We start from the raw sequence: 55,819 nt of genomic DNA on the forward strand, positions 1-55,819 counted from the left end.
CGGGAGGCGGTCGCGGTGGCGCGTGGCTTCTCGCCACACGTCCCGGAGCCCCGGCGGCCGATGGTCCGCGCGGGTCACTGCCCCGACCGCCCGCGGCGACATCCCGGCGAAACCCGTGCCCCCCGAGATCAGCCCCGGCGCAACACCTGCCCCGGATCAGACCAGCTGGTCGTGGGTGGCGCCGCGGCGCCAGTAGCCCGTGAAGGTGATGTTGCTCTTCGCGATCCCGCGGTCGTTCACGAGGTGCCGCCGCGCGAACTTGACCATGCCCGCCTCGCCCGAGATCCAGCCGTAAGGGGTCCCTTCGGGGAGCCGCGCCATGCGGACCGCGTTCAGCACCGCCTGGCCGTGCGCCTGCGCGCCCCGGTGCAGCCAGTGCACCTCGACGTTCCCGAGCGTGGTGAACCGCTGCTGCTCGGCGGGGCTCGGCACCTCGATGTACGCGTGCGCCACCGCTCCCGGCGAAAGCCGCTCCAGGATCGCGCCGATCGCGGGCAGTGCGGTCTCGTCACCGATGAGGAGCTGGTAGTCCGTGCCCGCGGGGACCGTGTGCAGCCCGCCCGTGCCGAGCAGCGCGATCGTCTGCCCCGGCCGCGCGCTCAGCGCCCAGCGGCTCGCCGGGCCGGTGTCGCCGTGCAGCACGAAGTCGATGTCCAGCTCCGTACCACGGTGTGCGCGCACCGTGTACGTGCGGATCGGCGGCCTGATCTCCTCCGGCATCCCCAGGTAGTTCTGGTACCACGAGTCGCACAGCATGTCCGGCAGCTCCGGGCGCTCCTGGCCCGCCAGCGGGAAGAACAGCTTCACGTAGGCGTCCGGGCACGTCGCGGTCAGCCCGCGCAGGCCCTCGCCGGTGAAGCTGATCCGCGCCATGTGCGGGCTGAGCCGGCGCACCCGCGCCACCTGGATCTCGCAGAAGACCGCCACGAAGGGAAGGCTAACCTAAACACCCACCGGGGAAAAGGGTAGCCCCGCTCACACGCGCCAGCGGTACGCACGGAGATCGACCTTCTGCCCGTCCGCGAGCACGCCCTCCGCCCGCAGCAGCTCCAGCTGCCGGTGCGCGAGGTGCGGCGCCGGGGTGCCGTCGGCACGCAGGATCCGGTGCCACGGCAGGTCGTGCCCGTCCTCCCGCAGCACGCGGCCGACCAGACGAGGGGTGGACGCGCCCGCGATCGCCGCGATGTCGCCGTACGTCGCGACCCGCCCCGTCGGGACCGACGCGATCACGTCACGCACCCGCTCGTGCAGCTGCTCGTCCACGGAATCGAACCTACCCGCGTGCCGCTGCACGGGGGCACCCACCGGACATGATTCCCTTGCACCCATGAACGTGCGGGGTTCGGCAGCACGGCGGGCGCGGCTGGTCCGCAGGCCCGTCGAAGCGCCGCACCCGCACACCTGGGAACCGGACGCCGAAGCGCTCATCCGGAACCCCCGCGGGTTCGTGCGGGTGCTGGGCGGCCCGGGCACCGGCAAGACGTCCCTGCTCGCCAGCACCGTCGCGAGCCGCATCGACGCCGGGACCGATCCGGAAAGCCTGCTGGTGCTGACCACGTCCCGCCGCGCCGCCGACGCGCTGCGCGCCGACATCACGCGCCGCGTCACGACCGGTGCCGACGGCCGCACGATCCGTGAACCCATCGTCCGCACCGTGCACTCCTACGCGTTCGCGTTGCTGCGCCTGCAGGCAGGCGCGCAGGACGTCCCGCCGCCGCGGCTGCTGTCCAGTCCGGAACAGGACGTCGTCGTGCGTGAGCTGCTCGCCGGCGACCTGGAGCAGGGCGCGCCGGACTGGCCCGAGCAACTGCGTCCCGCGCTGGCCGTGCCCGGGTTCGCCGAGGAGCTGCGCGACCTGATCCTGCGCGCCGCCGAACGCGGGCTCGGCCCGGACGACCTCGTGAAGCTCGGCCGCCGCACCGACCGGCCGCAGTGGGTGGCGGCGGGCGTGTTCTGGCGCCAGTACGAGGAGGTCACCATCCTGTCGAGCGCCGGCGGCGCGCCCGCGCTCGACGCGGCGGAGCTGGTGGCGAACGCCCTCGTCGAGATGGAGGGCGATCCCGACCTGCTCACGCGCGAGCAGGCGCGGATCCGGCACGTGTTCGTCGACGACGCGCAGCACCTGGACCACCTGCAGTTCCGGCTGCTGCGGCTGCTCGGCTCGGCGGCGGAGGACTTCGTCGTGGCCGGTGACCCGGACCAGGCCGTGTTCTCCTTCCGCGGCGCGGATCCCACGCTGCTCGCCGACGCGGACGACGGGGAACGCACGATCGTCCTCGGTCACGCGCACCGGATGAGCTTCGAGGTGCACAACGCCGTGACGCGGCTGGCCCGCACGCTCCCCGGCGCGAACGCGCACCGCATCACGAATCCCAGGCCCCGCAGCCGGGGTGCGGTGAAGGTGCGGCTGCTGCCGACACCGTCGGCGGAGGCGAGCTGGATCGCCGACCAGCTGCGCCGCGCGCACCTGACCGACGGCGTGCCGTGGTCGGAGATGGCGGTGCTGGTGCGCTCGCCCGGCCGGTCTTTTCCCGTGCTGCAACGGGCTTTGCGGGCGGCGGGCGTGCCGATCGCGTCGGCGGCGGAGGAGCTGCCGCTCGCCAAGCAGCCCGCGGTGCGACCGCTGCTGGCGATCCTGCGCGTCGCGGCCGATCCGGAGACGCTGGACGTCGACACCGCCGAAATGCTGCTGTCGTCGTCGCTCGGCGGCGCCGACCCGCTCGCGCTGCGGCGCATGCGCCGCGGGCTGAGGCGGCTGGAACTGGCCGCGGGCGGACAGCGCTCCAGTGACGAACTGCTGCTGGAAGTGTTGCGGGACAACGATAAGCTCACGGGCCTCGCCGCCGCCGAGGCCGCGCCGATCCAGCGCGTCGGCGGTCTGCTGCACGTGACCGCGACGGCGATCCGGCGGGGTGCGCCCGTCGAGCAGGTGCTGTGGGAGCTGTGGCGGGAGAGCGGGCTGCAGCAGCGGCTGGTGCGGCAGTCCGCGCGGGGTGGCACGCTGGGCTCGCAGGCCGATCGCGACCTCGACGCGATCGTGGCGTTGTTCCACGCCGCCGGCCGCTACACCGACCGGCTGCCCAAGGCTGGGGTGGCGGCCTTCGCGGACTACCTGTCGTCGCAGAACATCGCCGGGGACAGCCTCGCGCCCGTCGCGGCCCGCGGCGAAGGCGTCTCGATGCTCACCGCACACGGCGCCGCCGGTCGCGAGTGGACGGTCGTGGCCGTCGCCGGGGTGCAGGAGGGCAGCTGGCCGGACCTGCGCCTGCGCGGATCGCTGCTGGGTGTGGAACGGCTCGTCGACCTGCTGTCCGGTGTGGACGGTGATGGGGTTTCGGCGACGGCGCCGATCCTCGCCGAGGAGCGCCGGTTGTTCTACGTTGCCGCGAGCCGTGCGCGGCACACTCTGCTCGTCAGTGCCGTGGCGGGTGAGGACGAGCAGCCGTCGCGGTTCCTGGACGACATCGAGCCCAACAACGCGGACGAGTCTGGCACCGACTCGCGCATGAAGCCGCCGGGCCGCTCGCTCGTGCTGGCGGAGCTGGTGGGCGAGCTGCGCAAGGCGGTGTGTGACGCCAAAACCGAACCCGAGCGCCGAGCCCGCGCCGCCCGTCAGCTCGCCCGGCTCGCGGATGCCGGGGTGCCCGGCGCCCATCCCGGCACCTGGTACGGCGTCGCCGACGTCTCGTCCGAGGACCCGTTGTACGGCACCGGTGACGTTGTCCGCATCTCGCCGTCCACTGTGGACACTCTGGTCAAGTGTCCCCTGCGGTGGCTGATCGAGCGGCACGGCGGGAGCGATCCGGCGCAGCTCGCGGCGATCACCGGCACGCTCGTGCATGGGCTCGCGCAGGCGGCCGCGAGCGGGCTGGACGACCAGGGCCTGCGGCAGGCGCTCGACGAGGCCTGGGCGAAGGTGGACGCCGGTGCCCCGTGGTTCTCCCGCCGCGAGCGCAACCGCGTCGAGCAGATGGTGCGCAACTTCCTGTCCTGGCTGGAAACCAGCCGTCAGGAGCTGCTGCAGCTCGGCGTGGAGCAGGACATCGAGGTCGAGGTGCCGATGGGCGAGGACGGCATGCTCGTCCGGCTGCGCGGACGGATCGACCGACTGGAGTCCGACAAGGACGGCCGGCCCGTCATCGTCGACCTCAAGACCGGCAAGACGCCGGTCAGCGCGAACGACGCCGAACTGCACCCGCAGCTGGCCGCGTACCAGCTTTCCGTGCTGCTGGGCGCTTTCGGCGAGGGCAAGCAGCCGGGCGGCGCGCGGCTGGTGTACCTCGCCAAGTCCCACAACAAGACCGGCGCGACGCAGCGCGAGCAGCCTCCGCTGGACGAGGACAGCGGCAAGCGCTGGCTCGAACTCGTCCGCGAGGTCGCCACGTCCGCCACCGGCCCGGAGTACCAGGCGAACGAGAACATCGACTGCGACCGTTGTCCGGCCAAGGGGTCGTGCCCGCTGCGGCCGGAGGGGCGGCAGGTGACCGGCGGATGACGCACGTCAGCCCGGCCGAGCTGGCGGCCGCGCTCGGCCTGCACCCGCCCACGCCCGAGCAGGCCGCCGTGATCGCCGCTCCGATCGAGCCCGCGCTCGTCGTCGCCGGTGCCGGCGCGGGCAAGACCGAGACGATGGCCGCGCGGGTCGTGTGGCTGGTCGCCAACGGCGTCGTGACGCCGGAACGCGTGCTGGGCCTCACCTTCACCCGCAAGGCGGCGCGTCAGCTGGCCGAACGCGTGCGGGCGCGGCTGCGGCGCCTCGCCGGTTCGGGTCTGCTGGACCGCGTCGATCCGGGCGGCGGTCTGCGTGCGGCGGTGGTCGCGGGCGAGCCGACGGTGCTGACTTACCACGCGTACGCCGGGCGGTTGCTGTCGGAGCACGGCCTGCGGTTGCCGGTGCAGCCCGGGGTGCGACTGCTGTCGGAGACGTCGTCGTGGCAGCTCGCCCACCGTGTCGTGTCCACTTGGGACGGTGACTTGGACACCGATCGCGTGCCCGCGTCCGTGACCGCGCAGCTGCTCGCGCTTGCGGGGGAGCTCGGCGAGCACCTGGTCACGGAGCAGCAGCTCGCCGACTACAGCACCTGGCTGTGCGAGCTGATCGAGACAGCGCCGCGGGCGAAGGGGCAGCGGGCGGCGTTGCCCAAGGCGCTGGCGGAAATCGCGGCCGCGCAACGGTTCCGGCTGTCGCTGATCCCGCTCATCGAGAGCTACCACCGCCGCAAGCGTGCGGAGGGCGCGCTCGACTTCGCCGACCAGATGTCGCTGGCCGCGCAGCTCGCGAGCGACCACCCGGAGGTCGCGCGCGGGGAACGCGACCGTTACGGCGCCGTGTTGCTCGACGAGTACCAGGACACCGGGCACGCTCAGCGCGTGCTGTTGCGCGCGTTGTTCGGCGGCGTGGAGAACCCACCGCTGCCGGTGACCGCGGTGGGCGACCCGGCGCAGGCGATCTACGGCTGGCGCGGCGCGAGCGCGGCCAACCTGCCCCGGTTCACCACGGACTTCCCCCGCCGCGACGGCGATCGCCTCGCGCCCGCGCGGGAGTACGGGCTGCTCACCAGCTTCCGCAACCCGCCCGAGGTGCTCACGCTCGCCAACGGGATGGCCGAACCGCTGCGGGCGCGCGGGCTCGGCGTGGAACGGCTGCGGGCCAGGGACGGTGCGGGCCCGGCGGACATCGAGTACGCGCTGCTGACCGACATCCGCGTCGAACGCGAGTGGGTCGCCGACGCGGTGGCCCAGCGCTGGTACGCCCACCTCGACGCGAACGGCAGCCCGCCCACGGCGGCGGTGCTGGTGCGACGGCGTGCCGACATGGCGCCGATCGCCGCGGAACTGCGGGCCCGGGGGCTGCCGGTCGAGGTCGTGGGCCTGGGCGGGTTGCTCGACGAGCCCGAGGTCGCCGACCTCGTGGCCACCCTGCGGGTGCTGGCCGATCCGCTCGCGGGCACCGCCGCAGCCCGGCTGCTGACCGGTGCCCGGTGGCGGCTGTCGGCCTCGGACCTCGCGGCGTTGTGGCGGCGTGCCAACGAGATCGCCGCTCCACCGCCGACCGCGGAATCCACAGTGGACGAGTTGTTCGTCGAACGCGCGGAGCAGACCGGGCTCGTGGACGCGCTGGACGACCCCGGTGACCCGGCCCGCTACTCGCCGGAGGGTTACGAGCGCATCCGGAAGATCGCGGCCGAGCTGTCCGGGTTGCGGCGCCGGCTGGACCAGTCACTGCCCGAGCTGGTCGCGGACGTGGAGCGCACGATGCTGCTCGACGTCGAGTCGCTGGCCCGGCCGGGCGGCGCGGGGCGCGCGCACCTGGACGCCTTCGCCGACGTGGTCGCGGATTTCGCCGAGACCTCGCCGGACGCCACGCTGATGTCCTTTGTGGACTACCTGATGACCGCCGCGCACGCCGAGGACGGGCTGACGCCGGGCGAGGTCGAGGTGCTGCCCGACCGCGTGCAGGTGCTGACCGCGCACTCGGCGAAGGGGCTGGAGTGGCAGGTGGTCGCCGTGCCGCACCTGTCGAAGGACGTGTTCCCCAACAAGCGCCGCTCCTCCTCGTGGCTGCGCACGGTCACGTCCTTGCCCGCGCAGCTGCGAGGCGACGCGCAGGACCTGCCGAAGCTCGCGGTGTCTTCGGGCATGGACCGCAAGGAGATCAGCGAAGCCTTCGAGATCCACGAGCAGAGCTTCGTCGAGCGGGAGGCCGATGAGGAACGGCGGCTGTGCTACGTCGCGCTGACCCGCTCCGAGCACGCGCTGCTGGTGTCCGGGCACTGGTGGAACGAGACCAGCTCGCGGCCGAAGGGCCCGTCGGACTTCCTGACCGAGATCGCGGAGATGGGCGTCGGCAGGCGTGCGGTGTGGGCCGACGAACCGGCGGAGGACGAGGAGAACCCGCTGGTCACGCAGTCACGCACGGCGCGGTGGCCGGTGGATCCGCTGGGCGGGCGGCGGAACGAGGTGGCCGAGGGAGCCGAACTGGTGCTCGCCGCGATGGCGGCCGGGGAGACCGTCGAGGAGGAGGACGACCCGGACGGCTGGATCGCCGACACCGACGTGCTGCTCGCGGAGCGGGCCGCGGCGGCGAGCGCGGGCGAGGAGGTCGCGCTGCCGGGACAGCTGTCGGTGAGCCAGCTCGTGGAGCTGGCGGGCGATCCGGGTGGCCTGGCGCGGCGGCTGCGGCGGCCGTTGCCCGTGCCGCCCAACACCTTCGCCCGCCGCGGTACCGCCTTCCACGGCTGGGTCGAACGGCGGTTCGCGGGAGAGCGCTTGCTGGAGCTGGAGGACCTGCCCGGCGCGGCGGACGAGGGTGCCGCCCCCGACGAAGCGCTCGACGAGCTGCGGGCAGCGTTCGAGGCGAGCGGCTGGGCGGTGCGGACGCCCCACGAGGTCGAGGTGCCGTTCTCCACGGAGATCGACGGCGTGCTCGTGCGGGGCCGGATGGACGCGGTGTTCGCCGATCCCGACGGCGGCTGGACGGTCGTCGACTGGAAGACCGGCGCGGTGCCCGAACCGGCGCGGCTGAAGGCGCTTTCGGTGCAGCTGGCGGCGTACCGGCTCGCGTGGGCTTCCCTGACGGGCACGCCCCTGGACAAGGTGCGTGCGGCGTTCCACTACGTGCGCGACGATGTCACCCTGCGCCCGGTGGACCTGCTGGACGCCGAGGGGCTGCGGGACCTGTTGCGCAGCGTGCCGGAGGAGTGAGCCGTGTCGATGCCACGACCGGCGCGAAGTCCGGCCGGAAGCACACGGTGCCGCTGGGCGACCTGAGCGACGACCCCGCGCCGGTCGTCGTGGGGCGATGGGGCGCCGCGGGCCGGAAAACCCCGCGTGGCTGGCGAACCCGGCTGTCGTGGTCGAGCGCCGCCGCGCGGACGGACGACTGGAACGCGTCGAAACCACGGCCGCCATCGCGGAAGGCGACGAACGCGCGCGGGGCTGCGGGAGCCGCGCCCGCGACGAAAACCGGTCGTGATGATCGACCGATGACGGTGGCGGCGGGTCGGGGCATCCCATACGATCCGCGGCGTGCGTGCCCCAGTCCGAGCTGACCACTCGCTCGTCGGCGTCATCAGGATGCCGGAGCCGTCGGTCAGCCCGATCCGGTCGATCGCGCGGCGCATCGTCTACGCACTGCTCGCGCTCGTCGCGGCGGTGTTCATCGTCTACCTCGGACGGGACGGCTACCGCGACGTCAACGGCGATGGCCTGTCCCTTTTGGACAGCTTCTACTACGCGACCGTCTCGCTGTCGACCACCGGCTACGGCGACATCACGCCGGTGACCGCGGGCGCGCGGCTGATCAACGTCCTCGTCGTCACCCCGCTGCGGGTGCTGTTCCTCATCGTGCTGGTCGGAACGACACTGGAAGTGCTCACCGAACGGTCGCGGCAGGCGTTCCGGATCCAGAAGTGGAGGTCCAAGGTGCGGGACCACGTGGTGGTCGTCGGCTTCGGCACGAAGGGCCGCTCGGCGGTCAAGACCCTGCTCGGCGACGAGAACGTCGAGCCGAGCCGGATCGTCGTCGTGGACACCGACCAGCAGGCGCTGGACGCGGCCGGCGCGCTCGGCCTCGTCACGGTGCACGGCTCCGCGACGCGGTCGGACGTGCTGCGCGTCGCGGGCGTGCAGCGGGCCAGGGCGGTGGTGGTCGCCACGAACCGCGACGACTCGGCCGTGCTGGCGACGCTCACCGCGCGGGAGCTGGCGCCGAAGGCCCACATCGTGGCGTCCGTGCGCGAGGCGGAGAACGTGCACCTGCTCAAGCAGTCCGGTGCGAACCAGGTCGTGGTGTCCAGCGAGACCGCGGGCAGGCTGCTCGGGATGGCCACCTCGACACCCGTCGTCGTCGACATGGTCGAGGACCTGCTCACCCCCGAGTCCGGGCTGGCGATCGCGGAGCGTGTCGTCGAACCCTCGGAAGAGGGAGGCTCGCCCCGGCATCTGAGTGACATCGTGCTGGGCGTGGTCCGCGACGGCCAGCTCTACCGCGTCGACTCCCCGCAGGTGGACGCCATCGAACCGGGGGACAGGCTGCTGTATGTGCGGAAAGTGACGCCCGCTGACCACAACGAGTGATAGACGGGGGCCACACCGCTCTCCCTGTGCTTCCCGGGATTTCTCTGGAACCATGGCCTTCGTGCAGTGCTCCCAGGGTTCCCGCCCGCCTTCCGCACGGGGCGGGGCATGACCTCGTCCCGGCTCCGCTGGTCGGGCCTGCTGATCCCGGCCCTCGTGGGTATCGCGATCGTCGTGCTCGTGTGGTGGAGCGGGCCCGGCCTGTTCGGCTCGCCCGCGACCGGCGGGGGGACGGTCGTCGCGGCGACCGTGACGACCCCGGCCGAGTGCACCGCGCCGAACCCGACCGAGACCGTCCAGTTCGAGGCCGGCGGTGGTAAGCACACCGGCTCGCTCGACGCCTGCGGCCACGACCGCGGCGACCGCGTCGAGATCACCGTGCCCGCCGACCTCGGCACCGGCACCGTGCAGGTGCACCTGGCCGACGTGGTGGCCGGGCACAGCGACCTGCGCCGCCCGGTCGGCCTGGCGCTGCTGGCGTTGAGCTGCCTCGGCGGGGGTGCCTACGCGTTCCTCGTGCAGCGCGGTTCCCGCCGCACGACGGCCACGCCGGTCGCGGCCTGAACCCGCGTCAGACCGACGCCCACGAGCACATCCCGGCGAGGACGCGGGGCGTGAGCGGTTTTCCGAGCACCAGCGCGCCGCCCCGAGCGGCAGCCCGGCGAGCCGCACCGGCGACAACCTCGGCCCGCTGCCGAGGCCGACGAGCAGCGACCACAGCTGAACAACGCGAACGGCAGCGCCTTGCAGAACAGCGCCGCGACGACGAGCCGAGCCCCACGTGCCGCGGTCACGCGGCAACCGTTGCCCGGCCGCCCGTGCCAGCGCGAGCAGCACCGCCGCCCCCACGTGCCGCCCCACGTGCTGCGGTCATGCAGCAACCGCTGCCCGGCCGCCCGTGCCAGCGCGAGCAGCGACCGCCGCCCCCACGTCCCGCGGTCACGCGGCAGCTAACTCAAGACACCTCGGACGCGGGTGTCGAGAAGGTGTTGCACTGCGCGATGCGGTTGAACTGCGCGCCCTTGCGCCACCAGGCCGCGTAGTGCGCGTTCGTCCCGTGGTCGTGGCTGCCCGACGTGTTGTCGCCCCGCGTGTCCTGGTCTCGCCAGGCCTTCGCGTACATCTCCCGCGTCAGCGAGCCGCCGCGGTCGACCACCGCGCCCAGGAACATCCCCGAGAAGCACTGCGCCTGCAGCTCCTTGCGCCGCGACAGCTCCAGCCCCTGGGGGCTCTGCTGCCCGACGGCGTAGATCCGCTGCCACACCGCGTCCATGATCCCGGCCACCTCCTGCACGTGGTGGCCGTACTCGTGCGCGATCAACGCCAGGTACACGCCCGGGTTGTCGCCGTACTGCTCGATCTGCAGCCCGCGGTAGGGCACGTACAGGTTGTTGTCGCAGTAGTAGGCCGCCGTCGCCACGCCGACCCCGATCGTGCCGCACGCCGTCTCGAAGCTCGAACCCGTCGGGAAGTGCAGCGCGGGCGGCAGGAACGGCAGGTGGTAGGCCTCCAGGAACGGGCCCCACGCCTCGTTCAGGCACTCGTCCGCCGCCGTGAAGAACGCCTCGACCGACGCCTCGTCGCTGTGCCACTCCGGCAGCCGGCACACGATGTTCTGCAACCCCGCGTCCGGGTCCTGCAGTATCGGGTGGTCGGCGAGCGCCAGCACCTTCTCCCCGGCGGACGCACCCGCCCCGGCGTTGCCGTTGTTGACCGACGTGGCCGACGCCGGCGCGCCACTCGAAGCCGTGCCGGAATCACCCGTGCGGGTCACCACGACGAACACCACGAGCCCGGCCAGCAACACGGCGACCGCGCTGAGCGTGAACGCCACCAGCGGTCCGGAGGACCGCTTCTTGCGCCGGTGCCGTCGGCCCGGACGTGGGGCACCCGGGGAAGGGCGCGGCGGCGAGTGCGTCATCGCGCGCAAGCATAGTCACCGGCCCCAGATCACGACTCGGAAAGACCCGCGCGCCCGGCGTGGTCGGCGGGCCCCCGCTCTGCGAGAGTGGGCGCGTGACCGCAGAGACTGGGAGAGAGGCTCGATGAGTGAGACCGGGGGCTGGACCAACCCCGACCAGCCGCGCAACGACCTGCCGCCGATGCCCCCGCCCCCACCGCAGCAGCGGCCCGGTGGCGGCTACGGCAAACCGGGCGTCATCCCCCTGCGGCCGCTGTCGGTCGGCGAGATCCTCGACGGGGCCGTGCGCACGATGCGCCGCCACCCCGCGCTGGTGTTCGGCGTCTCGGCCGTCGTCGCGGTGGTCGCGGGCGCGCTGAACTTCGTCATCACCTACAGCGTGCTCGGCGACCTGCCCGACGCCTCCCAGCTCGGCCCCGCCGCCACCCAGGAGGAGCAGCTGCGCTGGCTGCGGGAGACGCTGGGCCAGCTCGGCGCCTCGCTCGGCCTGTCGATCGTGGTCTCGCTGCTCGTCCGCACGTTCCTCGCCGGGTTCATCACGGTTGTCGTGGGCAGGGCCGTGCTCGGCCGCCCGGTCACCTTCGGCGAGGCGATGGCCGAGCTGCGGCCGCGCCTGCTGCCCCTGCTCGGGCTGACCGTGCTGGTCACGATCATCGTGTTCATCGCGTCGATCTTCCTGGTCATCCCCGGCATCTGGCTGTGGACGCTGCTGAGCCTCGCCGCGCCCGCGCTCGTGCTGGAGCGCAGCGGGGTCGGGCAGGCGATGAGCCGGTCGCGGCGGCTGGTGTCCGGGACGTGGTGGCGCGTGTTCGGCGTGCTGCTGCTCACCGTGATCGCCTCCTGGCTGATCAGCACGATCATCGAGATCCCGTTCGGCGTCGGCCTCGGGCTGAGCAGCAACGCGAGCGACCTGGCCAACCAGTCCGTCGGCTCGCAGCTGCTCGCGTCGCTCGGCGGCGTCATCGCGGAGACGATCGTCGGGCCGTTCACGGCCGCCGCGACCGCGCTGCTCTACATCGACCAGCGGATGCGCAAGGAGGGGATGGACATCCAGCTCGCGCGCTCGGCCGGTACCGCGCAGTGATCCTGCCGCTGCCCGCGGACGTCCCGGTCACGATCGACCGGGACGCGGCGCAGCGCGCCGCCGAGGCGGAGCTGTCCGGGCCCGAGTACCACGTGAACGACCCCGGCCTGGTCGAACGCGTGCTGCGGTGGCTCGCCGAGCGCCTCTCCGACCTGTTCGAAGCGGCGTCGACGGCGGTGCCGGGCGGTCCGCTCGGGCTGCTCGTCCTGCTGGCCGTGCTGGTGCTGGTCGCGGTCGTGGTGCGGCTGCGCGTCGGCAAGGTCGCACGGAACGTGCGCGCGCCGGGGCTGGTGTTCGAGGACCGGTCCCGCACCGCGGCCGACCACCGGCAGGCGGCGGACCAGGCCGCCGCGGCCGGGGATTTCGGCGTGGCGGTGCGGGAACGCTTCCGCGCGCTGGTGCGCGGACTGGAGGAGCGCGGCGTGCTGGAAGCGCTTTCCGGGCGCACCGCGGACGAAGCCGCCCGCGACGCCGGGCGGTGGCTCCCCGGCGTCCGCGACGAACTCGCGGTCGCGGCCCGGCTGTTCGACGACGTGCACTACGGCGAGCGCGCGGCGAGCGCCGAGGACCACGCGCGGCTGGCGGCGCTCGACGAACGGGTCCGGCGTGAGCGACCGGGAGTGCCCGCGTGACCTCGGTTTCCCCCGATGCCCGCCGCATCTGGCGGGCCGCACGGGCCCCGCTGTTCATCGCCGTCGTGCTCGTGCTCGGCGCGGTCGTGCTCACGCTCGCCCGCGACACCGGCACCCACGGCGCGCTCGACCCCGGTTCCGCCGACCCCGGTGGCTCGCGTGCACTGGCGAAACTGCTGGAGGGTCAGGGCGTCCGCATCGTCACCACGCACACGGTGGACGACACGCGGGAAGCGCTGGGCGCGAACGCGGAGGCCACCCTGCTGGTCACCGATCCGAGTCTGGTCGAACCCGCCCTGCTCGCGCGTCTGCGTGGTTCGGCGGCGGACGCCGTGTTCGTCGGCGCCGGGCAGGACGTGCTCGACCTGCTGTTGCCCGGCGTCGTCGTGAAGGGCCAGGAAGACCCGTCCGTGCGTTCGCCCGACTGCACGATCGCGGTCGCCGTCGCGGCGGGCGACGCGGTGCTCGGCGGGCTCGAATACGAGGCACACGGCCGGGGACGCCCCTGCTACGGCGGCTCGCTGCTGCAGCTCACCGGCAGTACGACGCTCCTCGGCGATGGCACCCCGCTGACGAACGAACGGCTCGGCGACCAGGGCGACGCCGCGCTGTCGATGCGCCTGCTCGGCCGGCACGCCACGCTGGTCTGGTACCTGCCGTCGCCGGGCGACCCCGCGGCCGGGGTCACCCAGCGCCCGCTGCTCGACCTGCTGCCGCGGAGCTGGCTGTTCGGCGCGATCCAGCTCGGCGTCGCGGCCGTGTTCCTCGCCTTGTGGCGGGCGCGGCGGCTCGGTCCGGTCGTCGCCGAACCACTGCCCGTCGTGGTGCGCTCGGCCGAAACGACCGAGGGCCGCGCGAGGCTGTACCGGCGATCGGGTTCCGCCGCGCACGCCGCCGGACTGCTCCGGCAGGCCACGATCGACCGGCTGCTCCCGGAACTCGGGCTCGGTGCGGGAGCCGAACCCGCCGCCGTGCTCAGCGCGATCTCGGCCAGGACCGGCCGCGATGCCGCGCCCCTGTTGTACGGTCCGGCACCGGAGGACGACGCGTCGCTGGTCCGCCTCGCCGACGAGCTGGACCGGTTGGAAAGAGAGGTACGAGGATCTTGACCACTGAGGCGGCCGTGGACGCCCGGCAGGCGCTGCTCGCGCTGCGGGCCGAGGTCGGCAAAGCGGTGGTCGGCAACGACGCCGCCGTCACCGGGTTGATCATCGCGTTGTTGTGCCGAGGGCACGTGCTGCTGGAGGGCGTGCCCGGCGTGGCGAAGACGCTGCTGGTGCGGGCGCTGGCCACCGCGCTCGACCTGGACAGCACGCGCATCCAGTTCACGCCGGACCTGATGCCGGGCGACGTCACCGGCTCGATCGTCTACGACTCCGGCGAGTTCACCTTCCGCGAAGGGCCGGTGTTCACGAACCTGCTGCTCGCCGACGAGATCAACCGCACCCCGCCCAAGACGCAGTCCGCGTTGCTGGAGGCGATGGAGGAGCGGCAGGTGTCGGTCGAGGGGCGGCCGCGGCCGCTGCCGGACCCGTTCATCGTGATCGCCACGCAGAACCCGGTGGAGTACGAGGGCACGTACCCGCTGCCGGAGGCGCAGCTGGACCGGTTCCTGCTCAAGCTCACCGTGCCGACGCCGTCCCGCGACGACGAGATTGGCATCCTTTCCCGGCACGCACAGGGTTTCGACCCGCGTGACCTCGCGGCGGCGGGCGTCCGCCCGGTCGCGGGCCCGGCGCAGCTGGCCGCCGCGCGGGAAGGGGTCGCGGCGGTCTCGGTCCACCCGCAGGTGCTGGGGTACATCGTGGACCTGTGCCGGGCGACGCGGTCCACGCCTTCGGTGCGGCTGGGCGTCTCGCCCCGTGGTGCCACGGCGTTGCTGGCCGCGACGCGGGCGTGGGCGTGGCTGGCCGGCCGTGACTACGCGACGCCGGACGACGTGAAGTCCTTGGCGCGCCCCGCTTTGCGGCACCGGCTGGACCTGCGGCCGGAGGCCGAACTCGAGGGCGGCACGGCGGACGGCGTGCTCGACCGCGTGCTCGCGGCCGTGCCCGTGCCCCGCTGATGGCGATCACCGCGCGGGCCGGGGTGCTGGCCGCGATCGGGGCGGTCGTGGTGGCGCTGGCGGCGCCGTCGTGGACCGGGGTGGTCGCGGTGGCCGCCGTGGTCCTGCTGCTGATCGTGGTCGACCTGCTGCTCGCCGGTGGCGTGCGGGGCTTGGTGTTCACGCGTGACGGCGACACGTCGACGCGGCTGGGGGAGCCCGCCGAGGTGCGGCTGACGATCACGAACCCCGGCAGGCGCCGGGTGCGGGGTCAGGTGCGGGACGCGTGGCCGCCGAGCGCGGGCGTCGTGCGGGACCGGGTGCCGGTGCTGGTGCCGCCCGGCGAGCGGCGCACGGTGGCGGTGGAGCTGCGGCCGACGCGGCGCGGGGAGCGGCAGGCGTTCCGCGTGACGGTGCGCTCGGTCGGCCCGCTGGGCATCGCGGCGCGGCAGGGTTCGCACCGGGTGCCGTGGGTGGTGCGCGTGTTGCCGCCGTTCCACAGCCGACGGCACCTGCCCGCGCGGCTGACGCGGTTGCAGCAGCTCGACGGGCGCCAGGCGGCGCTGGTGCGCGGGGCGGGCACGGAGTTCGACTCGTTGCGGGAGTACGTCATCGGCGACGACGTGCGCTCGATCGACTGGCGCGCGACGGCCCGGGCGCGGGACGTGATGGTGCGGACGTGGCGGCCCGAACGCGACCGGCACGTGCTGCTGGTGCTGGACACGGGCCGCACGTCGGCGGGCCGCGTCGGCGACGAACCGAGGCTGGACGCGATGCTGGAGGCGGCACTGCTGCTGGCGACGCTGGCTTCGCGCGCGGGGGACCGGGTGGACCTGCTGGCGTACGACCGGCAAGTGCGGACGTCGGTGCGGGGTGCGTCGGTGCCTGCGCTGGTGAACGCCTTGGCGCTGCTGGAACCGTCGCTGGTGGAGACCGATGCGCGCGGGCTGGTCGGCGAAGTGCTGCGGCGGACCCCGCACCGGTCGCTGGTGGTGCTGCTGACGGGGTTGGATGCCGCGCCGCTGGAGGAGGGGCTGTTGCCGGTGCTGCCGTCGTTGACCGCGCGGCACCGGTTGCTGGTGGCGTCGGTGGCGGACCCGCGGGTGGCGGAAATGGCGCGGGGCAGGGGAAGCGCGGAGGCGGTGTACGAGGCGGCGGCCGCGGAACGCACGCTCGCGGAGCGCCGGCACGCGGAGGGTTTGTTGCGGCGCAAGGGGGTCGAGGTGGTAGACGCCGAGCCGGACGCGCTACCGCCCGCGCTCGCGGACCGGTACCTGGCGTTGAAGGCCGCTGGGCGGTTGTGAGGCGGGGCTGCTGGCCGGGGCGGTTGCCCTGGTGCGCTGGGCGGCTTCTGCGGGCACGTGCGCCGTGGCCCGCGCTCGTGGACCGGTGGCCAGCGCCGGAAGCCGCCGGGCGGTGGCGAGCCCCGCCGAGCCGCCCGCCGCGCCTGCCACGGAACCGCCGAGCCGCCCGCCACCCGCCCGCCGCCGGGCCGCCACAGCCACCCGCCGCCGAGCCGCCTGCCGTCGAACCGCCTGTCACCAGCCGCCCGCCGCCAGCCGCCTGCAACGGAACCGCCGGGGCCGCCGAGCCGCCCGCGGCCCAGCTGCAGAGCCGTCGAGCCGCCTGCCGCGCCTGCCACTGAACCGCCGAGCCACCCGCCGCCGAACCGTCAGCCCCTGAAACACCGGTGACCCGCCACCCCCGCGCCGAGGTGACGGGCCACCGGACGATCACCCCGTGAAACCGGCGAACGTCTTCGTGAACTGGTACTGCGACTGGGAAATGCTGCTGCACGTCGGCGAAACCCCTCCGCCGGGGCAGGAACCGTTGTCGCGGCCGACGGACCAGAACGCCAGGCGCCCGATGTGGTTCGCGTTCGCCCACTGCACCAACTGCGTCGCGTCGTCGGGCTGGAAGATCTTGCCGTTGTAGTTCCGCCCGATCATCGGCGTCACGCCCAGGTGCCGCTTCAGGTCCGCGTCCGACATGCCCGGCCAGATCTGCTTCAGCTGCCCCAGCGTGCTCTGCGCCGCCGCGATCACGGCGTCACCCCAGTCGGCGCGGCTCGTGCCGAATTCCATCGTCATCGGGTTCACCAGCACGTCCACGCCGTGGGCCGCCGCGCTCTGCAGCACCTGCACCGAGTACGGGTCCATCCCGTAGTCGTCGCCCTGCACGCGCATCGTGTAGCTGATCGTGGTGCCGCGCTCGCTCTGGATGGTCTTCAGCGCGGCATTGACCGTGTCCTGCGGGATCGTCGCCTCGACGTCCACGTCCAGGCTGTTCGTCCCCACCGTGTCGAGGATCTTCCGGTACGCGCCGGCGAGCGCGGCGGCCGAACCGCACGTGTACTCCAGGTACGGCCCCGCCGCGCCGCCCGTCGCGACGATCACCTTCCCGCCCATCGCCTGGAAGGCCTTGATGTCGTTCAGGATCCGCGAGTCGTCCAGCGGGATCACGCCGCCCCACGACGGGTTGCAGCCGGTGCTGTCCGCCAGCACGAACGCCAGCGTCGTCGTCTTCTGCCCCGTGGCGTTCGCCATGTCCACAAGGGACGGTGTGCTGGCCGTGATGTCGAGGTACGGCGCCGATCCCGGTGGCGTCACCGCCGCCTGAGCGGGAACCGTGAAGCCGAGCGCGGCCACCAGCGCCGCCGTGCAGAGTCCGATCCGGGTCTTCCACCTGCCCATGCCGACCACCTCCGTGGCACTTCAGGGTAAGTGGTCCAGACCAAAACCGTCAAGAAGTCGTCAGCACCATGAACAGCCGGGTATTCACCGTCTGCAGCAGTTCGGCGGAAATCGCCCCGAACCGTTCGGAAAGCGCTGTCTTCGGCACGTGGTCGAGCCGCGTGTACGAGATGTGCAGCCCCTCGGGCGTGGTCACGGTCAGCGGGTCCGGGGTCTCGACGACATCCATCGTGATCACGTACGGCACGGCGTCGAGGTCGTTGAACATGTCCCCGCTGTAGACCAGCACCCGCCGGCGGTCCGGCCCCGCGACGGTCCAGAGCTCGCCCTTACGCGGCCGAGGACCCACGGCGACTCTCGGACTGCCGCCGCGAGTACGCGGCGATCTCGGCACGCGCGAGTTCGGGGTGGGCCCGCCACCACGCGTCGGTCTGCTCGCACAGCTGGCGGAACGCCTCCCGCTCCACCGCGGCGACGAGCCAGTCCTGCACCGGCACGCCCGCTTCCGCGGCGAGGGCCTCGATCTGGGCGTGCGTGTCCTCGGACAGAGTCAGTGCCAGCCGCTTCCCCATCGCGCCACCCTACGACGTCCCCGCCCGGCGCCGGGCCAGCCCGCCGAGGTGTGTCGTTCAGCCCGCCTCGGGCCGCACGTCACCGCCGTACCGGGCGTCCACATCACCCGTCACGCCCACCCGCGCGGCCCGCCTGCCCAGCACGAACACGTACGTCAGGAACGCGATCTCCGCCAGGGCGCCGATGCCGATCCTGGCCCACGTCGGCAACCCGGACGGCGTCACGAACGCCTCGATCACGCCGGACACCAGCAGCACGCACGCGAGCCCCAGCGCCATCGCCGCGGTCGCCCTGCCCTCGCGCGCGAGCGCCACCCCGCGGCTGTGCGGGCCCGGGTTGATCACCGCCCAGCCCAGCCGCAGCCCGGTACCCGCCGCGACGAACACCGCGGTCAGCTCCAGCAGCCCGTGCGGGGTGATCAGGCCGAAGAAGACGTCGAGCCGCCCGGCCGCGCTCATCAGCCCGGCGCTCACGCCGACGTTCGCGGCGTTGGCCCACAGCGCGAGCAGCACCGGCACGCCCAGCAGCACCCCGAAGAACAGGCAGATCGCCGCCACCCATGCGTTGTTCGTCCACACCTGCGCGGCGAACGAACCCGCCGGGTTGGCCGAGTAGTACGTCTCGAACTGGCCGCCCGGCTGGGTCAGCTGCCGGATCTGCTCGGGTGCCGCGATGCTCGCCCGCACGCCGGAGTCGGTGGCGACCCACGCCGCCAGCAGCCCGCTCACCACGATCGTCACGAGTGCCGTGGACAGCCACCAGCGGCGGCCGCGGTACACGGCGGCGGGGAAGCGCTGCGCGAAGAACAACCCCACCTCGCGCCACGCCGGGTTGTGCGTGCCGGTGACGGCGGACCGGGCGCGCGTCACGAGCGTCGAGAGCCGGGACAGCAGCGCGGGGTCGGGGGCCGAGGAGCGCACGACCGACAGGTGCGTCGCCGTGCGCTGGTACAGCGTGATCAGCTCGTCCGCCTCGGCGCCACGCAGGCGACGGCGGTCGAGCAGCTCGGCCAGCCGGTCCCATTCGGCGCGATGGGCCGCGACGAACAGATCGACGTCCACGCCGCTCAGACTACAGTTGCCCGGTGCACCCCGAACCCGATCTGGTCACCGGCGACGCCGTCGTCCTCGAGCTGCGCCTGGCGGGGCTGGCCAGCCGCGGGCTCGCCTTCGCGATCGACGTGGTCATCCAGCTGGCCGTCATCGTCGTCGGCCTGCTCATCGTGATCTGGGCCGGACCGCAGGACGGGGCGTCCGCTTCCGCGATCCTGCTGTCGTTGCTGGTGCTCGTGCGCGTCGGCTACCCGGTGCTGTTCGAGACGCTCACGCGCGGGCGGACGCCGGGGAAGGCGGCCTTCGGGCTGCGCGTGGTGCGGGACGACGGCGGTCCGATCCGCTTCCGGCACGCCCTCACCCGTGGTCTGGCGGGGGCGATCGTCGACTTCGGGCCCGCGTTCGTGTGGGGCGCGGTGGCGCTCGTGGTGTCGCTGGTGTCGGAGAAGTCCAAGCGGGTGGGCGATTTCCTGGCCGGGACCGTGGTGGTGCTGGAGCACGCGCCCAAGGCCGTCGAGCCGAGCATCACGATGCCGCCGCCGCTCGCCGCTTGGGCGGCGCAGCTGGACCTGTCCGGGCTGACCGACGACCTCGCGCTCGCGATCCGGCAGTACCTGGGGCGCTACCAGTCCCTGCGCGAAGAGGCGCGGGAACACCTGGGGTACCAGCTCGCGCAGGAGGTCTCGGCCCGCATCGGCGCGCCGGTCCCGCCGGGTACGCCGGTGTGGGCGTACCTGATGGCCGTGCTGGCGGAGCGGCGCAACCGGGCGGCGCGGCCGCAGCAGTGGTGACTCACGGCTCGTCCAGCTCGGCGAGCAGGGCGGGCATCCCGACGGTGAGCATCTTCCTGCGGACCGAGCCGAGCAGCTTGGCCATCGCGAACCCGCCGACCCCGCGAAAACCCGTGTGGGAGTAGGTGAAGCGGGTGCCCCCGGGCGCCGGTTCGAGCTGGTACCGGACGTAGCTGGGCGCCTCGCCCTCGCCGCCGACCCACGTGTAGCGCAGCAGCTCCCGCTCCCTGACCTCCAGCACCTCGCAGTCGACGATGCCGCGCCAGCCCGGCATCGGCTTCGCGACGAACTGGAAGCGCTTTCCGACGACCGGCTCGAACCCCACGGGGCGCGCGCCCTTGCCCGTCGACGTCCAGCGGGGGATGAGGTCCGGGTCGGTCAGCGCGCGCCAGACCTTCGCGGGTGAGTGCGGGTAGTCGCGGACGATCTGTATCTCGGCCATGACCGTTCCTTTCAGTTGCTATAAAAATACAGTAGCAGAAGAAATCGAGTGGCTGTAGTAGTTTGAGCGCGTGAAGACGGAGGGGCTGCGCGAGCGCAAGAAGCGCGCCATGCGGCGGCAGCTGTCCGACACCGCCACGCGGCTGTTCCTGGAACGGGGCTTCGACTCCGTGCGTGTCGCCGACGTCGCCGAAGCGTGCGGGGTGTCGGAGAAGACGGTGTTCAACTACTTCCCGACCAAGGAAGCGCTGGTCCTGGACCGGCTGGAGGCCACGGCCGACGCGCTCCGCACGCACCTGGCGGACCCCGCGCTGCCGCCGGTCGAGGCGATGCTGCGGGTGCTGGCGGAGGAGCTGCGGGAGCTCACCACGAGCCTGGCCGCGGACGAGCGGGCGCTGGCCGGTTACCGCAGGTTCGGGGACCTGCTGCGGGAGACTCCGTCACTGCGGGCGTACCAGAACGACGCGGCCGACCGCTTCGCCGACGTCGCCGCCGAGGTGCTGGCGGCGCGGGCGGGTCTGCGGGCGGAAGATCCCGAGCCGCAGGTGGCGGCGGCCGCGTTGCTGGGGTTGTGGCGGGTGCAGTTCCGTGCGCTGCGCACGCACGTGCGGCCGGGGCGAGCGGTGGAGGACGCGGTCGCGGAGGTGGCCGGGGAGGTCCGGCGCGCGGCCGCGTTGCTGGAGGGTGGTTTGGCAGGGTTCCCGGCCGTCAGCTGACTTCGCTCGACGGGGCCGCGAAGGTGTTGCACTGCGCGAGCCGGTCGCTCTGCGCGCCCTTGCGCCACCACGCCGCGTAGTGCGCGTTCGTGCCGTGGTCGCGGCTGCCGGAAGTGTTGTCACCGCGGGTTTCCTGGTCGTTCCACGCCGTGTCGAACACCTGCTGCGTCACGCTGCCGCCGCGGTTGGCCGTCGAGCCCAGGAACATCCCGGAGAAGCACTGCGCCTGCAGTTCCTTGCGGCGGGACATCTCCAGCCCCGCCGGGCTGTCCTGGCCCTCGCGGTAGATCACGTCCCACGCCGCGTCCATCAGGCCGACGAGCTCCTGCACGTGGTGGCCGTACTCGTGCGCGAACAACGCGAGGTACACGCCGGGCTTGTTGCCGTACTGGTCGGTCTGCAGCCCCCGGTAGGGCACGTACAGGTGGTCCTTGCAGTAGTAGGCCGCCGTGGTCACGCCGACGTCGATCGTGCCGCACTCGCTGGTGAAGCTGGCCCCGGTCGGGAACTCCAGCTGCGGCGGGTGGAACGGCAGGTTCATCGCCGTCAGCAGCTCACCCCAGCGGTCGTTGAGGCACTGCTCCGCGGCGGTGAAGAACGCCTGCGCGGCGGCGGGACTGCTGGGCCAGCCCGGCACGGCGCACGGCGCGTTCGCCAGCCCGGCGTCCGGGTTCGTCAGCAGCGGGTGGTCGGCGAGCGCGAGCACCTTGCGCGGCCCGGTCGAGGCGGGCCTGCTCGGCGTGCTCACCGGGCTCGACGACGAGGACGTCGGCCGGCGCGACGTGGACGTGCGGGACGAACTCGAAGCGCTGGAGGTGATCGACAGCGACGGGATCGTGTTCGACGAGGCGGCGGTGCTGGAGCCGGACGAACCGGCCGTCAGCGCCACCACCAGCGTCACGGTCAGCACGACCACGCCCGCCAGCACACCGGCGACGATCGCGCCGGTGTGCTTCTTCCGAGGGGCCGGTGGCCGCGGCGGGTACGGACCCCACTGCGGCGGCGGTGGCCAGTGGCCCGGTGGAGGTTGGCTCATCGCCGGCTGCTCTCCCGGTGGTTCGGGCACGCCCGGGGCTGTCGGGGGTGCGCCTAGCAGCATAGGGGGTCGGCGGCGGCGAACCGTGCGGATCGGGGAGATCAGGTACCGGAGACCAGCCGGGCGCCCCCGTCGACCCGCACCACGATCCCCGTCGTGAAGGTGTTGTCCACCAGGAAACCGATGGCAGCGGCGATGTCCTCGGGCTTCCCGATCCGGCCCACCGGCGTGCCCGCGGCCATGCCCGACAGGACCTCCTCGCGGTTTTCGCCGAGGAAGTCCCACCAGCCGGTGTCGATCACACCCGGTGACACCGCGTTGACGCGCACCGGCGCGAGTTCCGCGGCCAGCACCGGGACCATCGCCTCGATCCCCGCGTTGACGGCGGCGAGCGCGGCCGTCGTCGGCAGTGCCGCGCTCGCCGAGGCGGCCGTGACGAACGTCAGCGAGCCCCCGCGGTGAAGCGCTTTCAGTGCGGCCTGCGCGGTGAGGGTGTGCGGCAGCAGCTTGCCGTCGACGCCCTCCCGCAGGTAGTCCTCGGTCAGCTCGGCGAACGGCCGGGTGCCCGGCGCCCCGGTCACCGTCACGACGACGTGGTCGACCTCGCCGAGGTCCCCGAAGAACTCCCGCAGCGCGCCGGCGTCACGCGCATCGCGGCTCCGCCCCGTCGCCACCACCTCGCGCCCGGAGTCCACCAGCCACTGGGCGGTCGCCAGGCCGATGCCCGACGTCCCGCCCACGATCGCGACTCGTTCGGTCACGACTTCCTCCTTTTCGAGACACTGTGCCTCGTAAAGTGGCCGCCGTGATGCGAGGACGCCCCAGGAGCGAGGAAGCCAGGCGCGCGATCCTCGACACCGCGCTGCGCCTGTGCGAGCGCGACGGCTACCGGCAGCTGACGATCAAGACGCTCGCCGACGAGGCCGGCGTGGGCAGGCAGACCGTCTACCGCTGGTGGCCGGACAAGGCCCAGGTGCTGCTGGACGCGCTGATCGACCTGCGGGAGCGCGCGCTGGGCAGCCGCCTCGCCGAAACGGGCGACACCCTGCGCGACGTGCGGAACCTGCTGGCCGTGACGTTCGACCTGACGCACGAGATCACCGGGAAGGCGCTGGTCGGGCTGCTCGCCGACGCGCAGGACGACCCGGAGCTGTCCCGCCGCCTGCAGGACACGGTGATCGCGCCCCGCCGCGCCGCGCTGGAGGCGTTGCTGCGCCGGGGTGTCGAGTCCGGCGTGCTCGCCGAGAACGTCGCGCTGCCGCTCGTCGTCGACTTCGCCTTCGGCACGATGTGGTACCGGCTGCTGCACCACCACGCGCCCGTCGACGCGGCACTGGCCGCCGAAGTCACCGACGCCATCGCCCGCCTGCTCGCCCGGTGATCCGCCGACCGGGGCAGCCCGCTTGGCCGTAGAGTGGCCGCATGCCCGAGAACTCGCGCTTCACCCTGGACAACGGTCTGCGCGTCGTGCTGGCGCCCGACCCGACCGCGCCCGTGGTCGGCGTCTCCGTGCACTACGACGTCGGCTTCCGCTCGGAGCCGGAGGGGCGCACCGGGTTCGCGCACCTGTTCGAGCACCTGATGTTCCAGGGCAGCGAGAGCCTGGAGAAGCTCGCGCACTTCAAGATCGTGCAGTCCAGCGGCGGGACGTTCAACGGCTCGACGCACCCGGACTACACCGACTACTACGAGGTGCTGCCCTCCGCGGCGCTGGAGCGCGCGCTGTTCCTCGAAGCCGACCGGATGCGCGCGCCCAAGCTGACGCGCGAGAACCTGGCCAACCAGATCGACGTGGTCAAGGAGGAGATCCGGCTCAACGTGCTGAACCGCCCGTACGGCGGGTTCCCGTGGATCCTCCTGCCGCCGGTGCTGTACCAGACGTTTCCCAACGCGCACAACGGTTACGGCGACTTCACCGACCTCGAACAGGCGAGCCTCGACGACTGCGCCGCCTTCTTCGACACCTACTACTCCCCGGCGAACGCGGTGCTCACCGTCGCGGGCGACTTCGAGCCGGACAGGGCGCGCGAGCTGATCGAGAAGCACTTCGGCGACGTGCCGCACCGGCCGGCCCCGCCGAAGCGCTCGTTCGCCGAGCCGCCGCCCGCGGGCGAGGTGCGGGGTCACCACGTCGACCCGCACGCGCCGCTGCCCGCGCTCGCCATCGGCTACCGCATGCCCGACCCGGTCAACGAGCTGGACGGCTACCTCGCGAACCTCGTGCTTGCCGGGGTCCTCACCGACGGCGACGGCTCGCGCCTGCAGCAGCGCCTCGTGCACCGCGAGCCGCTGGTCACCGACATCGGCGCCGGTGCGGGGCTGTTCGGCCCCTTCGAGGCGCGTGACCCGGACACGTTCTCGATCACCGCGATCCACCCCGGCGAGGTCGCGCCGGAGCGCGTCCTGTCGGCGATCGACGAGGAGCTGGAGAAGCTCGCGTCCACCCCGCCCGACGAGCAGGAGCTGAAGAAGGTCACCGCGCGCTGGGCGGCGAGCCTGCACTCCGAGCACGACCGGCTGGTGTCCCGCACGCTCGGGCTCGGCTCGTTCGAGCTGCTCTACGGCGACCCGTCACTGATGTACCGGCTGGCCGACCGGATGGCCGCGATCACCGCGGCGGACGTGTCGGCGGCGGCGAAGGCGCTGCGCCCCGACTCGCGCGCGGTCCTGCTGGTCGAGCCCAACACGGAGGAGAGCAAGTGAGCACTGCGACCCATCGCGACGCGGCGGAGATCGGCCGGACGCCGAGGGGCCCGCGGCCGGTGCCGGAGCTGGGCGACCAGCGCGCGGCCGCCGACCTGTCGCATGTGGACACGACGCTCGCCAACGGGCTGCGCGTGCTCGTGGTGCGCAAGGCCAACGTGCCGCTGGTGGAGCTGCGGCTGCGCATCCCGTTCGCCGGGGAGGACGCGCTGCACGCGGCGACGGCCGAGGTGCTCGCCGAAACGATGCTGGCGGGCACGGCGCGGCGCGACCGGATCCGGATCGACACCGACCTCGCGCTGATCGGCGGTGAGCTGGGGACGAGCGTCGACCCGGAGCGCCTGTCGATCAACGGCAACGCGCTCGCGTCGGGGCTGCCGGTCCTGCTCGACGTGCTGGCGGACGTGCTCACCTCGGCGTCCTATGTGGACGAAGAGGTCGGCAGGGAGTCCGCGCGGCTGGTCGAGCGGCTCGCGGTGTCGCGCACCCAGCCCCGCGTGATCGCGCGCGAGGCGCTGCTCAAGCACGTCTACGGCGACCACCCGGTGACGCGGGAGATGCCGGAGGCGGAGGACGTCGCGAAGGTGACGCCGGACGCGGTGCGCGCGCTGCACGCCCGCGCCGTGCTCCCGCGGGGCTCGGTGCTGGTCCTCGTCGGCGACGTCGAGCCGGACGAGGCGGTGCGGCAGCTGGACGAGGCGCTCGGCGGCTGGCGCGCCGACGCGAGCGCGTCCGTGCTGCCCGAGCTGCCGGTGCTGACCGGCGGGGACGTGCTGCTGGTGCCGAGGGCGGGCGCCGTGCAGTCGCAGATCCGGCTCATCGCGCAGGCGCTGCCCCGCACCGACGCGCGGTACCCGGCGCTGCAGCTGGCGAACCTGACCTACGGCGGGTACTTCTCCTCCCGGCTGGTGGAGAACATCCGCGAGGACAAGGGCTACACCTACGGCGCGCACTCCGGTTTCGAGTTCACCGGGTCGACGGCGACGGTCGGCGTGGACGCGGACACCGCGAACGAGGTGACGGCCGCGGCTGTCCTGGAGACCTTCTACGAGCTGGGCAGGCTCGCGCTCGTCCCGCCGACCGCCGAGGAGGTCGAGTCGGTGCGGCAGTACGCCGTGGGTTCGCTGCTCACCTCCACGGCTTCCCAGGCGGGACTGGCCAGCCAGCTGTCGGCGCTCGCGGCGAGCGGGCTCGGGGCCGAGTGGCTGGCCGAGCACCCGGCGCGGCTCGCGGCGGTGACGGTGGACGAGGTGGCGCAGGCCGCGCTCGACTTCTTCGCGCCGACCCGGTTCACCGGCGTCGTCGTCGGGGACGCGGAAAGCCTCGCGCCACGGCTGGCCGCGCTGGGTGGGTTCACCGTGGGAGAGCCCGCGGAGTCATGACGGTCCCGTTCTCGCTCGGCAAGCTCCCCACCCTGTCTCGGTCCACTGTGGACCGTCAGGAGACCTTGCGCACCAACCCGGAGAGGCTGCTGGCCCGCTGGCCCCAGGCGGAGGTCCTGCTGGTCAACCGGCAGGGGCGGACGCCGGTCAGGCAAGGGGAAAGCGTTCTCGCCACCCGGAAAGCGATTTCCTTCGGCGACGCCCCGCCCGAGGACGCGATGTTCCTCGGGGAGTGGCAGGGCGTCGACTACTGGACGCTGCCCGGCGAGCCGGCCGGTGAGCCGGAGCTGGTCGAGGCGCCCGGCAGCTGGGGCATCGTCGAGCAGGTCGCGCTGGCCGACGGCGAGCTGTGGGTGGACCTGCGGGGTTACGGCGACCAGCTCGACGACACCGCGGCGGGACTGTTCACCACCGCGCAGGCGCTGCGGAACTGGCACCACCGGGCGCGGTTCTGCGTGCGGGACGGCAGTCCCGTGCACCCCGTGCAGTTCGGCTGGGCGACGCGGTGCGAGGCGTCCGGGCACGAGGAGTACCCGCGCACGGACCCGGCGATCATCTGCCTGGTGCACGACGAGGCCGGGGTCAACGGCGAGCGGGTCCTCCTCGCGCGGCAACCGGTCTGGCCGAAGGGCCGGTACTCGGTGCTCGCGGGTTTCGTCGAGGCGGGGGAGTCGCTGGAAGGCTGCGTGACGCGGGAAATCCGCGAGGAAGCCGGGATCGAGGTCGACCAGGTGCGCTACCTGGGCAGCCAGCCGTGGCCGTTCCCGCGGTCGATCATGCTCGGTTTCGCGGCCCGCGCGGACTCGTCGCAGCCGCTGCGCCCGGCCGAGGGCGAGATCGAAGAGGCGCTGTGGGTGTCGCGCGCGGACGTCCGCGCGGCGTTCGAGAGCGGCGGTGCGCCCACGCCCATCGGCGACGGCGGCTCGACGTTGCTGCTGCCGGGCAACTCCTCGATCGCCCGCGTGATGCTGGAAGCCTGGGCCTACGCGGGATGAAGCTCGTCAACGAGGGCCTGGCGTTCCTGCTGGAACTGCTGGCCCTCGCCGCGCTGGCGTACTGGGGTTTCGAGACGGGCGGCGGCTTGCCGGCGAAGCTCCTGCTGGGCATCGGGACACCCGTGGTGGCGGCGATCGTGTGGAGCCTGTTCGCCGCGCCCCGCGCCACCTTCGGCCTGCCGCTCGCCGGGGTGCTGCTCGTGAAGGCCGTGGTCTTCGGTGCGGCCGTGGCGGCGCTCTGCGCGACGGGGCACGTCGTGCCGGGCGCGGTCTTCGCGGTGGTCGTGGTGGCGAACGTCGCGTACACGACGGCGACTCGAAGGACTTTCGGCCGCGGGGGCGCGGGCCGCGCCGCGTCCGGGTGAGCGGTGGGGCGGCGAACCGCCCCACCGCCCCGCTCACAGGATCGCGCCCAGCGGCAGCAGGATCGCGATCGCCACCACCGAGATCACCGTCTCCATCACCGACCAGCTCTTGATGGTCTGGCCCACCGAAAGGCCGAAGTACTCCTTCACCAGCCAGAAGCCGGCGTCGTTGACGTGGGAGAAGAACAGCGAGCCCGCGCCGATGGCGAGCACCAGGAGCGCCGCGTGCGTCGGGTCCAGGGTGGCCGCCAGCGGGGCCACGATGCCCGCCGCCGACACGGTGGCGACCGTCGCGGAACCCGTCGCGAGGCGGATGGCCACCGCGACGAGCCAGCCCAGCAGCAGCGCCGGGATCGACGCCCCCGTCGCGAGCTGGGTGATCACGTTGCCCACCCCGGCGTCGACGAGCGTCTGCTTGAACCCGCCGCCCGCGGCGACGATCAGGATGATCCCGGCGATCGGCCCGAGCGAGTCGCCCACCGTGGTGGACAGCTTGTCGCGTGTGAAGCCCGCGGCGCGGCCGAGCGTGAACATGCCCAGCAACACCGTCAGCAGCAGCGCGACGAGCGGGTCACCGATGAAGTCCAGCACGCGCCGGACCTCGCTGCCGCTCGACGCGAGGATGTCGGAAAGCGCTTTCGCCAGCATCAGCACCACGGGCAGCAGCACCGTGCTCAGCGTCGCCCCGAAGCTGGGGCGCCGGACGTCCCCGGACTCCTCGCGCGCGGGCACGAGGTGGTCCGGCGGGGCCGCGTTCGGCACCCACCGGGCCGCGAGCATGCCGAAGAGCGGGCCCGCGATGATCACCGTCGGGATCGCCACGACCAGGCCGAAGGCCAGCACGATGCCGATGTTCGCGTTCAGCGCGCCGGCCGCCGCGAGCGGGCCGGGGTGCGGCGGGACCAGGCCGTGCAGCACGGAAAGCCCGGCCAGCGCCGGAATGCCGACCAGCATCAGCGGCCGTCCGGTGCGCTTGACCACGAGCAGCACGATCGGGATCAGCAGCACCAGCCCGATCTCGAAGAACATCGGCAGGCCGATCAACGCGGCCACCAGCGCCATGGCCCACGGCAGCGTGCGGCGTCCGGCCCGCGAGACGATCGTGTCCACGATCTGTTCCGCCCCACCGGAATCCGCGAGCAGCTTGCCGATCATCGCGCCGAGCGCGATGAGCACGCCGACGGAGGCGACCGTCGAGCCCACCCCGCTGGAAAAGCTCTTCAGCAACTTGTCGACCGGCATCCCGGCGATCAGCCCGAGCGCGCCCGACCCGAGGATCAACGCGAGGAAGGCGTGCAGTTTGAACTTGCTGATCAGCACCACGATCAGCGCGATCGCCACGAGTGTCGCGACGATCAACCGGGTGTCGTGCCCGGTCCACGCGGCGGCCAGTGTCATTCCTTCGGCTCCTTTGCCAGTGCGTCGAGCGCGGCGGCCACGATGTCCTCGGGCGGCCTGCTGATGTCCGCCACGAGCCCGCGCTCGTCGGTTTCCAGTGGTTCGAGGTCGGCGAGCTGGGAGTCGAGCAGCGACACCGGCATGAAGTGCCCCGACCGGCTCTTCATGCGCTCGGCGATCAGCTCCCGCGGCCCGTTCAGGTGGAGGAACCAGACGTTCCCGCCGCCACGCAGCACGTCGCGGTAACGGCGTTTGAGCGCCGACGACGACACCACGCCGCCGGTCTCCTGGTGCGCGCGGATCCAGTCGGCGATGGCGTGCAGCCAGGGCCTGCGGTCCTCGTCCGTGAGCGGGTGGCCGGAGGACATCTTGTCGATGTTCGCCTGGGGGTGGAACGCGTCGGCCTCGGCGTATTCGACGCCGAGCCGTCGCGCCAGCTCACCGCCGATGGTCGTCTTGCCGGACCCGGCCACTCCCATCACGACGATGACGGTCATTTCGTCCTCCGACTCCGCCCGCCCGCCAGCCCGACCGCCACCCCTGGTGGACACGCTCCGCGTGACGGTATCTCGTGTACTGCACCGCAAAGGTACTACTTATTGATGCGAAAGGTACTACTTAATCGAATCAGTGGTATACGGTCACATCGTGGCTGACGGCAGGCACGCGCGTGTGCTCGACGAACTGGGTACCGCCATCGCGTCGGGGGAAATCCCGCCCGGCACCGTGCTGCGCCTCGAACAGCTGCAGGAGGAGTACGGCGCGTCACGCACGGTCGCGCGGGAAGTGGTGCGGGCGCTGGAAGTCATGCGCCTGACGAGCAGCAAACGCCGCGTCGGCATCACCGTGCGGGACCCGGCGGACTGGAACCACTTCGACCCGCGCCTGATCGGCTGGCAGCTCGACGGCGCGAGCCGCGAGCAGGCGCTGCGGATGCTGATGGAGCTGCGCTGGGCCGTCGAACCCACCGCGGCCCGCTTCGCCGCCCTGCGGGCCACCCCCGAGGAACGCGGCAGGCTGCGGGCGCTCGCCAGCCGGTTGCAGAGCACGGCCAAGGCCCGCGACCTTGACACCTTCCTGCGGCACGACATCGCGTTCCACCACGTCGTGCTGGCCGCGTCGGCGAACCCGATGTTCTGCCAGCTCTCCGACGTCGTGGCCCAGGTGCTCACCGGCCGCACCGAGCACGGCCTGATGCCGCCGGAACCCCAGCCCGAAGCCGTCGCGCTGCACGTCCGCGTGGCGCTCGCCGTGGACGGTGGGGACGCCGACGAGGCCGAGGAGGCCATGCGCGGCATCATGGAACAGGCGCGCGACGAGGTCGCCGAGCAGTTCGAGTAACCTCCCCCCGGTAAGTCGACAAGGGGGGCACGGCGTGAGTGCGGCGCGGGCGGTCGGGCTGCTGCTGGGGGCGGCCGCGGACGGCGTGATCGGTGGCGAACCGTTGCGCGGGGCACTGCGCACGCTGGACCGGAAACCGGGCTACGCCGCCGGTCTCGTCGGTGGTCTCGTGGTCGCCGGTGTCGCGGCCGAGCGCGTCACGCGCCGGAGCCCGGTGTGGCAGGCGGTCGGCACGGCCGTCGCGACGTGGGCGGTGCTCGGGGGAGCCGGGCTCGCCGCCGACGGCACGGCGCTCGCCCGGGACCTCGAAGAAGGCGAACTCGACGCGGCGCGGACCACGCTCGCCGCCCTCGACGAGCGCTCCACGCAGTCGCTCGACGTCATCGGGCTGTCGCGGGCCTCGGTCGAGTCCGTCGCGCAGCACACGTCCGACGCCGTGGTGGGGCCGATGTTCTGGGGCGCGGTCGCCGGAATTCCCGGGCTCGTCGTGTCGCGGGTGCTCAGCGCGCTGCGCGGGACGCGGCTCGCCGAACTGGTCAAGCTCGTGCCGACGCGCATCGCCGCCGCGTTGACGGTGACCGGCGCCCCGGTGGTGGGGGGCTCGGCCAAGGGTGCCTGGCGGGCGTGGCGGCGGGACACGATCGCCCACCCCAGCCCGAACGCGGGCCGGATCGAGGCGGCTTTCGCGGGAGCGCTGGAAATCCGCCTCGGCGGGCGGGCGGTGTACCCGCAGGGTGTGCGCGAGCTGCCGGTGCTGGGCGACGGCCGCAACCCCGACGCGGGCCACGTGACGCGCGCCGTGGAGCTGTCCCGGGTGGTGGGGCTGCTGACCGCGGTCAGTTCTGCCGTGCTGGCTCTTCTGACCGGCCTTCGGCGGCGTCCCTAGCTTCGTCTTCAGCCAGAATTTCGGCCACGGACTTGCGTTTGCGGGCCTTCTTCTCCTTCTGCCGCTCACCCATTTCCGCGAGCACGCCGCCCGGCTTCAGCTCCCGGATGGTGAAGTACGCGAGGCCGCCCAGCGCCATCACGCCGAACGCGATCCACTGCAGCGCGTAGGAGAAGAACGGGCCTGCGTCGAGCTGCGGCAACGGCAGCGCGTTGAGCACACCGGGCGCGTTCTGGTCGAGCTGGAAGTACCCCGGCCGGATCGGCAGCCCGCTCGACCGCGCCACCACCCGCGAGTCCACCACGTAGCTCTGCAGCTTCCCGCCGGTGGAGGCGTCGGCGAACGCGTCACGGTTCTTGGGGTCGGTCTCGTCCTGCCGGACGCGCGCGACGACCTCGACCGTGCCGGCGGGCGGCGCGGCGTAGGGCGGGACGGAGTTGTGCTCACCGGGCTGGACGTAGCCGCGGTCGATCAGCACGACCTCGCCGGTGGTGGTGCGGAACGGGGTCAGCACCTCGAACGCGGGCTCGCCCTGGACGGTGCGCAGGCGGGCCACCACCTCGTCCTCCGGCAGGTACTTGCCGGTGATCGTGACGCGGGTCCACTCGGTGTTCCGGTCCGGTGCCACGCCCGGCGCGAGCACGGTGTCCAGCGGTTTCGGCTCGGCGGTCATCGAGTGCTGCACGGCGGCGTTCTGGGCTTCGCGTTCGGAGTTGCGGTTGAACTGCCACGGTGAGAGCAGCCAGAAGCAGGCGAAAGCGAAAATCAGCACGCCCGCCACGAGGGCGAGCCAGCTGGGTCTGAGCAGAACCTTCCACCGCACGGTCCCACGGTAGCCCCGGTGGTTCAGCGCAAGCAGGCCCGGGCCGCCGACAGCGCCTGGCGGGCGTAGCCGCCGCCGAACACCGCGGCGTGCATGAGCAGCGGGAACAGCTGGTGCAGCGGCACGCGGTCGCGCCAGCCGTCGGCCAGCGGGACGCCCTGGTCCTGCGCGCCTTCCGCGTACGCGCCGAGGATGGTCTGGAGCTGTGACGTGCCGAACAGCTGCAGCATCGCGAGGTCGCCCTCGCGGTGGCCGCCGTGCGCGGCCGGGTCGATCAGCCACACGCCGTCCGCGGCCCAGTGCACGTTGCCGCTCCACAGGTCGCCGTGGATGCGGGCCGGCGGCTCGGCGGGCGCCAGGTCGCCGAGGCGGTCGCACAGCTTCTCGAACAGCGCCGCCTCGTCCTGCGTGAACAGGCCCTGGTCCACGCAGTCCCGGACGTAGGGCAGGACGCGGTGCCGGGCGTAGAACGTCGGCCAGTCGGGGCTCGCCTCGTTGCGCATGGGCGCGACACCCATCCACGCGTCGGCGGGGCCGCCGGGCGGTGGGCAGCCGAACGCCTCGGCGCCACGCTGGTGCAGCGCCGCGAGGTTGCGGCCGAACGCCTCCGCGGCTTCCGGGGTGGGCGGTCCCGGCGGCACGTACTGCATGACGAGCCACTGGTCGTCGTGGCCGTGCACCCGGGGCGTGGGCAGGTCGCCGTGCTCGCCGAGCCAGCGCAGCCCGGCGGCCTCCGCCGCCGTCGCCCCCGGCCCGACGCCTTCCTTGGCGATGACGGCTTCCCCGCTCGCCAGGCTGACCAGGAAGATCGCCCCGCCCGCGCGGCGGACCCCGGTCACCTCGCCGCCGTACAGTCGCTCGACCGCTTCGCGCGCGTTCACGCGTGCAGTGTGCCCAGGTGCCCGTGCGGTCAATCGAGCAGGTGGGTGTGATCGTGCCTCAGTGGGCGAATCGCGGTCAGGCGCGGCGTGGGGCGTCCAGGTTCTCGCGCACCCACTCCAGCAGGCCCGGCATCGTGCGTTCGATCATCGCCAGCACCTCCTCGAACCCCTCGTCACCGCCGTAGTACGGGTCCGGCACCTCCGCGCCTTCGGGGGCCGTCGGGTCGAAGGAGCGCAGCAGCCGCACGCGGGAGGGGTCGTCGAGCTCGCGCCGCAGGTCACGGAGGTGCCCCGCGTCGGCGGCCAGCAGCAGGTCCGCGCCGAGGTGGTCTTCGCCGACCTGGGTGGCGATGTGCTTGCCGTCGTAACCGTGCGCTTCGAGCGTCGCGACCGCCCGGGCGTCCGCGGGCTCCCCGACGTGCCACGGCCCGGTGCCGCCGCTGCTGACGCGCACCCGGTCGGCGAGCCCCTCGCGTTCGAGGTGCGCGGAGAACACGAGCGCGGCCATCGGGGAGCGGCAGATGTTGCCGGAGCAGACGAAGCAGACGTGGAGTTCAGGCACGGCGAACAGTGTGCCCGCTCCTCCCCGGCGGATGCGAAGATCCCCGGTATGCCCGCACTCGCCGAGATCATCGCCGCACTGGAGGACGCCTACCCGCCCGAGCTCGCCGAGAGCTGGGACGCCGTGGGGCTCGTCTGCGGTGACCCGGCCGACGAGGTCCGCCGCGTGCTGGTGTGCGTCGACCCGGTCGCCGAGACCGTGGACGAGGCGATCGAGCTGGGGGCCCAGCTGATCGTCGCCCACCACCCGCTGTTGTTGCGGGGTGTGCACGGCGTGGCCGCCGACACCCCGAAGGGCGGCCTCGTGCACCGCCTGATCCGCGCGGGCGTCGCGTTGTACTGCGCGCACACCAACGCCGACTCCGCCGACCCCGGCGTCTCGGACGCCCTCGCCGAGGCCATCGGCCTGCGGGTGCTCCGGCCGCTCGACCCCAAGGGGGAGCGCACCGGCATCGGCCGCATCGGGGAGCTGCCCGAGCCGGAGTCGTTCGCCGTCTTCGTGCAGCGGGTCGCGGAAGCGTTGCCCGAGACCGAACCCGGGGTGCTCGGCGCGGGAGACCCGGACCGTCCGATCAGGACGGTCGCGGTGTCCGGCGGGGCGGGGGACGGCTACCTCGCCACCGCGACCGAGGCCGGCGTCGACGCCTACGTGACCGCCGACCTGCGCCACCACCCCGCCGGCGAGCACCTCGCCGCGGGCGGGCCCGCGCTGGTCGGCCTCACGCACTGGGCGAGCGAATGGCCGTGGTGCGAGCAAGCCTCGGCGGTCCTGCGGCGCGCGTTTGCGGGTAACGTCGACACCCACGTGTCCACCCGGCGCACGGATCCGTGGACCATCCGAACCTCAAGGGAGCGCAACCAGTGAAGGCAGACCCCGCCGTCCAGCGTCAGCTGCTCGACCTCGCCAAGGTGGACGCCGAGCTGTCCCGCGTCGAGCACCGCCGCCGCACCCTGCCCGAGCTGGCCGAGATCGAGGCCGCCGAGAAGAACGTCCGCAACCGCCGCGACGCGCTCGTCGCGACGCAGACCGTGGCCTCCGACCTCGACCGCGACATCGCGCGGCAGGAGAAGGAGATCGAGTCGGTGCGCGCCCGCGAGGACCGCGACCGCAAGCTGCTGGAGTCCGGCTCCATCCAGGCCAAGCAGCTCTCCGACATCCAGCACGAGCTGGAGACGCTGGCGCGCCGCCAGTCCGCGCTGGAGGACGACCTGCTGGAGCTGATGGAACGCCGCGAGGCCGTCGAGATGGACGCGCAGCGCACGGGCGCCGAGGTCGACAAGGCGGAGCAGGAGCTCGCCGACGCCACGCGCCGCCGTGACGAGACCTTCACCGACCTCGACACCACCCAGGCCCGCCGCATGGAGGACCGCGCGAAGCTGCTGCCGCGCTTCCCCGAGCCGCTGCTCAACCTCTACGAGCGCGTCCGCGCGCACAAGGGCATCGGTGCCGCGCTGCTGCGGGCCCGCCGCTGCGGGTCGTGCCAGCTGGAGCTGGACCGCAACACCATCGCGGAGATCAAGGCCGCGGCTGAGGACGAGGTCGTGCAGTGCGAGAACTGCGACGCCATCCTGGTGCGGACCATGGAGTCGGGTCTGTGAAGGTGCTCGTCGAGGCCGACGGCGGTTCGCGGGGCAACCCCGGGCCCGCCGGCTACGGCGCGGTGGTCAAGGACGCCGAGACCGGCGCCGTGCTGGCCGAGCGGGCCGAGGGGCTGGGCGTCACGACGAACAACGTCGCCGAGTACACCGGGCTCGTCGCGGGGCTGACCGCGGCGGCGGAGCTCGGTGCGTCCATTGTGGACGTAAGGATGGACTCGAAGCTCGTCGTCGAGCAGATGTCCGGGCGCTGGAAGATCAAGCACGCCGCGCTGCAGCCGCTCGCCGAGCAGGCCCGTGAGCTGGCGGCGCGGTTCGAGCGCGTCAGCTACGAATGGGTGCCGCGCGCGCAGAACTCCCACGCCGACCGGCTGGCGAACGAGGCGATGGACGCGCAGGCGGGCAAGCGCACCGAGGCTCCCGCGAACTCTCCCGCGCGCTGGACGGGGGCGCAGGGCAAGCCGACGCGGCTGCTCCTGCTGCGGCACGGGCAGACCGAGATGTCCGTCGACCGGCGCTACTCCGGCCGTGGTGACGTGCCGCTGACCGAGCTGGGCCGCCAGCAGGCCGCGGCCGCGGCGAAGCGCCTCGCGGCGCTGCCGGGGGTCGCCGAGGGCGAGCCCGTGCCGGTCGTCGCGTCCCCGCTGACCCGCACGAAGCAGACCGCGCAGGCCGTCGCCGACGCCATCGGCGGCCGCGTCGAGACGCACCAGGGCCTGCTGGAGACCGACTTCGGCGACTGGGAGGGTCTCACCTTCAAAGAGGCCGCCGAGCGCGATTCCGAGCTGCATTCCCGCTGGCTGCGTGATTTCACGGTGCCCGCGCCCGGCGGCGAGAGCTTCGAGCGCGTGCACCGGCGGGTGCTGGCGTTCCGGGACGAGCTGCTGGAGACGCACGCCGGGCGGACGGTGATCGTGGTGAGCCACGTGACGCCGATCAAGTCCCTGCTGCGCATGGGCCTCGACGCGGGGCCGTCGCTGCTGTTCCGGCTGCACCTGGACCTGGCGTCGCTGTCGATCGTCGAGTTCTACCCCGACGGCAACGCGTCCGTGCGGCTCGTGAACGACACCTGTCACTTGAGCTGAAGAACGGCCCACAAGGCGACGGTCGACGCGGCGAGCGTCGTGGGCACGGTGAGCGTGCCCAGGCGCAGGAAGTCCCGCCAGCGCGGGGTTTCCCCGGCGGACATGAGCACTCGCCGCCACAGCAGGGTCGCGAGCGAACCGAGGTAGGTCGCGTTCGGGCCGAGGTTCACGCCCAGCAACATCGCCAGCACGATGCCCGGCGCCGGATGCGGCCCCAGCACCGACAGCAGGAGCAGCGTCGCGGGCAGGTTGTTGACCAGGTTCGCCAGTACCGCCGCGAGCACCGCCGTGAGCAGCAGCTGCGGCAGCCCGGCCGAATCGGGCAGGAGCGCCCGCAGCGGTTCACCCAGCAGGTGCCGCGAGACGGCCTCGACGACGACCGCGAGCCCCAGCACGAACAGGCACAGCAGCGGGTTCGCCTCCGCGATCAACGTCGGCACCCGCACCCGGCGTGCGGACAGCGCCCGCGCCGCGAGCACGACGGCGGAGATCCCCGCGACGACCCCCGGTTCGACGTGCACCAGTGGGGCCAGGCCGAACCCGGCGAGCGTCACGCCCAGCACGACCAGTGCGAACACCGGCGCGGGCGGCACTTCCCCCGCCGGCGCGGTGGCCTTGCCCGACAGGTCGAAGAACCGCAGGAACACCACCAGCTCGATCGCGGTCGTCACCAGCCACGGCAGGGCCATCAGCGCGCTGAACCCCGCGAAACTCAGGCCCGAGGCCGAGAACGCGAGCAGGTTGGTCAGGTTCGAGACGGGCAGCAGCGTGGAGGCCGAGTTGGACAGGTGGGCGCACGCGTAGACGTGCGGGCGCGGCGGCAGGTCGAGCCTCCGGGCCGTCGCGAGCACGACCGGGGTGAGCAGGACGACCGTCGCGTCGAGGCTCAGCACCGCCGTCGTGCCGGCGGCCGCCGCGAAGGTCAGAACCAGCAGGCGCCGTGGTTTCCCCCGGCACGCCACGGCCAGCCGCGCGCCCAGCCACGTGAACACGCCGTCGAGGTCGGCCAGGTGCGCGAGCAGGAGGATCGCCGCGAGGAAACCGAGCGTCGGCAGCAGGGTGCGGGCCTGCGCGGCGGCGTCGGCGGGGGAGACCCAGCCCAGCAGCAGCACCAGCCCGGCGGCGGGCAGGGCCACCGTCGCCTCGGGCAGGCCGCGCGGGCGTGCCGTCGCGAACCCGAGAACGGCGACGAGCAGCACCAGACTTCCACCCGCCGCGACCACGCGCTGACGCTAGCCGATGGCCCGCGCGTTACCCTGATCGGCGCGGACGAGTTGGCCGGGCGGCCGCGAGGGGCGTGCTCGCCCTTCGAGGAAAGTCCGGACTCCGCAGGGCAGGGTGGTTGCTAACGGCAACCCGGGGCGACCCGCGGGACAGTGCCACAGAAAGCAGACCGCCCCGGCTCCCGAGCCGGGGTAAGGGTGAAACGGTGGTGTAAGAGACCACCAGCACCCCGGGTGACCGGGGTGGCTCGGTAAACCCCACCCGGAGCAAGGCCAAGAGGGCGCCTGGCGACAGGCGCCTGCGCAGGCGTTCGAGGGCTGCCCGCCCGAGCCTGCGGGTAGGCCGCTCGAGCCTGCCGGTGACGGCAGGCCTAGATGGATGGCCGCCGCCGCGCAAGCGGTACAGGATCCGGCTTACAGGCCAACTCGTCCGCCTCCGCCGATCGTGTGGGAAGGTACCGGCGTGGAGAGCGAAGAAGCCCGCACGCTGGCGTACCGGTGTCACCGAGCCCTCGATCCGCTGCACTCGGCGGTCTACTTCGCACCGGAGACCGACCAGCTCCTGTCGGAGGTCGGGCTGCGTCGTGGGCGGATGAGCTACTTCGCCAGCCGCGCCGCCGCGATGGGCGCCGTGGGCGCGGGCACGGTCGCGGCCACGTTCTACAACTTCAACCCCGTGCTCGTCGCGAAGCACATCCCCCGGGCCTGGGAGCTCGCGAGCCCGGAGCGCGTCCTCGAAACCCGGCTGGCGGCGGCAGACGCGGTGTTGCGCCGTCTCCTCGGCGAAGCGGTGTCCAGCGATGAAGTCGCCGAAGCGGCTTCGCTGGCCAGAACCGCAAGCGAGGCTTGCACGCCCGAAGGCCGCCCGCTCTACGCCGCGCACGCCGACCTCGACTGGCCGTCCGAGCCGCACCTCGCGCTGTGGCACGCGATCACCCTGTTGCGGGAGCACCGCGGTGACGGGCACATCGCCGCGCTCGTCACGCACGGCGTGCGCGGGTTGACGGCGTTGATCACGCACACCGCCACGGGCAAGGGTTTCGTCCCGGCCGCGGCGAAGGCCACGCGTGGCTGGTCCGACGAGGAGTGGGACGCCGAGTGCGCGCGTCTCCAGGCCGAAGGGCTCCTCGACGCCGAAGGCGGCCTGACCGAGCAGGGTGAGCAGTTGCGGCAGAGCGTGGAGGACCAGACCAACGCCGCGGCGGTCGCGCCGTGGCGGCACCTCGGAGCCGAACGGGCAGCACGGCTGCACGAACTGGGCCGCGCGCTGAGCCGGACGGCGGTCGCCGCGGGGGCGTTCCCGGCGGGGATGTTCGCGGCGCCACGGGCCTGAGGACGAGTCGGACCGGTCTGCTGGCGCGTTTTCCCCGTACCGCGTTCCCGTCGCTGACCTGCACGGACTGTGATCGCCCCGGGGAGACGGCCATGCGTACGGGCAACCGGCCCATGATCGACTACTCCGCGTGGCCCGTCACAGGCGGGTAGCGAGCTGCCACCGATCAGGGCATGCCACACTATCCGCGCCGGTGTCGAACGGCGTGTCGGGCGAACCCAGAGTGAGCAGAACGCTCGCCGGTCACGTCAGTTGCAACATACGGGTGGACGGGGTTAATCCTGGGCGGCCTTGCAACGATGATGGAGGGCGACGAGTTCAGGGAGAGTGGCCGTACTGTGCCTGGTGAGGATCGACTGCCTACGACGGAGAGCACTTTGACCGTTACCGGTAGTCACGCCATCATGATGTAGACCAGACCGGACAAGCTCCAGCCCGTGGGCCCGCCCGGTGACCCACCTGACCACACTCCTCGCACCCGGGAGTACGCGATGACCATGATGACGCTTGTGAGCCACCTGGCGCAGGGCGAGATCAAGACCCGAGGCGTCCAGCAGTGGATGCTCGACAACATCATCCCGCTGGTACTGCTGGCCGTCGCGTTGCTGTTGCTCTGGCTCGGCGGCGGCAAGGGCGACAACGCCGGTGTCATGCGCCGGCTGGCGGGCGTCGTGATCGCGCTCGCGATCGTCGGCCTCGCCGTGAGCGGGCTCGGCGTGAACGTCGGCGAGTGGATCGCCGGCCTGTTCACAGGCTGAGCGGGCTCTCGTGCGGATTCGAACCGACGACGAGGTCTACCGGGTCGACGCGGTCTGGCTCGGTCCTCCGAAGGCCACTTTTCCCTGGCGGGCGCGGTACGTCGCCTGGGGTGTCGGCATCGCCGTGTTCCTGGTGGTGCTGACCGTCGAACGGCAGCTCGGCGTCGGGTTCGGGTTCTTCTCCACGGCGTGGGCGTTCGTGGCAACGATCTTGATCACCAGACTGATCACGAGAAAGATCAGTCACGAGCGCCCGCTCGGTGCGGTGTTCACGATGTGGCTGCGGGAGCTGCACACGCCGAGGGAGAGGACGAGAGGGGAGGGCGGCGCCGTGACCGCCGCCAAGCTCCGGGTCCGCCCGCAGCGTCCGTTGCCCAGGAACAAACGCCCTGACAGGCCCCGAGCACGCCGTGACCGCGGCGCTGCTCCGGCGAGGAGGTAGCTGTTGTTCGGTCGCCGGAAGGACCGGGAGCGCGACGCGGGTGGCGCGGGCCAGTGGCAGCCGCGGCCCGTCCGTGGCGCTTCGGCCGGTGCGAAGAAGAACCAGGGCAACCGGCGGTTGCCCGGTGAACAGGCCATTCCCAGCTACACCCCGTCCATCGCGGCCCGCAGCATCGACGGCCACCTGCTCCGCACGGGGCACGAGGTCTACGCGTGGTACCGGCTGGCGCCGCAGCGCTGGTCGTTCCGGTCCGACTCCCAGCGCCGCGACCTGATCGCGGCCATCGCGGGGCAGTACGCCGAGCTGCAGGGCCGCTGGCTGCACCTGCGCGTGACCACCCGCCCGTACCCGATCCGGATGTGGGCCGAGGCACACGTGCACAACGCCGTGGGCCGTCCCCAGGACGTCGCGGGCGCGCTGTCCTTCGACGACTACCTGATCGGCGAGCAGCAGCAGCTGATGGGCCGTTCGATGGCCGAGAAAGAGGTCTACCTGGGCATCCAGGTGCAGACCCGCCGGATGGTGGACCGCGCGGTGGAGAGCGCCGCGCCGCTGCTGCGCAGGATCCTGCCGGAGGCGGTGGACGCGGAGCTGACCGCGCTGGACTCCGAGGTCGAGCACCTCGACCAGGTCGTCGGCGCCTCCGGGCTGGAAGGGCGTCCGGTGCACGCCGAGGAGATGTCCTGGCTGATGCACCGGTCGTGCTCGCTGGGCCTGCCCGCGCCGCGGAACCTGCCGGCGGTGCCGGGCACGGAGTGGGAGCCGGAGGACCTGGCGAGCTTCACCGACGCCGCGGACTTCCACGCCGAGCCGTACGCGCCGACGCTGACGGTGCGCGGGCGCACCGGCTCGAACGCCGGCCTCACGCGGCACGTCGCGGTGCTGACGGTGGGGCAGATGCACGGCCTGCAGATCCCCGAGGTCGACGACCCGTGGGTGCAGCACGCCGACCGGCTGCCCGCTTCGGTGGAGTGGTCGGCGCGGATCTACGTGCGGCGGCCCGAGGAGGTCGCCGGTGAGCTGCAGCGCCAGATGAACAAGGTGCGCTCGCAGGTCAAGCACTACACCGACGAGCACGAGCTGGAGCCGCCGCAGTCGCTGGCGCGCCAGGCGTCGCGGGTGCTGGAGATCGACGACGAGATGACGTCGGGGTTCACGGCGCTGGCGACGCGGGTGCGGTCGTGGTGGCGGCTGGCGGTGTCGGGGCAGACCGAGCGCGAGGCCCTGCGCCTGGCGCAGCAGCTGCTGGACCTGTACAAGCCGAAGGTCGCGATCGAGCACCCGGAGGCGCAGTACGCGATGGCGCGGGAGTTCATCCCGGGCGAGCCGCTGGCGTCGTCGGCCTACATGCGCCGGGGTTCGGTGGTGTGGGCGGCCGCGGCGGTGCCGACGGCCACTGCGGAGGTCGGTGACCGGCGCGGCATCCTGCTGGGCGAGACGGTCACCGCGACGCGGCGTCCGGTGGCGTGGGACCCGTGGATGGCGCAGGAGATCCGCGACGGCTCCGGGCTGACGGCGATGGTCGCGGGCCTCGGTGGCGGTAAGTCGTTCCTCGGCGGCGGCATCGTCTACAAGACGTTGCGGGCGGGGGCGCACTGGACGCTGCTGGACCCGTCGGGTCCGCTGTCGAGGTTGTGCGACCTGCCGGAGATCCGGCCCTACGCGCGGCCCATCAACCTGCTCAACGCGCAGCCCGGCATCCTCAACCCGTACCGGGTGGTGGCGGAGCCGCTGCTGGAGCACTTCCTGGACGAGGACGACCCCGAGCGGGCGTGGCGGCGAGAACGGGCGCTGGCCGGCGCGACCCGACGGCGGTTGGTCCTCGACGTGCTGACCGGGATCCTGCCGTACGAGGTGGCGCGGATGCCGCAGAGCCGCATCGTGCTGCTGCGCGCGGTGCGTGCCGTGGGCGGGCGGTACGACGCGGACCCGGGGCAGGTGATCGACGCGCTGCGGCGGGATTCCAGCGAGCACCACGAGCACGCGGTCGTGGTCGCGGACTTCCTCGACGAGATGCGGGAGCGCATGTCGCTGCTCATCCCGGAGGACGACGCCGACCCGTACTCGGAGACGCGGGACGACCGGCTCACGGTGCTGACGATGGCGGGCCTGACCCTGCCGAAGGACGGCGTGGGCCGCGAGCACTGGACCGACGCCGAGGCGCTCGGCGTCGAGATGCTGAACCTCGCGGCGTGGCTGACGCAGCGGTCGGTGTACGAGAAGCCGAAGGACCTGCGCAAGGGCGTGTGGATCGACGAGGCGTTCTTCCTGTCGGAGGTGCCGACGGGGCGGGTGCTGATGAACCGGTTCGCGCGTGACTCGCGGAAGTGGAACGTCCGCGTGCTGCTGTCGTCGCAGATCCCGGCGGACTTCCTGAAGATCCAGGGGTTCGTGGCGCTGCTGGACTCGGTGTTCGTCGGCAGGCTCGACGACGACGAGGCGCAGGCCGACGCGTTGCGGCTGCTGAAGGTGCCGGTGGGCGTCGGGTACGAGCAGGTCGTCGCGGCGCTGGGCAGGCGGCCCGGCGCGCACCGCGACGCGGAGCGTGACCGCGAGCCGCGCCAGTTCATCTTCGGTGACGGTGCCGGTGGCGTGGAGCGGATCCGCGTGGACTTCTCGGGGCCGCACCTGGAACACCTGCGCGCGGCGATGGACACCACGCCGGGTTCGAAGGACGCGCTGCCCGCCGACAACCGCGCGTCGCGCGAGGCCGAGGAGGCGGAGGCGCCGCACGTGCCGGCACCCCCGCCCGACGACGAGCTGGAGCAGGACCTGGAGCTGGCCGCGGAGCGCGAGGTCGGGCTGACGGAGGAGCAGATCCTCGCCGAGGACGTCCCGGGCGGCGCGGAACACGCGACGGCGGGCAAACGCGGCGGCGGCGGCGGTCACGGCCGGGACGCGGCATGAGCGACGCTTGCGCTTCCACGCCGCGTGAGGGGGCCGCATGACCACGGTCCTGACGCTGGGTTTCGTACTGGCCTGCGCTTGGGGGTGGCACGCGGTCAAGGGATTCGTCCGGAGGGGCGGCTTCCGCGGCAAAAGACCCGGCCGCTGGGCGACGGTCACGATGGTCGCCCTGCTGCTCGGCCTCCAGGCGGTGGCCACCGCCCCGGCCGCCTCGGCCGCGGCCTGCGGGGAGGCGCCGACGCCGGAGCGGCCGGGTGCGGGCATGGTCGGCGCCATCGATCCGCCCGCCACGCACGGGGAAAACGGCAGCGCGTACCTGGACTACAGCTACGCCGGGATGGTCTGGTACGTCTACCAGACCGACTGCGGTCCGCTGTCCGGCATTACCAGCCCGAACTCGACCATCGACACGTGGGCGGGCAACGAGCTGTTCAACATCGGCAAGAACCTCGTCGGCGCCACGAACTCGCTGCACTACACAGTGATGGAGGGCGGCCTCCTCAACCCGATCTACAACGCGGTGAAGAGCGGGGCCGAGAAGGTCTACAACAACATCTACGCGCAGCTGTTCGGCATCGCCGCGTTGCTGCTGGCGATCCTGATGTTCCGCAACATCTGGCGCGGGGACCTGGCGGCGGTCAGCAAACGCGCGTTGTACGGGCTCGGGGCGGTGTGGCTGGCCGCGTCCTCGCTCGCGATGCTGCGGTACTTCGACCCCATCGACAAGGCGATCGTCCAGACCACCACGAACATCCAGGCTGGGTTCGTCGACGACTCGGGTGATCGCGTGGTCCGCGAGATCCTGCCCACCGAACTGCACACGCAGGTGGTCTACAACAACTGGCTCCGCGGTGAGTTCGGCGCGCCGGACGCGACGCAGGCGAGGCAGTTCGGCAGGCCGCTGCTGGACGCGCAGGCCTTCACGTGGGACCAGATCCGCAACGGCGACGACGCCAACCAAGCGGTGGTGGACGCGAAAAAGGCTTCGTACAAGAACATCTCCACCCAGCTGGGCACGGCGACGCCGTATTTCACGGGTGAAGGCGGCAGCCGCACCGGCGCAGGCTTCCTCGCCCTGCTCCAGAGCCTCGTCTACGCCCTGTTCCAGCTGCTCGCCAAGGCGTCCGTCCTGCTGGCGCAGGTGCTCATCCGGCTCTTCGCCCTCACCGCGCCGCTCATCGGGCTCGTCGCGCTCGTGCACCACGACATCCTGCGCCGCGTGGCGAAGGTGCTCGGCGGGGTCGGCTTCAACCTGATCGTCCTCGCGGTGCTCGCCGGCGTGCACGCGTTGTTGCTGCAGGCCATCTTCGCCGCGGGCAGCTCGCTGTCGATGCTCACGCAGATGGTCATGGCGGGTCTGGTCACGGTGTTGCTGTTCCTCGTGGGACGACCGGTGCGGCGGCTGTGGCAGATGGTCGAGATGTCCGTCGGCATGGTGGGTTCCGGCATCCCGGCCCCGAGCGGCCTGTTCTCCCGCTTCCGCAAGAAGCAGGGCCCCACCCCGCAGGACGAGTTCTGGCAGAACGTCCGCGACTCCGACGACAGCGACCTCGAAACCCGCGGCCCCATCGGCGCGACGGCCGGTGGCGGGCGGTTCCGCCCGGAGGCCACGATCTTCGCCAACTCCGAGCGCCTCGACGGCTCCATGGCCCACCGCCCGGCGGCCGCGTGGTCCGGTGCGCTGCCGGGCAACGCCCGTCGCCCCGCCTTGCCCGCCGGTGGCGGGCCCGGGGTGCGCCCGGGTTACGCCCCGGCAGGCGGCAGCTCGGACGACTACGTGTACTCCGCCCCGCCCGGCACGACCCGCCGCACGGACGCCGGCTGGGCCCCGCCGCGACAGCCGAGTCGCCGTGTCGACACCTCTCCCGTCTTCGACCGCGACATCGACCAGGCCGACGCCGTGGTCGTGCCCTCACGGTTGCGCCCCGCGCACCAGGCGCCCCGCGTCGCCACGGCCCGGCCGCGACGGGTGGAGCCGGAGCTCGTCGGCGGCAGGCCCGTGCACGTGCTGTACCGGCCTTCGCGGGGCCTCGAGGTCCGTGACACCGACCAGGCCGTGCGGTGAGGTGACCGATGCCGATCAGGACGAACCGTGGCCGCGCGGCTGTTTACCGGCGCCTGTGGGGTTTTCCGCTCCGCTCGCCCCGGCACCTCGCCGGGACCGCGATCGCCGTCGCGGTCCTGCTCGTCGGGCTCGGGATCGCCATCCCGCAGCTGCTCGGGCCGCGCCAGAGCGACCAAGTCACCCCGGCCCGCATCAAGGACCCGTCGTCCTCCGCCGCCGCGGTGCCGCCCGGCACGTCGTCCACCACGCTGCCGACCCGCCTCACGGCGCCGCTCGTGCAGCCGACGTCCGCGGCACCGGCCCCGGAGGCGCTCGACGTCGCGAAGCGGTGGGCGCAGGCGTGGGTCAACCACCCGGACGGCATCACGAACGCCCAGTGGCTCGACGGCCTGCGCCCGTACACCACCGAGGAGTACCTGGCGCAGATGTCCACTGTGGACCCGCGGAACATCCCGGCGAAGCAGGTCACCGGTGAGCCGAGGGCGACCGAGTCCTACACCAGTTCGGTGCTGGTCATCGTGCCCACCGACGGCCCCCAGCTGAGCATCACCGTCGCGCGGACCCCGGGCGGCTGGCTCGTCGCCGGCTACGACCAGGCGAGCTGACATGCGGATCGGGCTGCTCGTCGGGGTGGTGGTCGCCGCGCTGTTCGCGGCGGTGCTCACCACGGGTGTCGTCGCCAAGGTGGTCACCGACCAGCAGGCGGCGCAGGCGCAGGTGCGCAACCTCAGCTGCGACGCCGCTATCGGCCCGACGGACGCCGGTGACGTGCAGACCGCGCAGGGGCAGGTGGACCGGCTCACCCCCGAGCAGCGCGGGATCATCGCGCAGATCATCGCGATCGGCAAGCAGCGCGGGCTCTCGCCGCGGGCGTGGCAGATCGCGATCCAGGCGGGTATGACCGAGTCCGGCATGCGCAACCTGAGCTTCGGTGACCGGGACTCGCTGGGCATCTTCCAGATGCGGCCGTCGATGGGCTGGGGCACCGAGGCGCAGCTGCAGGACATCCCCTACCAGATCAACAAGTTCTACGACGTGCTGCTCGCCGTGCCCAACTGGGACGGGCAGCGGCCGGGCGACTCGGCGCAGGACGTGGAGCGGTCGGCCTTCCCCGACCGCTACCACCGGTGGGAGCCGATGGCGGCGCGCCTGGTGCAGGACCAGGGCCAGGTGGCCGACATGAGCGGCTGCGGGCAGAGCGTGGGCCTCGCGCTGCCGGCGAACAGGGCGGCGGCCGCGGCGATCGCGTTCGCGCTGGGGGAGCAGGGGAAGCCCTACGTGTGGGGTGCGACGGGGCCGAACTCGTACGACTGCTCCGGGCTGATGCTGCGCTCGTACGAGGCCGCGGGCATCACGCTGGACCGGGTGTCGCGCGACCAGTACCACGACGGCGCGATGCTGCCCGTACGGGACGCCCAGCCCGGTGACCTGCTGTTCTGGGCCTACGACCCGTCGAACCCGAACACGATTCACCATGTGGCGATGTACCTGGGCGGTGGGAAGATAGTGGAGGCCCAGCAGACCGGCGTGCCGGTGCACGTCCGCTCGGTGTCGTTCGACGAGGACGAGCTCGTGCCGCAGGCCGTGCGGCCGGGTGTGTGACGCAACGGAGAGGCTCGTGGCTAAGAAATTCGGGAAGCGGTCCAAGGCCGGGAAGGACCCGGCCGAGCTGTTCGGCGCTCCTGTCCCGCCGCCGCGTTCGGCCGTGCGCCCCGCGTCGAGCACCCCGCTGGCCGATTACCTGGCGCCGGGCTGGCCCGGGGTGGACGACAACTACGTCGTGCTGCCGCGGTCGCTCGCCGAGGGCATGTCGTTGCCGTGGCAGCAGCAGATGTCGGCGTTGCTGGCGCAGTTCCACCAGGCGCACGGGAACCTGTCGTGGCCGGTGTACCGCGTGGTGCCGTCGCGGTACGAGAACCTGGTCGACCTCGACGAGGAGCAGCTCGCCGAGGCGGGCTACCTCGTGGAGATCGACGCCGACGGCGACATGGTGTACCGCGAGCGCAGCGGCCGGAAGGTGGAGGACCCGGAGAACACGCGCGTGCTGGTGTCGGTGCTCGACCCGATCCCGCCCCGGGGCCGCAAGCCCGCCGAGCCCGCCGCCCCGGCGCCCGAACGTCCCCGCGCGGTCCCCATGAACATCCCGCCCGCCCCGGTCTGGCGGACGACGCCGACCGCCTCGACGCAGCCGGTGCCGCCGCTGCCCGAGCCCGCCGCGCGGCCGCCGCGGCAGCCGGAGCCGCCCGCCGAGGCCGTCGCCGAGGAACCCGGCCTGCGGCCGGAGGAGCAGGCCCCCGCCCCGGACGAAACCGACACCCCACCCCGCGGCATCCCGGTGAGCGAGCGCGGCTGGTTCGACGAGTACGCCGACGAGCCCGCCCAGTTCGGCCCGACCGGGCAGCCCACCGAGCTGCCGTACCGCTACCGCCCCTGACCGACGGCATGACAGCGGGCGGCCGACCTGCGAAGCTCGAAGCCATGAAGGACGCGAACCCCGACCAGGGTTGGTACTACAACACCAGGACCGGCGAGGTGGAGCACCTCGAACGCTCCCGCTCGATCGACCTCCTCGGCCCTTACCCGGACGAGGCGACGGCCCGCCGCGCGCTGGAGATCGCCAGGGAGCGGACCAAGCAGGCGGACAAGCAGGACGCCGACTGGGACTGAACGACCGGTGCCCCGGCGACGGCCGGGGCACCGGATCGCGCTCAGCAGTCCCGCAGCTCCGGGCTCTGGTTGCGCAGCTGCCCGGCGGGCGAGATGAACTCCCGGTAGCCCTCGCCGTCCACGGCGGACGGCCGGAAGGCGGCGACGCGGTGGCAGTTCTGGAACGCCAGCTTCATGCCGAAGTGGCGCTCCAGGCCGCCCCGGATCGCGTCCGACGCCAGCGCGCGGAGCAGCTGACCGCGTTCCGCCTCGCTCGGCGGCGGGGTGGCGTGGTCGGCGAAGTCGGCGTGCTCGAGGCCGGCCGCCACCTCGCTGATGATCTGCCACGCGTAGGGCAGCGAGTCGCGCACGCAGGCGACGAACTCGGCATCGGTCACTTCACCTGACTCGGCGCGCTCCAGCAACGCGGCGGGTACGTCCAGTGACAACGGTTTCTCCTTCTCACTCGGTTACCGAAGACCCGGCCATCGGGCCGGGGACGAACTCGGGGTCGACCTGCTCGGCCAGGTCCCGGCCGGCCCGGTCGTTGCCCCAGGAACGGGCGTTGCGCAGGTGGAACTCGACCGCCTGGCGGTGGTAGCGCGCCCAGTCGCGCTCGACGGAATCCACAGTGGACAGCAGAGCGCCCAGCGCCGCCAGGTTCTCCGGCTCCAGCGCGCCGATCGGCCGGGCCCTGCCGCGTTCCGCGGCCCGCACGTGCCCCGACGCCCGCAGCCAGCACAGCAGGTCGTCGCCGAGCTCCGTGCGCAGGAAGGCCACGTCCTCGTCGTCGGTGACCTTGTTGCCGACGACGGCCAGGCGCACGCCGAAGTCGCGGGCGTAGTCGGCGTACTGCCGGTACACGCCGACGCTGCGCAGCGTCGGCTCGCACACCAGGAACGTCACGTCGAAGCGCGTGAACAGCCCCGAGGCGAAGGCGTCGGCGCCCGCGGTCATGTCCATCACGACGTACTCGTCGCGGTCGTCGACCAGGTGGTTCAGCAGCAGCTCGGCCGCGCCGACCTTGGAGTGGTAGCAGGCGACGCCGAGGTCGTCCTCCTCGAAGCGGCCCGTGACGCCGAGCCGCACGCCGCCGACCTGGCGGAAGCACGCGTCGGTGATCGGGTTGTCCTCGAACGGGCGGAGCAGCCGCGAGCCGCGTCCCGGCGGGGTCGTCTTGATCATGGCGTCGGCGCTGGGGATGCGCGGGTTGTCGCCCCGCAGGTAGTCCTTGATGAGCGGCAGGTGCTCCCCGAGCGTCGGCAGCGCGGCGGCCTCCGCCTCGCTCGCCCCCAGCGCGACCGCCAGGTGCTGGTTGATGTCCGCGTCGATGGCGAGCACGGGTTTTCCGGCGACGGCGAGGTAGGCGGCGAACAGGGACGCGCACGTGGTCTTCCCGCTGCCTCCCTTGCCCACGAAGGCGACCTTCACGACGATCTCTCCATCCCGAAAACGATATCGATTTTCAGTACCAGATGGGCGAAGATACACCCGGGTGGCCCAGTCCCGAACGGGGGATCAAGACCGGCGATCCGGGTTAGGGTGGGAACGTGCCTCGCTCGGCGGCCGGCTCACCCACGGCGGACGGGGGCTTCGGTCACCTGCGCGCCGAGTTCGAGCTGCCGGAGTCCTTCCCCGCCGACGTGCTGGCGGAGGCCGAAGCGGTGACGGCGAGCGACGCCGGCCGCGAGGACGCCACGGCGCTGCCGTTCGTGACCATCGACCCGCCCGGCGCCAAGGACCTCGACCAGGCGATGGTGCTCACCCGCCGTGGCGACGGGTTCCGGGTGGACTACGCCATCGCCGACCTGGGCGCCTTCGTGGTCCCGGGCGGCCCCGTCGACCGGGAAGCCCGCCGCCGCGGCCAGACGATCTACCTCCCGGACGGCGCCGTGCCGCTGCACCCGCCGGTGCTGTCCGAAGGGGCGGCGAGCCTGCTGCCCGGCGCGGTCCGGCCCGCCGTGCTGTGGACGATCGACCTCGACTCCCGCGGCGAGCCGACGGCCACGCGGGTGCGGCGGGCGCTGGTGCGCTCGGTCGAGCAGTTCGACTACGACACGGTCCAGGCGGCGCTGGAGGCCGGCCGCGCGCACCCGTCGGTCGAGGCGCTGCCCGCGCTGGGCAGGCTGCGGCGGCAGCTCGCGGTGGCGCGGGGCGCGGTGGAACTCCAGCTGCCCGAGCAGATCGTGAACGGTGACGTCGGCGCGTGGCGGCTCGGCAAGCGCCCCCGCAACGACGTGGACGCGTGGAACGCGGAGATCTCGCTGCTGACCGGGATGGCGGCGGCGTCGATCATGATCGAGGCCGGGATCGGGGTGCTGCGCACGCTGCCCGATCCGGACCAGGGTTCGATCGACTGGCTGCGGCGCTCCGCGCACGCGCTCGGCATCGACTGGCCCGCCGAAACCGGGGTGGCCGAGATGCTGGCCGGCCTGGACCCGACGCGACCGGAGTCGATGGCGCTCTACGCGTGCACGACTCGGCTGCTGCGCGGAGCGGGGTACACGGCGTTCGACGGCGAGCTGCCGCCCTCGACGGCACACGCGGGCATCGGCGCGCCGTACACGCACGTCACGGCGCCGATCAGGCGGCTCGTCGACCGGTTCACCGCCGAGGTCTGCCTCGCCGTGACGGCGGGGCGGCCGGTGCCGGAGTGGACGCGGGCCGCGCTGCCTGTGGTGCCGTCGTTGATGGGCACCTCGGACGGGCTCGCCGCGCGGGTCGAACGGGCGTGCATCGACCAGGTCGAGGCTTGGCTGCTGGCGGAGCGGATCGGCGGTACGTTCGAGGCGGTCGTGCTGCGTGCGGACGACGCCCGCGCGGAGATCCTCGTCGAGGACCCGCCGGTGACCGGCAAGTGCGCGGGCGCGAACCTGCCCGAGGGGGAGCGGATCACGGTCCGGCTCACCGGGGTGGACGTCGGCAGGCGCAAGGTGTCTTTCGAACGGGCGTGAGCGATGGAGAAGTGGACGGACGCGGAGCGGAAGCTGGCCGAGCGGGTGCAGGCGGGGGAGGCCGTGGTGGTCAACGTGCGCAAGTCCGGCCCGCACAAGCACCTCGTGCCCTGGCTGGTCGAGCAGGGGCTGCTCACGTACATCGGGCACGCCGGGCCGCGGCACTCGTGGCCGGAGTCGGACTTCGCGAACCCGTTCGTGCGTGAGGCGAAGAAGGACCGGAAGGCGATGGTGCGGCACTACCGCGAGTACCTCGACGGCCGGGAGGACCTGCTCGCGCGGCTCGGGGAGCTGAAGGGCCGGGCGCTGGGCTGCTGGTGCGCGCCGCAGCCGTGCCACGGGGATGTGCTGGTGGAACGGCTGCGATGACGCTGTTCGACGACCTCGGCGAGGACGTGCCGCTGCGCGGGCTCCCGGAGCGGGTGGTGTCGCTGGTCCCGTCGCTGACGGAGGCGGTGGCGACCACGGTGCCGGGCGTGCTGGTGGGTGCGACGGACTACTGCACGCATCCGTCCGATTTGGACGTTACCCGGGTCGGGGGTTCCAAGTACCCGAAGCTCGACAGGGTGTTCGAGCTGAGCCCGGACCTCGTGCTGGCCAACTCGGAGGAGAACCGGCCCGAGGACGTGGAACGCTTGCGTGCCAACGGGTTCCCGGTGTGGGTCACCGAGGCACCCGCGACGGTGCCGCACGCGCTCGCGTCCCTGCGGCGCCTGCTGACCCAGGCCTTCGACGTGGACGAGCCGCGCTGGCTCGTCGAGGCGGAGGAGCTGTGGCGCGAGACGCGGCCGGTGCGGCGCCGGGCCGTGGTGCCGGTGTGGCGGAAGCCCTGGGTGATCCTCGGGCGGGACACGTTCGGCGGCGACGTGCTGCGCCGGCTGGGAGTGTCCATTGTGTACGGCTCGGAGGCCGACCGGTACCCGCGCCCGAAGCTCGACGAACTGCGGTCGTGGTTCGCCGAGGGGGCCGCGGACCTGCTGGTGCTGCCCGACGAGCCGTACCTGTTCACCGCGGAGGACGGGCCCGAGGCGTTCCCCGGCGTGCCGTACGTGCTGGTGTCCGGGCGGTACCTGACCTGGTACGGGCCTTCGCTGGTCGCGGCACACGCCGAACTAAGCGCGGTGCTCTGACCGTCGGAACTCGTCCGTCGCGACGCGGAGCTGCTTCAGCGTTTCCGGTTCCGTCACGGCGTGCCCCGCGTTGTTGACCAGGCACAACCGCGCGCCCGGCCAAGCCTGGTACAGCTCGTAGGCCGTCGCCGGCGGGCACACGACGTCGTACCGCCCCTGCACGATGAACCCCGGGATGCCAGCCAGCCGCCCGGCGTCCCGGATCAACTGGCCCTCCTCCAGCCAGGCGCCGTGCGTGAAGTAGTGCACCCCGGCGCGCGCGAACGTCAGCGCGAACCCCGGCTCCCGGTGCGCGTTCCGGAGCCGTTCGTCCGGGATGAGGGTGCCGATCGAGCCCTCCCAGCTGCTCCACGCGACCGCGGCGGCCTCGCGGGTGCGGGGATCGGCGAGCAGTTCCGCGTACCCGGCCAGCGGATCGTCCCGGCGCTCAGGCGGGAGGGGCTCGAGGAACTCAGCCCAATACTCCGGGTACAGCTGCGCCGCGCCGCCGCGGTAGAGCCAGTCCAGCTCGCGCTGCCGCACCGTGAACACCCCACGCAGCACCATTTCGGACACCCGCCGCGGATGCGTCTCGACGTAGGCCAGTGCGAGCGTCGCGCCCCACGAACCGCCGAACACGAGCCATCGCTCGATGCCGAGGTGTTCCCGCAGGCGCTCCATGTCCGCCACCAGGTGCCACGTGGTGTTCACCGCGAGATCGGTTTCCGGGGCGGTGATGGAGGGCACGCTGCGCCCCGCGCCGCGCTGGTCGAACAACACGATCCGGTAAGCCGACGGGTCGAAGTGCCGTCGTGACAACGGTGACGTCCCCGCGCCGGGACCGCCGTGCAGCACGACCGCGGGCTTCCCCTCGGGGTTGCCGCAGACCTCCCAGTACACGCGGTTGCCGTCGCCCACGTCCAGCAGGCCGCTGTCGTAGGGCCTCAACGGCGGGTAAAGGGCGTCCATACCGCACCACTCTGCCGGACCTCCGGCTCCCGCCTCACAGGGTGTTCCCCTTCGGGTCAGGTACGTTCGACGCGGAATACCGCTTCGCCTTCCCCGAAAGGTCCTCAATGTCCGCAGTGACATATTTCGAGGCAATTGTCGTCGGCGCCCTGCAGGGTGTGTCGGAATTGTTCCCGGTGTCCAGTCTCGGGCACAGCATTCTGCTGCCCGCGTGGATCGGCGGGAAATGGGCGCAGGACCTCAGCATGGGCAAGGACTCGCCGTACCTGGCGGTCCTCGTCGCGATGCACGTCGCCACGGCGCTCGCGCTCGTCGTGTTCTTCCGCCGCGACTGGGTGCGGATCGTGCGCGGGCTGTGGACCTCCATCCGCGACCGTGAGGTCGCCGACCCCGACCAGCGGCTCGCTTGGCTGCTCGTGCTGGCCACCATCCCGGTCGGCATCGCCGGGCTGCTGCTGGAAAGCGCGTTGCGCAACTTCCTCGGCAAACCCGTGCCCACGGCGATCTTCCTCGCGCTCAACGGCGCGGTCCTGCTCGCGGTGGAACGGTTCGGCCGGGCGAAGCAGGAAGCGCCGCCGGTGCCGGCCGCCGCCGAACAGACGATCGACTTCTCCGCCGAGGTCACCATGCCGATGCGGGCCATCAGCGTCGAGGAGGCGTCGGACCGGCGGCTGTCCAGGCTCGGCGTCGGCGAGGCCGTGCTGATCGGCGCGGCCCAGATACTGGCGCTCTTCCCCGGGATCAGCCGCTCCGGCATCACGATGGTGGCGGGCCTGCGCCGCGGCCTGAGCCACGAGGACTCGGCCCGGTTCGCGTTCCTCCTCGCCACGCCGGTGATCCTCGCCGCGGGGGTGCTCAAGATGCCTTCGCTGTTCACCGAGGAAAACCGCGCGTCACTCGGCCCCGCGCTCGTCGGCAGCATTGTCGCGGGTGTCGCCGCGTATATCGCCGTCCGATTCCTGACCTCGTATTTCGAGACGCGCACGCTGACCCCGTTCGCGATTTACTGCGTGGTCGCCGGAATCGCCAGCCTGGGATATTTCCTGGTATGACCGTCCCGCTTTCCTGGGGGCGGATCCTCACGGCCTGGACGCCCGACGTCCCGGCGATCGTCTTCGTCCTGCTGCTCGGCGGCGGCTACCTGTTCGCCGCGCGCCGGGTCCCGGCGTGGCCGCGCGGCAGGACCACGGCGTTCCTCGCGGGGCTGGCCACGGTCCTGCTGCTGACGTGCTCGTTCCTCGGCGTGTACGACGACGCGTTGTTCTGGGTGCGGGCACTGCAGGTCGTGGTGCTGCTGATGGTCACCCCGCTGCTGCTGGCGCTGGGCGCCCCGCTGACGCTCGTGCTCGCGACGGTGCCGTTCGCGGACCGGCTGCGCCGGATCGGACGCGGGACCGTCGCGCGGGCGCTCACGTTCCCGCTGGTGATCACGGTCCTGCTGATCGTGCCGCCGTTCCTGATCTACCTGACGCCGCTGTACGAGCTGACGCTGCGGCACGGAGCGATCGACGAGCTGGTCCGGCTCCTGCTGGTGTGCTGCGGGTTCTGCTACTTCTGGACGCGGCTGCGGCTCGATCCGACGCCGCGTGAGGACCACCACCTGGTGTCGTTCGGCATCAGCTTCGCCGAGGTCGTCGTCGACGCCGCGCTCGGTCTCGTGCTGTGGCTCGGGCCGCTGCGGGCGGCGGGCTACTACCACGCGCTGGCCCGCACGTGGGGTCCCGACCTGCGCACCGACCAGATCGTCGGCGCCGGGATCCTGTGGATCGGCGGCGACCTCGCCGGCCTGCCGTTCGTCGGCGCGCTGTTCACGCGCTGGATGCGTGACGACGACCGGCAGGCGAAGGAGATCGACCGCACGCTCGACGAGCAGGAGGACGCCGGTTCGGGTCTGTGGTGGGAGAACGACCCCCAGCTCGCCGAGCGGTTCAGGCGCCGCGGTCAGTGAAAGGCGTGCTCCGGCGCGGGGAACTCGCCGCGGCGCACCTCGTCCGCGAACGCCGTGACCGCGCTGGAAAGGACCCCGGCGAGGTCGGCGTAGCGCTTGACGAACCGGGGCGCCTTGCCGCGCCGCAGGCCCGCCATGTCCTGCCACACCAGCACTTGCGCGTCGCAATCGGGCCCGGCGCCGATGCCGACCGTCGGGATCTTCAGCTCGTGCGTGATCCGCTTGGCGACCTCGGCGGGCACCATCTCCATCACCACGGCGAACGCCCCGGCCTCCTGTAGCGCGAGCGCGTCGGCGACCAGCGCGTCACCGGCGTCGCCGCGGCCCTGCACCCGGTAGCCGCCGAGGTTGTGTTCGCTCTGCGGGGTGAACCCGATGTGCCCCATCACGGGGACGCCGGCGGTGGTGAGCGCTTCGACGTGCGGCGCGAACCGCCGTCCGCCTTCGAGTTTCACCGCGTGCGCGAGGCCCTCCTTCATGAACCGCACCGCGGTCGCGAGCGCCTGTTCGGGGGAGAGCTGGTACGAGCCGAACGGCAGGTCCGCCACCACGAGTGCCCGCTTGGCCGCGCGGGTGACCGCGCGGACCAGTGGCAGCAGCTCGTCGACCGTGACCGGCAGGGAGGTCTCGTAGCCGAACACGTTGTTGGCGGCCGAATCCCCGACGAGCAGCACGGGGATCCCGGCCTCGTCGAACAGTTCGGCGGTGTACATGTCGTAGGTGGTGAGCATGGGCCACGGTTCGCCGCGGTCCTTGAGCTCCTGGAGGTGGTGGATGCGCACCTTCCTGGCGGGTGCGCTCCGCTGGACGCCGCTGCCGTAGGGCGCGGCGGTCTCACCAGTCGGGGTGGACATCGTCGTCGACCAACCTTCCCTCGAGGCCCTCGCCGGGTCCCCGGGTCGTGGATCTGGGAAGTCCAGCGTGACACCGGGACACCGGCGGGCGCGAGCGCGTGCGATGAGCTTCACACGGCGCGGTGACCCGGGAGGCGCGAATTCCGTTGTGCCCCAGGACAATTCCCCGAATTGTCAGTACCCCCTGGCATGATCCCCCCAAAACCACCTCAGAGAGGAGCCCGGAAATGCCCGTGCACGTCCACCCGGTCCGCGACGAACGCGAAGGCCTGCTCGCCTTCCTGGCCCAGCAGCGGTACGTCCTGCGTCTCGCGGCGCACGGCCTCACCGACGAGCAGGCGCGGATTCGGCCCACCGCAAGCGCTTTGAGCATCGGCGGCCTGCTGAAACACGCGGCGAGGACGGAGCGGGGGTGGATGGCGAGGGTGCTGCAACGCAGACCACCGGACCAGTCGGGTGATTTCGAACTGACGAGCGACGAAACGCTGGATAGTGTACTGGCGGAGTACGGTCAGGTGGGCCGCGAAACGGAGG

57 protein-coding genes and 1 other RNA gene (1 of these 58 only partly in view) are annotated in these 55,819 nt (G+C 72.6%); 38 read left to right on the plus strand and 20 right to left on the minus strand.

The window, feature by feature from the left end:
• Positions 1-156 precede the first annotated feature (156 nt).
• A complete protein-coding gene (locus tag ABFX51_RS34535; protein WP_346056260.1) occupies positions 157-927 on the minus strand; it encodes a siderophore-interacting protein in 771 nt (256 codons plus the stop codon).
• A gap of 48 nt (positions 928-975) precedes the next feature.
• The gene (locus ABFX51_RS34540) at positions 976-1,263 is read right to left on the minus strand and encodes an MGMT family protein (RefSeq protein ID WP_346056261.1); all 288 of its coding nucleotides are present in this window, start codon (positions 1,261-1,263) and stop codon (positions 976-978) included.
• A 64-nt stretch (positions 1,264-1,327) separates the two neighbouring features.
• On the opposite strand from ABFX51_RS34540, the gene ABFX51_RS34545 reads away from it, so the two are divergent.
• The 5 genes from ABFX51_RS34545 to ABFX51_RS34565 all read left to right on the plus strand — a co-directional run bounded on the left by ABFX51_RS34545 (position 1,328) and on the right by ABFX51_RS34565 (position 9,642).
• Positions 1,328-4,495, plus strand: a complete 3,168-nt coding sequence (locus tag ABFX51_RS34545; protein ID WP_346056262.1) for an ATP-dependent helicase — start codon at positions 1,328-1,330, stop codon at positions 4,493-4,495.
• On the plus strand, positions 4,492-7,704 hold the full coding sequence (locus ABFX51_RS34550) for an ATP-dependent helicase (RefSeq protein ID WP_346056263.1): 3,213 nt from the start codon (positions 4,492-4,494) through the stop codon (positions 7,702-7,704). The genes ABFX51_RS34545 and ABFX51_RS34550 overlap by 4 nt, the downstream gene beginning before the upstream one ends.
• 97 nt (positions 7,705-7,801) lie before the next feature.
• The gene (locus ABFX51_RS34555) at positions 7,802-7,975 is read left to right on the plus strand and encodes a hypothetical protein (RefSeq protein ID WP_177228854.1); all 174 of its coding nucleotides are present in this window, start codon (positions 7,802-7,804) and stop codon (positions 7,973-7,975) included.
• A gap of 101 nt (positions 7,976-8,076) precedes the next feature.
• On the plus strand, positions 8,077-9,078 hold the full coding sequence (locus tag ABFX51_RS34560) for a potassium channel family protein (RefSeq protein ID WP_245783232.1): 1,002 nt from the start codon (positions 8,077-8,079) through the stop codon (positions 9,076-9,078).
• Between the two features lie 108 nt (positions 9,079-9,186).
• On the plus strand, positions 9,187-9,642 hold the full coding sequence (locus ABFX51_RS34565; RefSeq protein WP_091512037.1) for a hypothetical protein: 456 nt from the start codon (positions 9,187-9,189) through the stop codon (positions 9,640-9,642).
• 391 nt (positions 9,643-10,033) lie between these two features.
• Here the strand turns inward: ABFX51_RS34565 and ABFX51_RS34570 are convergent, their stop codons facing one another.
• Positions 10,034-10,999 (minus strand): neutral zinc metallopeptidase, encoded by a 966-nt coding sequence (locus ABFX51_RS34570; RefSeq protein WP_091511902.1) that lies wholly within the window; start codon positions 10,997-10,999, stop codon positions 10,034-10,036.
• Between the two features lie 124 nt (positions 11,000-11,123).
• Between ABFX51_RS34570 and ABFX51_RS34575 the strand changes: the two genes are divergently transcribed.
• Genes ABFX51_RS34575 through ABFX51_RS34595 form a run of 5 tightly spaced genes read left to right on the plus strand, consistent with a single transcriptional unit; the run spans position 11,124 to position 16,063 of the window.
• On the plus strand, positions 11,124-12,083 hold the full coding sequence (locus ABFX51_RS34575) for a DUF7847 domain-containing protein (RefSeq protein WP_091511904.1): 960 nt from the start codon (positions 11,124-11,126) through the stop codon (positions 12,081-12,083).
• Positions 12,080-12,715: a DUF4129 domain-containing protein gene (locus tag ABFX51_RS34580; protein ID WP_091511907.1), complete on the plus strand. Its 636-nt coding sequence runs from the start codon at positions 12,080-12,082 to the stop codon at positions 12,713-12,715. Before ABFX51_RS34575 ends, ABFX51_RS34580 begins: the two co-directional genes overlap by 4 nt.
• The gene (locus ABFX51_RS34585; RefSeq protein WP_091511908.1) at positions 12,712-13,824 is read left to right on the plus strand and encodes a DUF4350 domain-containing protein; all 1,113 of its coding nucleotides are present in this window, start codon (positions 12,712-12,714) and stop codon (positions 13,822-13,824) included. Before ABFX51_RS34580 ends, ABFX51_RS34585 begins: the two co-directional genes overlap by 4 nt.
• The gene (locus ABFX51_RS34590; RefSeq protein WP_091511911.1) at positions 13,821-14,780 is read left to right on the plus strand and encodes an AAA family ATPase; all 960 of its coding nucleotides are present in this window, start codon (positions 13,821-13,823) and stop codon (positions 14,778-14,780) included. Before ABFX51_RS34585 ends, ABFX51_RS34590 begins: the two co-directional genes overlap by 4 nt.
• Complete coding sequence (locus ABFX51_RS34595) at positions 14,780-16,063, plus strand: DUF58 domain-containing protein (RefSeq protein ID WP_091511913.1); 1,284 nt, start codon at positions 14,780-14,782, stop codon at positions 16,061-16,063. Before ABFX51_RS34590 ends, ABFX51_RS34595 begins: the two co-directional genes overlap by 1 nt.
• 429 nt (positions 16,064-16,492) lie before the next feature.
• On the opposite strand, the gene ABFX51_RS34600 is transcribed toward ABFX51_RS34595, so the two are convergent.
• From ABFX51_RS34600 to ABFX51_RS34615, 4 genes are read right to left on the minus strand one after another with little or no spacing between them, the layout of a single operon-like run.
• A complete protein-coding gene (locus tag ABFX51_RS34600; protein WP_346056264.1) occupies positions 16,493-17,452 on the minus strand; it encodes a chitinase in 960 nt (319 codons plus the stop codon).
• A 49-nt stretch (positions 17,453-17,501) separates the two neighbouring features.
• Positions 17,502-17,801 carry a hypothetical protein gene (locus ABFX51_RS34605; protein ID WP_346056265.1) on the minus strand — a complete coding sequence of 100 codons (300 nt, stop codon included), beginning with the start codon at positions 17,799-17,801 and terminating at the stop codon, positions 17,502-17,504.
• Positions 17,782-18,024: a hypothetical protein gene (locus ABFX51_RS34610; protein WP_091511917.1), complete on the minus strand. Its 243-nt coding sequence runs from the start codon at positions 18,022-18,024 to the stop codon at positions 17,782-17,784. The genes ABFX51_RS34605 and ABFX51_RS34610 overlap by 20 nt, the downstream gene beginning before the upstream one ends.
• 57 nt (positions 18,025-18,081) lie before the next feature.
• Positions 18,082-19,086, minus strand: a complete 1,005-nt coding sequence (locus tag ABFX51_RS34615) for a stage II sporulation protein M (protein ID WP_346056266.1) — start codon at positions 19,084-19,086, stop codon at positions 18,082-18,084.
• Between the two features lie 23 nt (positions 19,087-19,109).
• Between ABFX51_RS34615 and ABFX51_RS34620 the strand changes: the two genes are divergently transcribed.
• Entirely contained in the window at positions 19,110-19,868 is a 759-nt protein-coding gene (locus ABFX51_RS34620) for an RDD family protein (protein WP_091511921.1), read from the plus strand.
• Position 19,869: 1 nt separating this feature from the next.
• Here ABFX51_RS34620 and ABFX51_RS34625 read toward each other — a convergent pair whose 3' ends face one another.
• Positions 19,870-20,310: an SRPBCC family protein gene (locus ABFX51_RS34625; protein WP_346056267.1), complete on the minus strand. Its 441-nt coding sequence runs from the start codon at positions 20,308-20,310 to the stop codon at positions 19,870-19,872.
• A 70-nt stretch (positions 20,311-20,380) separates the two neighbouring features.
• Here ABFX51_RS34625 and ABFX51_RS34630 point away from each other — a divergent pair, with 70 nt between their 5' ends.
• On the plus strand, positions 20,381-21,025 hold the full coding sequence (locus ABFX51_RS34630; protein WP_346056268.1) for a TetR family transcriptional regulator: 645 nt from the start codon (positions 20,381-20,383) through the stop codon (positions 21,023-21,025).
• Here ABFX51_RS34630 and ABFX51_RS34635 read toward each other — a convergent pair.
• Positions 21,018-22,061 (minus strand): neutral zinc metallopeptidase, encoded by a 1,044-nt coding sequence (locus tag ABFX51_RS34635; RefSeq protein WP_346056269.1) that lies wholly within the window; start codon positions 22,059-22,061, stop codon positions 21,018-21,020. The genes ABFX51_RS34630 and ABFX51_RS34635 overlap by 8 nt on opposite strands.
• A 101-nt stretch (positions 22,062-22,162) precedes the next feature.
• A complete protein-coding gene (locus tag ABFX51_RS34640; protein ID WP_346056270.1) occupies positions 22,163-22,822 on the minus strand; it encodes an SDR family oxidoreductase in 660 nt (219 codons plus the stop codon).
• Between the two features lie 47 nt (positions 22,823-22,869).
• Here ABFX51_RS34640 and ABFX51_RS34645 point away from each other — a divergent pair, with 47 nt between their 5' ends.
• From ABFX51_RS34645 to ABFX51_RS34665, 5 genes are read left to right on the plus strand one after another with little or no spacing between them, the layout of a single operon-like run.
• A complete protein-coding gene (locus tag ABFX51_RS34645) occupies positions 22,870-23,442 on the plus strand; it encodes a TetR/AcrR family transcriptional regulator (RefSeq protein ID WP_091512045.1) in 573 nt (190 codons plus the stop codon).
• Positions 23,443-23,483: 41 nt separating this feature from the next.
• Positions 23,484-24,764 carry a M16 family metallopeptidase gene (locus ABFX51_RS34650; protein ID WP_346056271.1) on the plus strand — a complete coding sequence of 427 codons (1,281 nt, stop codon included), beginning with the start codon at positions 23,484-23,486 and terminating at the stop codon, positions 24,762-24,764.
• Positions 24,761-26,146 (plus strand): M16 family metallopeptidase, encoded by a 1,386-nt coding sequence (locus ABFX51_RS34655; protein WP_091511933.1) that lies wholly within the window; start codon positions 24,761-24,763, stop codon positions 26,144-26,146. Before ABFX51_RS34650 ends, ABFX51_RS34655 begins: the two co-directional genes overlap by 4 nt.
• Positions 26,143-27,141, plus strand: coding sequence for an NAD(+) diphosphatase (gene nudC, locus ABFX51_RS34660; protein ID WP_346056272.1), 999 nt, complete (start codon positions 26,143-26,145; stop codon positions 27,139-27,141). Before ABFX51_RS34655 ends, nudC begins: the two co-directional genes overlap by 4 nt.
• Positions 27,138-27,506, plus strand: coding sequence for a YrdB family protein (locus ABFX51_RS34665; RefSeq protein WP_346056273.1), 369 nt, complete (start codon positions 27,138-27,140; stop codon positions 27,504-27,506). Before nudC ends, ABFX51_RS34665 begins: the two co-directional genes overlap by 4 nt.
• Positions 27,507-27,539: 33 nt before the next feature.
• On the opposite strand, the gene ABFX51_RS34670 is transcribed toward ABFX51_RS34665, so the two are convergent.
• Positions 27,540-28,904 (minus strand): GntT/GntP/DsdX family permease, encoded by a 1,365-nt coding sequence (locus tag ABFX51_RS34670; protein ID WP_091511940.1) that lies wholly within the window; start codon positions 28,902-28,904, stop codon positions 27,540-27,542.
• Positions 28,901-29,401 carry a gluconokinase gene (locus tag ABFX51_RS34675; protein ID WP_346056274.1) on the minus strand — a complete coding sequence of 167 codons (501 nt, stop codon included), beginning with the start codon at positions 29,399-29,401 and terminating at the stop codon, positions 28,901-28,903. The genes ABFX51_RS34670 and ABFX51_RS34675 overlap by 4 nt, the downstream gene beginning before the upstream one ends.
• A 151-nt stretch (positions 29,402-29,552) precedes the next feature.
• On the opposite strand from ABFX51_RS34675, the gene ABFX51_RS34680 reads away from it, so the two are divergent.
• Positions 29,553-30,245 (plus strand): FadR/GntR family transcriptional regulator, encoded by a 693-nt coding sequence (locus tag ABFX51_RS34680; RefSeq protein ID WP_346056275.1) that lies wholly within the window; start codon positions 29,553-29,555, stop codon positions 30,243-30,245.
• A gap of 34 nt (positions 30,246-30,279) precedes the next feature.
• Positions 30,280-31,131, plus strand: coding sequence for a cobalamin biosynthesis protein CobD/CbiB (locus tag ABFX51_RS34685; RefSeq protein ID WP_091511944.1), 852 nt, complete (start codon positions 30,280-30,282; stop codon positions 31,129-31,131).
• Here ABFX51_RS34685 and ABFX51_RS34690 read toward each other — a convergent pair.
• The 3 genes from ABFX51_RS34690 to ABFX51_RS34700 all read right to left on the minus strand — a co-directional run bounded on the left by ABFX51_RS34690 (position 31,082) and on the right by ABFX51_RS34700 (position 33,397).
• A complete protein-coding gene (locus ABFX51_RS34690; RefSeq protein WP_346056276.1) occupies positions 31,082-31,954 on the minus strand; it encodes an SURF1 family cytochrome oxidase biogenesis protein in 873 nt (290 codons plus the stop codon). The two genes, ABFX51_RS34685 and ABFX51_RS34690, sit on opposite strands and share 50 nt — an antisense overlap.
• 23 nt (positions 31,955-31,977) lie before the next feature.
• Positions 31,978-32,835, minus strand: coding sequence for a fructosamine kinase family protein (locus ABFX51_RS34695; protein WP_346056277.1), 858 nt, complete (start codon positions 32,833-32,835; stop codon positions 31,978-31,980).
• Between the two features lie 76 nt (positions 32,836-32,911).
• Positions 32,912-33,397, minus strand: a complete 486-nt coding sequence (locus ABFX51_RS34700; protein WP_346056278.1) for a low molecular weight protein-tyrosine-phosphatase — start codon at positions 33,395-33,397, stop codon at positions 32,912-32,914.
• A gap of 48 nt (positions 33,398-33,445) precedes the next feature.
• Between ABFX51_RS34700 and ABFX51_RS34705 the strand changes: the two genes are divergently transcribed.
• Genes ABFX51_RS34705 through ABFX51_RS34715 form a run of 3 tightly spaced genes read left to right on the plus strand, consistent with a single transcriptional unit; the run spans position 33,446 to position 36,077 of the window.
• Positions 33,446-34,261, plus strand: a complete 816-nt coding sequence (locus ABFX51_RS34705; RefSeq protein WP_346056279.1) for a Nif3-like dinuclear metal center hexameric protein — start codon at positions 33,446-33,448, stop codon at positions 34,259-34,261.
• Positions 34,258-34,995: a zinc ribbon domain-containing protein gene (locus ABFX51_RS34710; RefSeq protein ID WP_346056280.1), complete on the plus strand. Its 738-nt coding sequence runs from the start codon at positions 34,258-34,260 to the stop codon at positions 34,993-34,995. Before ABFX51_RS34705 ends, ABFX51_RS34710 begins: the two co-directional genes overlap by 4 nt.
• A 2-nt stretch (positions 34,996-34,997) precedes the next feature.
• Entirely contained in the window at positions 34,998-36,077 is a 1,080-nt protein-coding gene (locus tag ABFX51_RS34715; RefSeq protein WP_346056296.1) for a bifunctional RNase H/acid phosphatase, read from the plus strand.
• Here ABFX51_RS34715 and ABFX51_RS34720 read toward each other — a convergent pair.
• A complete protein-coding gene (locus ABFX51_RS34720; RefSeq protein WP_346056281.1) occupies positions 36,065-37,300 on the minus strand; it encodes an SLC13 family permease in 1,236 nt (411 codons plus the stop codon). The two genes, ABFX51_RS34715 and ABFX51_RS34720, sit on opposite strands and share 13 nt — an antisense overlap.
• A 47-nt stretch (positions 37,301-37,347) precedes the next feature.
• On the opposite strand from ABFX51_RS34720, the gene rnpB reads away from it, so the two are divergent.
• The 10 genes from rnpB (at position 37,348) to ABFX51_RS34770 (ending at position 47,472) form a co-directional block, all read left to right on the plus strand.
• Positions 37,348-37,733, plus strand: an RNA gene (gene rnpB, locus ABFX51_RS34725) — RNase P RNA component class A.
• A 30-nt stretch (positions 37,734-37,763) separates the two neighbouring features.
• The gene (locus ABFX51_RS34730) at positions 37,764-38,633 is read left to right on the plus strand and encodes an SCO6745 family protein (RefSeq protein ID WP_346056282.1); all 870 of its coding nucleotides are present in this window, start codon (positions 37,764-37,766) and stop codon (positions 38,631-38,633) included.
• A 491-nt stretch (positions 38,634-39,124) separates the two neighbouring features.
• Positions 39,125-39,391, plus strand: a complete 267-nt coding sequence (locus ABFX51_RS34735) for a hypothetical protein (RefSeq protein ID WP_091511960.1) — start codon at positions 39,125-39,127, stop codon at positions 39,389-39,391.
• A gap of 10 nt (positions 39,392-39,401) precedes the next feature.
• Entirely contained in the window at positions 39,402-39,833 is a 432-nt protein-coding gene (locus ABFX51_RS34740) for a hypothetical protein (RefSeq protein ID WP_091511963.1), read from the plus strand.
• Between the two features lie 3 nt (positions 39,834-39,836).
• Positions 39,837-42,740 (plus strand): ATP-binding protein, encoded by a 2,904-nt coding sequence (locus ABFX51_RS34745; RefSeq protein WP_346056283.1) that lies wholly within the window; start codon positions 39,837-39,839, stop codon positions 42,738-42,740.
• Positions 42,741-42,777: 37 nt separating this feature from the next.
• Positions 42,778-44,805, plus strand: a complete 2,028-nt coding sequence (locus ABFX51_RS34750) for a magnesium transporter (RefSeq protein ID WP_346056284.1) — start codon at positions 42,778-42,780, stop codon at positions 44,803-44,805.
• A gap of 8 nt (positions 44,806-44,813) precedes the next feature.
• A complete protein-coding gene (locus ABFX51_RS34755) occupies positions 44,814-45,410 on the plus strand; it encodes a hypothetical protein (RefSeq protein ID WP_346056285.1) in 597 nt (198 codons plus the stop codon).
• Position 45,411: 1 nt separating this feature from the next.
• A complete protein-coding gene (locus ABFX51_RS34760) occupies positions 45,412-46,407 on the plus strand; it encodes a C40 family peptidase (protein ID WP_346056286.1) in 996 nt (331 codons plus the stop codon).
• A gap of 16 nt (positions 46,408-46,423) precedes the next feature.
• Positions 46,424-47,239, plus strand: a complete 816-nt coding sequence (locus tag ABFX51_RS34765) for a hypothetical protein (protein ID WP_346056287.1) — start codon at positions 46,424-46,426, stop codon at positions 47,237-47,239.
• Between the two features lie 44 nt (positions 47,240-47,283).
• Positions 47,284-47,472: a hypothetical protein gene (locus ABFX51_RS34770; RefSeq protein ID WP_091511976.1), complete on the plus strand. Its 189-nt coding sequence runs from the start codon at positions 47,284-47,286 to the stop codon at positions 47,470-47,472.
• Positions 47,473-47,513: 41 nt separating this feature from the next.
• Here ABFX51_RS34770 and ABFX51_RS34775 read toward each other — a convergent pair whose 3' ends face one another.
• Entirely contained in the window at positions 47,514-47,900 is a 387-nt protein-coding gene (locus tag ABFX51_RS34775; RefSeq protein ID WP_091511979.1) for an SCO5389 family protein, read from the minus strand.
• 13 nt (positions 47,901-47,913) lie between these two features.
• Complete coding sequence (locus ABFX51_RS34780; protein ID WP_346056288.1) at positions 47,914-48,882, minus strand: ATP-binding protein; 969 nt, start codon at positions 48,880-48,882, stop codon at positions 47,914-47,916.
• A gap of 119 nt (positions 48,883-49,001) precedes the next feature.
• Here ABFX51_RS34780 and ABFX51_RS34785 point away from each other — a divergent pair, with 119 nt between their 5' ends.
• The 3 genes from ABFX51_RS34785 to ABFX51_RS34795 are packed head-to-tail and all read left to right on the plus strand — an operon-like array spanning position 49,002 to position 51,535.
• The gene (locus ABFX51_RS34785; RefSeq protein WP_346056289.1) at positions 49,002-50,405 is read left to right on the plus strand and encodes an RNB domain-containing ribonuclease; all 1,404 of its coding nucleotides are present in this window, start codon (positions 49,002-49,004) and stop codon (positions 50,403-50,405) included.
• Between the two features lie 3 nt (positions 50,406-50,408).
• Positions 50,409-50,774, plus strand: coding sequence for a DUF4326 domain-containing protein (locus tag ABFX51_RS34790; protein ID WP_091511983.1), 366 nt, complete (start codon positions 50,409-50,411; stop codon positions 50,772-50,774).
• Entirely contained in the window at positions 50,771-51,535 is a 765-nt protein-coding gene (locus tag ABFX51_RS34795) for a helical backbone metal receptor (RefSeq protein ID WP_346056290.1), read from the plus strand. The genes ABFX51_RS34790 and ABFX51_RS34795 overlap by 4 nt, the downstream gene beginning before the upstream one ends.
• Here the strand turns inward: ABFX51_RS34795 and pip are convergent.
• Positions 51,518-52,483, minus strand: coding sequence for a prolyl aminopeptidase (gene pip, locus ABFX51_RS34800; RefSeq protein WP_091511988.1), 966 nt, complete (start codon positions 52,481-52,483; stop codon positions 51,518-51,520). The two genes, ABFX51_RS34795 and pip, sit on opposite strands and share 18 nt — an antisense overlap.
• A 107-nt stretch (positions 52,484-52,590) precedes the next feature.
• On the opposite strand from pip, the gene ABFX51_RS34805 reads away from it, so the two are divergent.
• Entirely contained in the window at positions 52,591-53,535 is a 945-nt protein-coding gene (locus ABFX51_RS34805; RefSeq protein WP_346056291.1) for an undecaprenyl-diphosphate phosphatase, read from the plus strand.
• The gene (locus ABFX51_RS34810; RefSeq protein WP_346056292.1) at positions 53,532-54,431 is read left to right on the plus strand and encodes a cytochrome c oxidase assembly protein; all 900 of its coding nucleotides are present in this window, start codon (positions 53,532-53,534) and stop codon (positions 54,429-54,431) included. The genes ABFX51_RS34805 and ABFX51_RS34810 overlap by 4 nt, the downstream gene beginning before the upstream one ends.
• On the opposite strand, the gene panB is transcribed toward ABFX51_RS34810, so the two are convergent.
• On the minus strand, positions 54,425-55,285 hold the full coding sequence (gene panB / locus ABFX51_RS34815; RefSeq protein WP_346056294.1) for a 3-methyl-2-oxobutanoate hydroxymethyltransferase: 861 nt from the start codon (positions 55,283-55,285) through the stop codon (positions 54,425-54,427). The two genes, ABFX51_RS34810 and panB, sit on opposite strands and share 7 nt — an antisense overlap.
• Positions 55,286-55,512: 227 nt before the next feature.
• On the opposite strand from panB, the gene ABFX51_RS34820 reads away from it, so the two are divergent.
• On the plus strand, positions 55,513-55,819 hold the 5' portion of the coding sequence (locus ABFX51_RS34820; RefSeq protein ID WP_346056295.1) for a DinB family protein. The gene runs 257 nt beyond the window's last position; only the first 307 of its 564 coding nucleotides appear in the window; it begins with the start codon at positions 55,513-55,515; its stop codon lies beyond the right edge, outside the window.

Source organism: Amycolatopsis dongchuanensis (assembly GCF_039542405.1).
Lineage (GTDB): Bacteria > Actinomycetota > Actinomycetes > Mycobacteriales > Pseudonocardiaceae > Amycolatopsis_E > Amycolatopsis_E sacchari.

Excerpts from the sequence above, each read along its gene's own strand:
- ABFX51_RS34790 (WP_091511983.1), top strand. The coding sequence starts at position 50,409 with ATGGAGAAGTGGACGGACGCGGAGCGGAAGCTGGCCGAGCGGGTGCAG.
- ABFX51_RS34570 (WP_091511902.1), bottom strand. The coding sequence starts at position 10,999 with ATGACGCACTCGCCGCCGCGCCCTTCCCCGGGTGCCCCACGTCCGGGC.
- ABFX51_RS34595 (WP_091511913.1), top strand. The coding sequence starts at position 14,780 with ATGGCGATCACCGCGCGGGCCGGGGTGCTGGCCGCGATCGGGGCGGTC.
- ABFX51_RS34705 (WP_346056279.1), top strand. The coding sequence starts at position 33,446 with ATGCCCGCACTCGCCGAGATCATCGCCGCACTGGAGGACGCCTACCCG.
- ABFX51_RS34610 (WP_091511917.1), bottom strand. The coding sequence starts at position 18,024 with ATGGGGAAGCGGCTGGCACTGACTCTGTCCGAGGACACGCACGCCCAG.
- ABFX51_RS34805 (WP_346056291.1), top strand. The coding sequence starts at position 52,591 with ATGTCCGCAGTGACATATTTCGAGGCAATTGTCGTCGGCGCCCTGCAG.
- ABFX51_RS34795 (WP_346056290.1), top strand. The coding sequence starts at position 50,771 with ATGACGCTGTTCGACGACCTCGGCGAGGACGTGCCGCTGCGCGGGCTC.
- ABFX51_RS34625 (WP_346056267.1), bottom strand. The coding sequence starts at position 20,310 with ATGGCCGAGATACAGATCGTCCGCGACTACCCGCACTCACCCGCGAAG.
- ABFX51_RS34760 (WP_346056286.1), top strand. The coding sequence starts at position 45,412 with ATGCGGATCGGGCTGCTCGTCGGGGTGGTGGTCGCCGCGCTGTTCGCG.
- ABFX51_RS34545 (WP_346056262.1), top strand. The coding sequence starts at position 1,328 with ATGAACGTGCGGGGTTCGGCAGCACGGCGGGCGCGGCTGGTCCGCAGG.
- ABFX51_RS34810 (WP_346056292.1), top strand. The coding sequence starts at position 53,532 with ATGACCGTCCCGCTTTCCTGGGGGCGGATCCTCACGGCCTGGACGCCC.
- ABFX51_RS34555 (WP_177228854.1), top strand. The coding sequence starts at position 7,802 with ATGGGGCGCCGCGGGCCGGAAAACCCCGCGTGGCTGGCGAACCCGGCT.
- ABFX51_RS34770 (WP_091511976.1), top strand. The coding sequence starts at position 47,284 with ATGAAGGACGCGAACCCCGACCAGGGTTGGTACTACAACACCAGGACC.
- nudC (WP_346056272.1), top strand. The coding sequence starts at position 26,143 with ATGACGGTCCCGTTCTCGCTCGGCAAGCTCCCCACCCTGTCTCGGTCC.
- ABFX51_RS34670 (WP_091511940.1), bottom strand. The coding sequence starts at position 28,904 with ATGACACTGGCCGCCGCGTGGACCGGGCACGACACCCGGTTGATCGTC.
- ABFX51_RS34565 (WP_091512037.1), top strand. The coding sequence starts at position 9,187 with ATGACCTCGTCCCGGCTCCGCTGGTCGGGCCTGCTGATCCCGGCCCTC.
- ABFX51_RS34675 (WP_346056274.1), bottom strand. The coding sequence starts at position 29,401 with ATGACCGTCATCGTCGTGATGGGAGTGGCCGGGTCCGGCAAGACGACC.
- ABFX51_RS34750 (WP_346056284.1), top strand. The coding sequence starts at position 42,778 with ATGACCACGGTCCTGACGCTGGGTTTCGTACTGGCCTGCGCTTGGGGG.
- ABFX51_RS34600 (WP_346056264.1), bottom strand. The coding sequence starts at position 17,452 with ATGGGCAGGTGGAAGACCCGGATCGGACTCTGCACGGCGGCGCTGGTG.
- ABFX51_RS34645 (WP_091512045.1), top strand. The coding sequence starts at position 22,870 with ATGCGAGGACGCCCCAGGAGCGAGGAAGCCAGGCGCGCGATCCTCGAC.
- pip (WP_091511988.1), bottom strand. The coding sequence starts at position 52,483 with ATGGACGCCCTTTACCCGCCGTTGAGGCCCTACGACAGCGGCCTGCTG.
- ABFX51_RS34665 (WP_346056273.1), top strand. The coding sequence starts at position 27,138 with ATGAAGCTCGTCAACGAGGGCCTGGCGTTCCTGCTGGAACTGCTGGCC.
- ABFX51_RS34735 (WP_091511960.1), top strand. The coding sequence starts at position 39,125 with ATGACCATGATGACGCTTGTGAGCCACCTGGCGCAGGGCGAGATCAAG.
- ABFX51_RS34560 (WP_245783232.1), top strand. The coding sequence starts at position 8,077 with ATGCCGGAGCCGTCGGTCAGCCCGATCCGGTCGATCGCGCGGCGCATC.
- ABFX51_RS34550 (WP_346056263.1), top strand. The coding sequence starts at position 4,492 with ATGACGCACGTCAGCCCGGCCGAGCTGGCGGCCGCGCTCGGCCTGCAC.
- panB (WP_346056294.1), bottom strand. The coding sequence starts at position 55,285 with ATGTCCACCCCGACTGGTGAGACCGCCGCGCCCTACGGCAGCGGCGTC.
- ABFX51_RS34575 (WP_091511904.1), top strand. The coding sequence starts at position 11,124 with ATGAGTGAGACCGGGGGCTGGACCAACCCCGACCAGCCGCGCAACGAC.
- ABFX51_RS34650 (WP_346056271.1), top strand. The coding sequence starts at position 23,484 with ATGCCCGAGAACTCGCGCTTCACCCTGGACAACGGTCTGCGCGTCGTG.
- ABFX51_RS34755 (WP_346056285.1), top strand. The coding sequence starts at position 44,814 with ATGCCGATCAGGACGAACCGTGGCCGCGCGGCTGTTTACCGGCGCCTG.
- ABFX51_RS34635 (WP_346056269.1), bottom strand. The coding sequence starts at position 22,061 with ATGAGCCAACCTCCACCGGGCCACTGGCCACCGCCGCCGCAGTGGGGT.